At 60.6% G+C, this 57671-nt stretch carries 46 protein-coding genes, 2 tRNA genes and 1 pseudogene (1 of these 49 only partly in view); 25 read left to right on the top strand and 24 right to left on the bottom strand.

Annotated features, from left to right (window positions below; translation table 11 throughout):
- A protein-coding gene (gene nagA / locus ACB035_RS01560; RefSeq protein WP_021231107.1) for an N-acetylglucosamine-6-phosphate deacetylase crosses the window boundary here: on the bottom strand, nt 1-1136 show its 5' portion. Its footprint begins 10 nt before the window's first position; the window shows 1136 of its 1146 coding nt (coding positions 1-1136); it begins with the start codon at nt 1134-1136; its stop codon lies off the left edge, out of view.
- Nucleotides 1137-1145: 9 nt separating this feature from the next.
- Nucleotides 1146-1946, bottom strand: coding sequence for a glucosamine-6-phosphate deaminase (gene nagB / locus ACB035_RS01565; protein WP_005334308.1), 801 nt, complete (start codon nt 1944-1946; stop codon nt 1146-1148).
- A gap of 273 nt (nt 1947-2219) precedes the next feature.
- Between nagB and nagE the strand changes: the two genes are divergently transcribed.
- From nagE to glnS, 3 genes are all read left to right on the top strand, one after another.
- Complete coding sequence (gene nagE / locus ACB035_RS01570) at nt 2220-3698, top strand: N-acetylglucosamine-specific PTS transporter subunit IIBC (protein WP_021231106.1); 1479 nt, start codon at nt 2220-2222, stop codon at nt 3696-3698.
- 121 nt (nt 3699-3819) lie between these two features.
- Nucleotides 3820-6483 carry a beta-N-acetylhexosaminidase gene (locus tag ACB035_RS01575; protein ID WP_005334304.1) on the top strand — a complete coding sequence of 888 codons (2664 nt, stop codon included), beginning with the start codon at nt 3820-3822 and terminating at the stop codon, nt 6481-6483.
- A gap of 355 nt (nt 6484-6838) precedes the next feature.
- Complete coding sequence (gene glnS, locus ACB035_RS01580) at nt 6839-8500, top strand: glutamine--tRNA ligase (protein ID WP_371166513.1); 1662 nt, start codon at nt 6839-6841, stop codon at nt 8498-8500.
- A gap of 116 nt (nt 8501-8616) precedes the next feature.
- On the opposite strand, the gene fur is transcribed toward glnS, so the two are convergent.
- A complete protein-coding gene (fur, locus tag ACB035_RS01585; protein WP_005334301.1) occupies nt 8617-9045 on the bottom strand; it encodes a ferric iron uptake transcriptional regulator in 429 nt (142 codons plus the stop codon).
- Nucleotides 9046-9286: 241 nt separating this feature from the next.
- Here fur and ACB035_RS01590 point away from each other — a divergent pair, with 241 nt between their 5' ends.
- The gene (locus tag ACB035_RS01590) at nt 9287-9760 is read left to right on the top strand and encodes a DUF4442 domain-containing protein (RefSeq protein WP_005334300.1); all 474 of its coding nucleotides are present in this window, start codon (nt 9287-9289) and stop codon (nt 9758-9760) included.
- 91 nt (nt 9761-9851) lie between these two features.
- On the opposite strand, the gene fldA is transcribed toward ACB035_RS01590, so the two are convergent.
- The 4 genes from fldA to ACB035_RS01610 are packed head-to-tail and all read right to left on the bottom strand — an operon-like array spanning nt 9852 to nt 11774.
- Entirely contained in the window at nt 9852-10376 is a 525-nt protein-coding gene (fldA, locus tag ACB035_RS01595; protein ID WP_005334298.1) for a flavodoxin FldA, read from the bottom strand.
- Between the two features lie 39 nt (nt 10377-10415).
- Nucleotides 10416-10712 (bottom strand): LexA regulated protein, encoded by a 297-nt coding sequence (gene ybfE / locus ACB035_RS01600; RefSeq protein WP_005334297.1) that lies wholly within the window; start codon nt 10710-10712, stop codon nt 10416-10418.
- Nucleotides 10713-10732: 20 nt separating this feature from the next.
- A complete protein-coding gene (locus tag ACB035_RS01605; RefSeq protein WP_005334296.1) occupies nt 10733-10954 on the bottom strand; it encodes a DUF2788 domain-containing protein in 222 nt (73 codons plus the stop codon).
- A 55-nt stretch (nt 10955-11009) separates the two neighbouring features.
- Entirely contained in the window at nt 11010-11774 is a 765-nt protein-coding gene (locus ACB035_RS01610) for an alpha/beta fold hydrolase (protein WP_371166546.1), read from the bottom strand.
- Between the two features lie 292 nt (nt 11775-12066).
- On the opposite strand from ACB035_RS01610, the gene seqA reads away from it, so the two are divergent.
- Complete coding sequence (gene seqA / locus ACB035_RS01615) at nt 12067-12576, top strand: replication initiation negative regulator SeqA (RefSeq protein ID WP_198303957.1); 510 nt, start codon at nt 12067-12069, stop codon at nt 12574-12576.
- A gap of 58 nt (nt 12577-12634) precedes the next feature.
- A complete protein-coding gene (gene pgm, locus ACB035_RS01620) occupies nt 12635-14284 on the top strand; it encodes a phosphoglucomutase (alpha-D-glucose-1,6-bisphosphate-dependent) (protein WP_371166514.1) in 1650 nt (549 codons plus the stop codon).
- A gap of 86 nt (nt 14285-14370) precedes the next feature.
- Here pgm and ACB035_RS01625 read toward each other — a convergent pair.
- Nucleotides 14371-15252 (bottom strand): annotated as a pseudogene (locus ACB035_RS01625) (DMT family transporter).
- Between the two features lie 95 nt (nt 15253-15347).
- Between ACB035_RS01625 and ACB035_RS01630 the strand changes: the two are divergent.
- Nucleotides 15348-15830, top strand: a complete 483-nt coding sequence (locus tag ACB035_RS01630; RefSeq protein WP_058058051.1) for a MarR family winged helix-turn-helix transcriptional regulator — start codon at nt 15348-15350, stop codon at nt 15828-15830.
- Nucleotides 15831-15878: 48 nt separating this feature from the next.
- Here ACB035_RS01630 and mltB read toward each other — a convergent pair whose 3' ends face one another.
- The 10 genes from mltB to ACB035_RS01680 all read right to left on the bottom strand — a co-directional run bounded on the left by mltB (nt 15879) and on the right by ACB035_RS01680 (nt 25736).
- Nucleotides 15879-16970 carry a lytic murein transglycosylase B gene (gene mltB / locus ACB035_RS01635; RefSeq protein WP_371166515.1) on the bottom strand — a complete coding sequence of 364 codons (1092 nt, stop codon included), beginning with the start codon at nt 16968-16970 and terminating at the stop codon, nt 15879-15881.
- A 104-nt stretch (nt 16971-17074) separates the two neighbouring features.
- On the bottom strand, nt 17075-17716 hold the full coding sequence (locus tag ACB035_RS01640) for a CDP-alcohol phosphatidyltransferase family protein (protein ID WP_005334287.1): 642 nt from the start codon (nt 17714-17716) through the stop codon (nt 17075-17077).
- A gap of 16 nt (nt 17717-17732) precedes the next feature.
- Nucleotides 17733-18383, bottom strand: coding sequence for an ATP-binding cassette domain-containing protein (locus ACB035_RS01645; RefSeq protein ID WP_371166516.1), 651 nt, complete (start codon nt 18381-18383; stop codon nt 17733-17735).
- 23 nt (nt 18384-18406) lie between these two features.
- Nucleotides 18407-20041, bottom strand: a complete 1635-nt coding sequence (locus ACB035_RS01650; protein ID WP_371166517.1) for an ABC transporter permease — start codon at nt 20039-20041, stop codon at nt 18407-18409.
- 77 nt (nt 20042-20118) lie between these two features.
- Nucleotides 20119-21318 carry an ABC transporter substrate-binding protein gene (locus ACB035_RS01655; RefSeq protein WP_371166518.1) on the bottom strand — a complete coding sequence of 400 codons (1200 nt, stop codon included), beginning with the start codon at nt 21316-21318 and terminating at the stop codon, nt 20119-20121.
- A gap of 17 nt (nt 21319-21335) precedes the next feature.
- On the bottom strand, nt 21336-23489 hold the full coding sequence (locus ACB035_RS01660) for an FAD-dependent oxidoreductase (RefSeq protein ID WP_371166519.1): 2154 nt from the start codon (nt 23487-23489) through the stop codon (nt 21336-21338).
- Nucleotides 23489-24070 carry a carboxymuconolactone decarboxylase family protein gene (locus tag ACB035_RS01665; RefSeq protein ID WP_021231092.1) on the bottom strand — a complete coding sequence of 194 codons (582 nt, stop codon included), beginning with the start codon at nt 24068-24070 and terminating at the stop codon, nt 23489-23491. The genes ACB035_RS01660 and ACB035_RS01665 overlap by 1 nt, the downstream gene beginning before the upstream one ends.
- 25 nt (nt 24071-24095) lie before the next feature.
- Nucleotides 24096-24770, bottom strand: coding sequence for a DUF1499 domain-containing protein (locus tag ACB035_RS01670; protein ID WP_216977405.1), 675 nt, complete (start codon nt 24768-24770; stop codon nt 24096-24098).
- A 179-nt stretch (nt 24771-24949) separates the two neighbouring features.
- Nucleotides 24950-25228, bottom strand: a complete 279-nt coding sequence (locus tag ACB035_RS01675) for a peptidylprolyl isomerase (RefSeq protein WP_005334269.1) — start codon at nt 25226-25228, stop codon at nt 24950-24952.
- Nucleotides 25229-25361: 133 nt separating this feature from the next.
- Complete coding sequence (locus ACB035_RS01680) at nt 25362-25736, bottom strand: hypothetical protein (RefSeq protein WP_371166520.1); 375 nt, start codon at nt 25734-25736, stop codon at nt 25362-25364.
- 514 nt (nt 25737-26250) lie between these two features.
- Between ACB035_RS01680 and ACB035_RS01685 the strand changes: the two genes are divergently transcribed.
- Entirely contained in the window at nt 26251-28026 is a 1776-nt protein-coding gene (locus ACB035_RS01685; RefSeq protein WP_005334265.1) for an autotransporter assembly complex family protein, read from the top strand.
- Between the two features lie 61 nt (nt 28027-28087).
- Nucleotides 28088-31888 (top strand): translocation/assembly module TamB domain-containing protein, encoded by a 3801-nt coding sequence (locus tag ACB035_RS01690; protein ID WP_371166521.1) that lies wholly within the window; start codon nt 28088-28090, stop codon nt 31886-31888.
- A 177-nt stretch (nt 31889-32065) separates the two neighbouring features.
- Here ACB035_RS01690 and ACB035_RS01695 read toward each other — a convergent pair.
- Together ACB035_RS01695 and ACB035_RS01700 are read right to left on the bottom strand one after the other, a co-directional pair.
- Nucleotides 32066-32150 (bottom strand) — tRNA-Tyr (locus ACB035_RS01695).
- A 34-nt stretch (nt 32151-32184) separates the two neighbouring features.
- Nucleotides 32185-32269, bottom strand: a tRNA-Tyr gene (locus ACB035_RS01700).
- 124 nt (nt 32270-32393) lie between these two features.
- Between ACB035_RS01700 and ACB035_RS01705 the strand changes: the two genes are divergently transcribed.
- Nucleotides 32394-32903 (top strand): VC2046/SO_2500 family protein, encoded by a 510-nt coding sequence (locus ACB035_RS01705; protein ID WP_201903705.1) that lies wholly within the window; start codon nt 32394-32396, stop codon nt 32901-32903.
- Between the two features lie 111 nt (nt 32904-33014).
- Here ACB035_RS01705 and hpf read toward each other — a convergent pair whose 3' ends face one another.
- Nucleotides 33015-33353, bottom strand: a complete 339-nt coding sequence (hpf, locus tag ACB035_RS01710; protein ID WP_005334257.1) for a ribosome hibernation-promoting factor, HPF/YfiA family — start codon at nt 33351-33353, stop codon at nt 33015-33017.
- Nucleotides 33354-33721: 368 nt separating this feature from the next.
- Here hpf and ACB035_RS01715 point away from each other — a divergent pair, with 368 nt between their 5' ends.
- The 3 genes from ACB035_RS01715 to ACB035_RS01725 all read left to right on the top strand — a co-directional run bounded on the left by ACB035_RS01715 (nt 33722) and on the right by ACB035_RS01725 (nt 39403).
- A complete protein-coding gene (locus ACB035_RS01715; RefSeq protein WP_040066125.1) occupies nt 33722-36226 on the top strand; it encodes a bifunctional diguanylate cyclase/phosphodiesterase in 2505 nt (834 codons plus the stop codon).
- Between the two features lie 99 nt (nt 36227-36325).
- Nucleotides 36326-38227: a transglycosylase SLT domain-containing protein gene (locus ACB035_RS01720; RefSeq protein ID WP_139459824.1), complete on the top strand. Its 1902-nt coding sequence runs from the start codon at nt 36326-36328 to the stop codon at nt 38225-38227.
- A gap of 177 nt (nt 38228-38404) precedes the next feature.
- Entirely contained in the window at nt 38405-39403 is a 999-nt protein-coding gene (locus ACB035_RS01725) for a LacI family DNA-binding transcriptional regulator (RefSeq protein WP_371166522.1), read from the top strand.
- A gap of 77 nt (nt 39404-39480) precedes the next feature.
- Here ACB035_RS01725 and ACB035_RS01730 read toward each other — a convergent pair whose 3' ends face one another.
- Nucleotides 39481-40545 (bottom strand): 3-deoxy-7-phosphoheptulonate synthase, encoded by a 1065-nt coding sequence (locus tag ACB035_RS01730; protein WP_371166523.1) that lies wholly within the window; start codon nt 40543-40545, stop codon nt 39481-39483.
- 125 nt (nt 40546-40670) lie between these two features.
- Nucleotides 40671-42623 carry a TonB-dependent receptor domain-containing protein gene (locus ACB035_RS01735; protein ID WP_371166524.1) on the bottom strand — a complete coding sequence of 651 codons (1953 nt, stop codon included), beginning with the start codon at nt 42621-42623 and terminating at the stop codon, nt 40671-40673.
- A gap of 283 nt (nt 42624-42906) precedes the next feature.
- Between ACB035_RS01735 and ACB035_RS01740 the strand changes: the two genes are divergently transcribed.
- The 11 genes from ACB035_RS01740 (at nt 42907) to ACB035_RS01790 (ending at nt 56619) form a co-directional block, all read left to right on the top strand.
- Entirely contained in the window at nt 42907-44055 is a 1149-nt protein-coding gene (locus ACB035_RS01740) for an isochorismate synthase MenF (RefSeq protein ID WP_371166525.1), read from the top strand.
- The gene (locus ACB035_RS01745) at nt 44052-45698 is read left to right on the top strand and encodes a (2,3-dihydroxybenzoyl)adenylate synthase (protein ID WP_371166526.1); all 1647 of its coding nucleotides are present in this window, start codon (nt 44052-44054) and stop codon (nt 45696-45698) included. Before ACB035_RS01740 ends, ACB035_RS01745 begins: the two co-directional genes overlap by 4 nt.
- On the top strand, nt 45695-46627 hold the full coding sequence (locus ACB035_RS01750) for an isochorismatase family protein (RefSeq protein ID WP_371166527.1): 933 nt from the start codon (nt 45695-45697) through the stop codon (nt 46625-46627). Before ACB035_RS01745 ends, ACB035_RS01750 begins: the two co-directional genes overlap by 4 nt.
- Nucleotides 46624-47391 (top strand): 2,3-dihydro-2,3-dihydroxybenzoate dehydrogenase, encoded by a 768-nt coding sequence (gene dhbA / locus ACB035_RS01755; RefSeq protein ID WP_371166528.1) that lies wholly within the window; start codon nt 46624-46626, stop codon nt 47389-47391. Before ACB035_RS01750 ends, dhbA begins: the two co-directional genes overlap by 4 nt.
- Nucleotides 47392-47516: 125 nt before the next feature.
- On the top strand, nt 47517-51506 hold the full coding sequence (locus tag ACB035_RS01760; protein WP_371166529.1) for an amino acid adenylation domain-containing protein: 3990 nt from the start codon (nt 47517-47519) through the stop codon (nt 51504-51506).
- The gene (locus ACB035_RS01765) at nt 51503-52372 is read left to right on the top strand and encodes a hypothetical protein (protein WP_371166530.1); all 870 of its coding nucleotides are present in this window, start codon (nt 51503-51505) and stop codon (nt 52370-52372) included. The genes ACB035_RS01760 and ACB035_RS01765 overlap by 4 nt, the downstream gene beginning before the upstream one ends.
- A 268-nt stretch (nt 52373-52640) precedes the next feature.
- Complete coding sequence (gene pdhA / locus ACB035_RS01770; protein WP_371166531.1) at nt 52641-53729, top strand: pyruvate dehydrogenase (acetyl-transferring) E1 component subunit alpha; 1089 nt, start codon at nt 52641-52643, stop codon at nt 53727-53729.
- Nucleotides 53722-54708 carry an alpha-ketoacid dehydrogenase subunit beta gene (locus tag ACB035_RS01775; RefSeq protein WP_371166532.1) on the top strand — a complete coding sequence of 329 codons (987 nt, stop codon included), beginning with the start codon at nt 53722-53724 and terminating at the stop codon, nt 54706-54708. The genes pdhA and ACB035_RS01775 overlap by 8 nt, the downstream gene beginning before the upstream one ends.
- Nucleotides 54705-55805 (top strand): dihydrolipoamide acetyltransferase family protein, encoded by a 1101-nt coding sequence (locus tag ACB035_RS01780; protein WP_157161063.1) that lies wholly within the window; start codon nt 54705-54707, stop codon nt 55803-55805. Before ACB035_RS01775 ends, ACB035_RS01780 begins: the two co-directional genes overlap by 4 nt.
- A 208-nt stretch (nt 55806-56013) precedes the next feature.
- A complete protein-coding gene (locus ACB035_RS01785) occupies nt 56014-56223 on the top strand; it encodes a cold-shock protein (protein ID WP_005302803.1) in 210 nt (69 codons plus the stop codon).
- A 90-nt stretch (nt 56224-56313) separates the two neighbouring features.
- Entirely contained in the window at nt 56314-56619 is a 306-nt protein-coding gene (locus ACB035_RS01790; RefSeq protein ID WP_371166533.1) for a hypothetical protein, read from the top strand.
- On the opposite strand, the gene ACB035_RS01795 is transcribed toward ACB035_RS01790, so the two are convergent.
- Nucleotides 56606-56854 carry a TIGR02647 family protein gene (locus ACB035_RS01795; RefSeq protein ID WP_005334209.1) on the bottom strand — a complete coding sequence of 83 codons (249 nt, stop codon included), beginning with the start codon at nt 56852-56854 and terminating at the stop codon, nt 56606-56608. The genes ACB035_RS01790 and ACB035_RS01795 overlap by 14 nt on opposite strands.
- Nucleotides 56855-57099: 245 nt before the next feature.
- On the opposite strand from ACB035_RS01795, the gene ACB035_RS01800 reads away from it, so the two are divergent.
- The gene (locus ACB035_RS01800) at nt 57100-57648 is read left to right on the top strand and encodes a hypothetical protein (RefSeq protein ID WP_274161365.1); all 549 of its coding nucleotides are present in this window, start codon (nt 57100-57102) and stop codon (nt 57646-57648) included.
- Nucleotides 57649-57671 lie beyond the last annotated feature (23 nt).

The raw sequence follows: 57671 nt of genomic DNA on the forward strand, positions 1-57671 counted from the left end.
GTGTAGTGTCCGTTAACCACGGTCCCACGGACCGTGAAGTCCTGATCGAAGACAGTGAGGTTGGCAACTTTACCGACCTGGATACTACCGAGACGTGAGTCCCATCCAATGGCGCGAGCGGGGTAGAGGCTGGCCATTCTCAGTGCTTCATCGAGCGGTAATCCGACCTGCTTGACCAGATTTTCCACCCCCTCAATCATGGTGAGGGAGGAACCGCCGAGTGTACCATTCTCGTCGACACACTGACCATCGCGTAAAAAGACGGTGGTGCCACAAAAATCAAATTTCTCAAAGCCTTCCGGTGCACCGGCTGCCGCGGTGGCATCAGTGACCAGCACCAGTCGCTCCCCCAGTGCCTTGTGAGCCAGACGCACGTTGGCCCAGTGCACATGGTGGCCATCGACGATGATGCCCGCGTAGACATCTTTGCGATCGTAGATGGCGCCCACGACGCCCGGCTCGCGACCGTTGAGGGTCGGGGTCATGGCGTTGTAGAGGTGGGTCGCAAAGCGAATACCGTTATCAAACCCGGCCATGGCCTGATCGTAACTGGCGGCAGTGTGACCGGCCGAGACCAGGATCCCAGCTTCCACCAGACGGCGGATATGGGCCGGCTCGTTGCGCTCCGGTGCCAGGGTGATTTTGGTGATGGCATCCGCGTTGGCGCAGAAGAAGTCGATCATCTCGTCCGCTGGCTGGCGAATTTGAGCGGCAGGGTGGATCCCCTTGCGCTTGAGGTTGGTGTAAGGCCCTTCCAGATGGACGCCCAGCACCTCGTTGGGGTGTGCCGCCATGTAGTCACGGGTGACCGCAACGGCCTGCTTCATATCCGCATCCGGACTGGTGATCAGGGTCGGCAGGAAGCTGGTGGTACCGGATTTGAGGTTGGCCGCCTGCATGGTTGCCAGGGTCTCGACCGTGATGTCGGTGTTGAACATCACACCGCCACAGCCGTTGAGCTGCACATCGATAAAACCGGCGGTCAGGTTGGCGCCTTTGAGGTCAATCTGCTCGATGCCCGCAGGCAGTTCGGCCAGGTGAGAGATGGCGACAATCTTGTCGCCCTCGATAAGCACCCCGTAGCCGGTCAGCACGCAGCTGCCGGTATAGAGGGTGCAGTTGGTCAATGCGTACATGACGACTCCTTACAGACGGCCGATGTTGGCGGCTTCCAGCTGCTGGAAGTAGCGAACGGTCTTGACCTTGAGCTCCATGGTAGAGGGCTCGTCGCACACCATCATTCCCTTCGGATGCAGTTGCAGGGTGGAGATGGTCCACATGTGGTTGACGCTGCCTTCCACGGCGGCCTGCAGGGCCAGTGCCTTGCCGTGACCGGTGACCAGGATCATGATCTCTTCCGCATCCATCAGGGTGCCGACACCCACGGTCAGGGCCAGTTTGGGCACCTGCTCCATGTCGCCACCGAAGAAGCGGGAGTTGGCGATACGGGTGTCTTCGGTCAGGGTCTTGACCCGGGTGCGGGAGGAGAGGGAAGAGGCCGGCTCGTTGAATGCGATGTGGCCGTCATTACCCACGCCACCCATGAACAGGTGGATCTTGCCGTAGGACTTGATCTTGTCTTCGTAGCGCTTGCACTCGGCCACCAGATCCTCGGCATTGCCGTTGAGGATGTTGATGTTTTCGGGACGAATGTCGATGTGACTGAAGAAGTTGTTGTGCATGAAGCTGTGGTAGCTCTCCGGGTGATCTTCCGGCAGGCCGACGTACTCGTCCATGTTGAAGGTGACCACGTTCTGGAAGCTCACTTCACCGGCTTTGTGCAACTCGATCAGGCGCTTGTAGGTGTTGAGCGGGGTGCCACCGGTGGGCAGGCCCAGTACGAAAGGGCGATCGCTGGTCGGCTTGAACGCGTTGATGCGGTCAACGATGTAACGAGCAGACCACAGGCCTACTTGGCTGGCAGATTTCAACGGGATCAGGCGCATATGGGATACCTCTGTGTCGGGTTGCGACCGGTTTGGCGGTGGCAATTGGCTAAGACGGATTCAAGTTGTTTTATAGCGTAAATAAAGATTGCGAACTAAGCCACATCTATCCACCACCTTTATCTTGTTTGGGTGATAACGATCACGATTATCGGTTTATTAATTTGCGCAGCGAAATAAAAGCCCTAGACTGCCAATCAAGCCTTGATGGCTTATGCGTCAAACGTGATAAGCACTTAATTTCTAGAAAAACATTAACTAAGGAGAGGAACCGTGAACATTCTCGGTTATTTGCAAAAGATCGGCCGTGCCCTGATGGTGCCGGTAGCGGTATTGCCTGCCGCCGCGATCCTGATGGGGGTTGGCTACTGGATTGACCCGAATGGTTGGGGTGGTGACAGTGCGCTGGCTGCCTTCCTGATTAAAGCGGGCGCAGCCATTATCGATAACATGTCCGTACTGTTCGCAGTCGGTGTCGCTTACGGTATGTCCAAGGATAAAGACGGTTCTGCTGCTCTGGCAGGTCTGGTCGGCTTCCTGGTCGTTACCACCCTGCTGAGCCCGGGCGCTGTGGCCCAGATCAAGAGCATCCCGGTGGAGCAGGTTCCTGCCGCGTTTGCCAAGATCAGCAACCAGTTCGTGGGTATCCTGTGTGGTGTTATCGCCGCTGAGCTGTACAACCGCTTCAGCAGCGTCGAGCTGCACAAGGCACTCTCCTTCTTCTCCGGTCGTCGTCTGGTACCGATCGTAACCTCCGTAGTGATGATCGTCGTATCCTTCATCCTGATGGCCGTATGGCCGGCAATCTACGGTGGTCTGGTCTCCTTCGGTGAGTCCATCGTGAGCCTGGGCTCTACCGGCGCCGGTATCTACGCCTTCTTCAACCGTCTGCTGATCCCGATCGGTCTGCACCACGCCCTGAACTCCGTGTTCTGGTTCAACGTGGCCGGTATCAACGACATCCCGAACTTCCTGGGTGGTCAGGCTACCATCGATGCCGCTCTGGCCGCTGGCAAGAGCCTGGAGCAGGTGAAAGGCGTGGTTGGTATGTACCAGGCTGGCTTCTTCCCCATCATGATGTTCGGTCTGCCGGGTGCCGCTCTGGCCATCTATCACTCCGCCAAGAAAGAGAACAAAGAGAAAGTTGCTTCCATCATGATCGCAGCTGCCTTTGCTTCCTTCTTCACCGGTGTAACCGAGCCGCTCGAGTTCTCCTTCATGTTCGTGGCGCCGGTACTGTATGTCATCCACGCCGTGCTGACCGGTATCTCCGTGTTCATCGCTGCCTCCATGCAGTGGATGGCCGGTTTCGGTTTCAGTGCCGGTCTGGTGGATATGGTGCTCTCCAGCCGTAACCCGCTGGCGACCAACTGGTACATGCTGATTCCTCAGGGTCTGGTCTTCTTCGGCCTCTACTACACCGTGTTCCGCGTAGTGATTGCCAAGCTGAACCTGAAAACCCCGGGTCGTGAAGATGACGAAGATACTGCTCCGGCTGCCGCTCAATCTACCAACCGTACCGAGCTGGCCAAGCAATACCTGGAAGTGCTGGGTGGTCAAGAGAACCTGGTCTCCATCGATGCCTGCATCACCCGTCTGCGTCTGACTCTGAAAGACCGCAGCATCGTCGATGAGCGCAAGCTGAAAGCCCTGGGTGCGGCCGGTGTGGTCAAACTCGGTGAGCAGAACCTGCAGGTGATTCTGGGCCCATTGGCCGAAATCATCGCCGGTGAGATGAAAGCCCTGCGTTAATCGAGCGACTCGCTCACCTCAAGTCTAAGTCCATTGTTGACATAACTAAGGGCCCCGCTCAGGGGCCCCATATAAAAAAGCCAAGAAAATCCAACCTTTACTTCAAATGAGAGCAGCAGTTATGAACTTGAAACATTCTCTGTTAGCCATTGCCATGTCTACCGTTTTCGTCAGCCAGGTCCAGGCAGCCGATGCCGCCAAGCAGGCCGTGGTCGACTCCCTCGCCAACAACCTGGTGGTCAAGTATGAAGTGGTCACCAACGACGGTGCCGGTGCCGGCCTCGATTGCCAGGCGCTGGGTTCCGAGTGGGCGAGCTGTGGCGTTGCCAAGCTGCACCTGACCAATACCGGTGCGGACGTGACCTCCAAAGACTGGAGCATCTACGTCTCCTCCATCCGTCGTATCCAGCGTGTGGACAACGACCAGTTCACCATCACTCACCTGACCGGCGATCTCTATCGTTTGACGCCAACCGAGAAGTTCCAGGGCTTTGCCAAGGATGCCACGGTCGAAGTGCCGCTGGTGGTGGAATACTGGGTACTGTTCGAATCTGACATCATGCCGAACTGGTATGTCGCCAGCGAAGGTGCCGAGCCGAAAGTACTGGCCAGCATGAGCAACATCAATGATGCCAGCACCTACGAGAAGCCGATGCCGGCCGATGGCTGGAAGCGCACCAAGGATGACAAGAACATCCTGATGAACAGCGAAACCCGTTTCGCGGCCAACCAGACCAGCACCCTGCTGCCGGCTGGCAAGATTGACAACCAGATCCTGCCGACCCCGATGAAGCAGGTAGTCAAAGCTGGCCCGCAGGTTGACTTCTCTACCATCAAACTCAATGCCCTGGATCTGCCGAGCGATCGCGCCGAGGCCCTGAAGGCTCAACTGACCAAGCTGGGTGTTACCCTCTCCGACACCGGCTACCCGGTGACCATCAAGCTCGGCAGCAAGCTCAAGCAGGCTGAAGGTTATGACATGACCATCGGTCAGAAGGGCACCGTGATCCAGGGTCGCGACATCGACGGGGCATTCTGGGGTGCACAATCCCTGATCTCCCTGCTGGGTGTTGATGACAAGCTGGTGAGCCCGATGACCGTCGAGGATGCGCCGCGCTTTGAATACCGTGGCATGCAGACCGACGTGGCCCGTCACTTCCGCAGTCTGGATACCATGAAGAAGCTGGTTGACCAGATGTCTGCCATGAAGCTCAACGTGCTGCACCTTGGCCTGACCAACGATGAAGGCTGGCGTCTGGAGATCCCGGGTCTGCCGGAGCTGACTCAGGTCGGTAGCCAGCGTTGCCACGACGAGTCCGAAACCAAGTGCCTGATGCCGCAACTGGGTTCCGGCCCGACCAGCGACAACCAGGGTTCCGGTTTCTACAGCAAGTCTGACTACGTGGATCTGGTGCGTTATGCCAAGGCCCGCGGTGTGACCGTGATCCCCGAGATCAACATGCCGGCCCACGCTCGTGCTGCCGTGGTCTCCATGGAAGCGCGCTACAAGCGTCTGATGGCGGAAGGCAAAGAAGCGGAAGCCAACCAGTTCCGTCTGACTGATCCGGCTGACACCTCCAACGTCACCTCCGTCCAGTTCTACGACAAGATGTCCTTCATCAACCCTTGCCAGCCAGGTGCTGCCACCTTCGTGGCCAAGGTAATGGATGAAGTTGCCCAGATGCATCAGGCCGCCGGTCAGCCACTGACCGCATGGCACTACGGTGGTGATGAGGCTAAGAACATCATGCAGGGCGGTGGCTATCAGGATCCGGCCGTCACCAAGAAAGAAGAGCTGGTCGCCTGGAAAGGCAACGTCGACTCCAGCAAGCAGGACAAGCCGTTTGGCAAGTCCCCGATGTGCCAGAAGATGATCGACGAAGGCAAGATCAAGGAAGTGGGCGAGCTGCCGGTTTACTTCGCCAAGGAAGTGGGCCAGATGGTCAAAGACCGCGGCTTCTCTACCCTGCAGGCGTGGGAAGATGGTCTGAAGTACGCCAGCGGTGCCAAGGACTTCGCCACCGACAACACCCGTGTCAACTTCTGGGAAACCCTCTACTGGGGTGGCTTCAACGAAGCGATGAAGTGGGCCCACAAGGGTTACCAAGTGGTGCTGTCCAACCCGGATTACCTCTACTTCGACTTCCCGAACGAAGTACACCCGGCCGAGCGTGGCTACTACTGGGCAACCCGTTTCAACGACACCCGCAAGGTGTTCGCCTTCGCCCCGGAAAACCTGCCGCAGAACGCCGAGACCTCGGTTGACCGCGACGGCAACGCCTTCGTGGCCAAGGGTGACCAGGATCCGGTCAAGTTCAAGGGGATCTCCGGTCAGCAGTGGAGTGAAACCGTGCGTACCGATGCTCAGTACGAGTACATGGTCTACCCGCGTATCTTCTCCGTGGCCGAGCGTGCCTGGCACAAAGGTGGCTTTGAGCTGAACTATGTGAAGGGTCGCGAGTTCTCCGGCGAGACCAAGTTCGTCAACAAGGCCACCCTCAACAAAGAGTGGAACCAGTTTGCCAACGTACTGGGTCAGCGCGTGCTGCCGAAACTGGATCAGGCCGGTGTTGAATACCGCCTCTCCGTACCGGGTGCCAAGGTAGTGAACGGTGTGCTGGAAGCGAACGTGGATCTGCCGGGTCTGCCCATCCAGTACAGCCTGGACGGTACCAACTGGAGTGCCTATGACGCCGCGGCCAAGCCGAGCGTGAATGGCAAGGTTTACCTGCGAACCACCAGCTTCGATGGCAAGCGCACCAGCCGTGTCACCGAACTGAACTGATAGCAGTCAACCGTTAACATGAGGTGGGTCGCAAGACCCGCCTTTCCCAAGGGCGATGGCGCATCGGGTTTGGGAAAGGTTGACTGTGCGTGTGAGCCTTTGTTGTGTGTAATTGTCTGTTTTGTGTTTTTCATCACTTTCAGCCCCGCCTCGTGCGGGGCTTTTTTATGCATTTAGTGTGCAATGTGCCAAGCCACGCCGTTTTTAGCGGTGCAATGGCCGGGAAATGGCCCGGAAGTGCCAAATTCAGGTTGAGACAGCGCCCGTAATAAGGGATCATACCCGGCTTGACGGCGGGGGGATGAGGGTGCCAGCCGGCACAACTTCCGCCAGTGACGCTTTTTTGAGGTGAGCCATGAGTCAGGCGAACAGCCCAACTAACTTTATTCGTCAGATCATTGATGAAGATCTGGCCAGCGGTAAGCACAGCAGCGTGCATACCCGTTTTCCGCCCGAGCCGAACGGTTATCTCCATATCGGCCACGCCAAATCCATCTGCCTGAACTTCGGCATCGCCCGCGACTATCAGGGCCAGTGCAACCTGCGTTTCGATGACACCAACCCGGTGAAGGAAGATATCGAGTACGTAGAGTCCATCAAGCAGGACGTACAGTGGCTCGGCTTCCAGTGGAACGGCGAGATCTGCTACTCCTCCGACTATTTCGACAAGCTGCACGGCTACGCCATCGAGCTGATTGAAAAGGGTTTGGCCTATGTGGACGAGCTGACGCCCGAGCAGATGCGCGAGTACCGTGGCACCCTGACTGAAGCCGGCAAGAACAGCCCGTTCCGCGATCGCAGCGTGGAAGAGAACCTGGCGCTGTTTGCCAAGATGAAGAACGGCGAGTTCGCCGAAGGCACCGCCTGCCTGCGCGCCAAGATCGACATGGCATCCCCCTTCATGGTGATGCGCGATCCGGTTATCTACCGCATCAAGTTTGCCCACCACCACCAGACCGGTGACAAGTGGTGCATCTACCCGATGTATGACTTCACCCACTGCATCTCGGACGCGCTGGAAGGGATCACCCACTCCATCTGCACCCTGGAGTTCCAGGATAACCGTCGTCTGTACGACTGGGTGCTGGACAACATCACCATCGACTGCCACCCCCGTCAGTACGAGTTCTCTCGTCTGAACCTCGAATACACCGTCATGTCCAAGCGCAAGCTGAACCTGCTGGTGACCGAAAAGCACGTCGATGGTTGGGATGACCCGCGCATGCTGACCGTCTCCGGTCTGCGTCGTCGTGGTTACACCCCGGCCTCCATCCGTGAGTTCTGCAAGCGCATCGGCGTCACCAAGCAGGACAATATCGTCGAGATGAGCATGCTGGAAGCCTGCATCCGCGAAGACCTCAACGAGCATGCACCGCGCGCCATGGCCGTGCTGCACCCGGTGAAAGTGGTCATCGAGAACCTGGCTGCCGACGAAGTGCTGACTGCCCCGGCCCACCCGAGCAATGCCGAGATGGGTACCCGCGAGCTGAATTTCACCCGTGAAATCTTCATCGACGAAGCGGACTTCAAAGAAGAGGCGAACAAGCAGTTCAAGCGTCTGGTGCTGGGCAAGGAAGTGCGTCTGCGCAATGCCTATGTGATCAAGGCCGAGAGCATCGAGAAAGATGCCGATGGCAAGGTCACCTGCATCTACTGCTCCTACGACCCCGAGACTCTGGGCAAGGATCCGGCCGATGGCCGCAAGGTGAAAGGGGTGATCCACTGGGTCAGCGCCACTCACTCCCTGCCAGCGGAAGTGCGTCTTTACGACCGTCTGTTCAAGGTGCCGAACCCGGGCGCCGAGGATGACTTCGAAGCCGCCCTGAATCCGGAATCCCTGGTGATCATCGAGGGAGCCCGTGTTGAGGCGTCGCTCAAGAACGCCAAGCCGGAGCAGGCTTACCAGTTCGAGCGTGAAGGTTACTTCTGCGCCGACAACAAGCTCTCCAGCCCGGAACATCTGGTGTTCAACCGCACCGTTGCCCTGCGCGACTCCTGGGGAAAGGTAGAAGGCTAAGCCGATGGGGCAGGGGAGACCCTGCCCTGTGTGCTGCCAGCGGCCTTCGCCGGACAATAAAAAAGCCAGCATCAGCTGGCTTTTTTATTGTTCGTTATCTGCAAGTCGCGGCCGACTTATTCGTCGTGCTTGCACTCACCGGTAGCACAGTGACCGTAGAGGTAGAGGCTGTGGTTGGTGAGACGGATATTGAATTTTTTGGCGATCTCGCGCTGACGCTGTTCGATCACTTCGTCGGAGAACTCGATCACCTTGCCGCAGTCGAGGCAAACCAGGTGGTCGTGGTGCTCCTGAGTGGCCAGCTCGAATACCGACTTGCCACCTTCGAAGTGGTGACGGGTAACGATACCGGCATCATCAAACTGGTTGAGAACGCGATAGACGGTAGCGAGACCAATCTCTTCACCCAGGTCGATCAGTCGTTTATAGAGATCTTCGGCGCTGGTGTGCTGGCAGTCCGGCTGTTGCAGGATTTCCAGGATTTTGACCCGGGGCAAGGTGATCTTGAGCCCGGCCTTTTTTAACGCTTGGTTGTTGTCTGCCATATTCTACTTATTCGCATTCTCGAAGGTGGGGTTATTCTGATGGACTGCCGCAGGAATGGCAACCTTGAACTCGCTTGGCCTGTCATTATAGGTCGTAGCCTCCCTAAAAATAAACCCAGCAATTCAATGGGTTTAGCCATAAAGGGCCGGTTGGATTGAAATAATCAATCGTGTCGTCCGACTTGCTGGCATGGCAGATGTTGATAAGATGTAACTTTCATATTCTGGTCGGATGAGATCCATGGATTGGCTTTTTGACAATGCGGCCTGGGTGCGCCGCGCACTCAACGCCTGGCCCCCCTTCTGGGGCGCTGGTATCAAGATAGAGACCCTGAGCGATGACTTTCGCTACTGTCGGGTGACCCTGAAATCCCGCTGGTGGAACAAGAACGCCAACCGCACCCAGTTTGGCGGCAGCATGTTTGCCATGACGGACCCCATCTATCCGCTGATGCTGATGGGCTACTTCAAGAATCGCTACTACGTCTGGGACAAGGCGGGCAGCATCAACTACATCAAGCCGGGCAAGGGCAAGCTGGTGGCCGAGTTTAACCTGACCGAGGGCAAGCTGGCCGAAATCGTGGCGGCGACCGAAGGTGGCAACAAGCACTTCCCCGAATTCGAGGTGACGGTGCAAGACAAGAGCGGCGAGCTGGTGGCGCAGGTCAAGCGCACCCTCTATGTGCGGGCCAAACCGGAGCACAGAGGTGAATAACAGGGAAGAATAAAGGCAGGCATCGCAACAAGCAGATACAACAAGGGCCCCTTCGGGGCCCTTGTTGTCAGAGGTATGAGGGGGAGGTGGATTACTCCAGCTCGCCCAGGCACATCTCTTCGTGCAGCTGCTTGCACCAGCCCTTGACGCGCTCGGCAGTCAGCTCCGGCTGGCGATCTTCATCGATACCCAGACCGACAAAGTGCTTGTCATCGACCAGTGCCTTTGAGGCTTCAAACTCGTAGCCTGCAGTCGGCCAGTGACCGATGATGATGGCGCCTTTGGCTTCGACGATGTCACGCAGGGTGCCCATGGCGTCGAGGAAGTACTCGGAATAGTCTTCCTGATCACCGCAACCGAAGATGGCGACCAGCTTGTTGGTGAAGTCGATTTCGCCCAGATCGGGGAAGAAGTCGTCCCAGTCGGCCTGGGCTTCGCCGTAGTACCAAGTCGGGATGCCGAACATCAGCAGATCAAAGCTCTCGATGTCGGCCTTGCTGCTCTTGGCGATGTCACGGACTTCAATCAGGTTTTTGCCCAGCTCTTTCTGGATCATCTTGGCGACAGCTTCGGTGTTACCGGTATCGCTGCCAAAAAACAGACCTACACTTGCCATAGTGTTTAGTTACCCGTATTTGGTGTTAATGCTCAACGCTCAGACTGCAATGTCCACCGCAAAGGCGGACTCAATCTGTTGTTTCAGGATAGATTGGATCAGCTCGGCTCGGCTGATGTTCTGTTGTAACGCAAGTTGGTTCAGGCGCTCCAGCAACTCGGCCTCCACCTTTAACTCTACCCGCTTCAGCCCATTTTCCCGATCGCGCTTAAGCTGGTTACGCTTGTTGATCTTGAGCTGGGTCTCGCGGGGGAGTGGATTGGTCTTTGGCCTGCCGGGGCGCTTCTCATTTGCGAACAGATCCAGTGTTGTTCGATCAGTTTGCTGTTTGGCCATACATCACAGATGAAAATAAGTTAGCCGAGTCCTGAGCCTTCCCAGCCCAGTTCGATCAGCCCCTTGGCGACAAAACCCGCACAACCCAGAAACAGTACCAACCAGACGATAAAACGACCGAAACGGGGCACGTTGCCGCGCTTGAGCACGTCCTGAATGGCCAGGCCAATCAATATGAAAATGGCCACAAAGAATAACTTGAGGCCCAAACTTTCGATCAGGTCGATATGTTCACTTAGCATGGATTGCGCACACTCCTTATGACGGGCGCACTATATCACAAAGGATTTGAAACTGTTAACCGCCTGTCGACAGGAAATCCACAACCAATTTGTTGAACAGAGCCGGTTTTTCCGCATGCAGCCAGTGGCCGGTACCCGCGATGATACGCACCTTTGCCGCCGGGAATTGGGCCAGTGCCGTCTCGCTGTATTGGGGCTGCATATAGTCAGAATCCCCCCCTTTGATAAAGAGCACCTGCCCCTCGAAGCGGCGTTCATCCGCTGGCCAGCCCATGATGTTGGCGTAGTTTTGCTCAAGGGCGGGCACATTGAAGCGCCAACCCCAGCCATGCTCGCCTCTGGCGAAGGATTTGAGCAGGAACTGGCGTACCCCGGCGATCTCGATGTGCTGTGCCAGCATGGCTTCCGCTTCACTGCGGCTTTGCGGCGGCGTGCGCAGTGTGGCGTTGAGTCCGGCAAAGACATTCTGGTGGCGGGAGTGGGGATAGGCGACCGGCGCCATGTCGGCCACCACCAGCCGGCTCACCCGCGCGGGCGCCAGCTTGGCAAGCTGCATCCCGACCTTGCCCCCCATGGAGTGACCGACTATCGCCGCCTGATCCAGCCCAAGGTGATCCATCAGCGCGAGTATGTCAGCGGCCTGCGCCGGATAGCTCATGTCGTCGCTGCGAAACGAGACGCCGTGGTTGCGCAGATCGACGCTGATGACCCGATAGTGCTCGCCGAGGGCGCGGGCCAGCAGGCCCAGGTTATCGAGGCTGCCAAACAGCCCGTGGATCAGAATGGCGGCCGGTCCCTGACCCTGCTCCTTGAAGTTCAATATGCTATTTTGTTGCAAAATGACACCTTGTCGGTCGTGGGTGCGTATCGCTGTTTTATTTAACGCACTGGAAAGAAAAGGATTTCGTCCAACGGATGGGGAATAAATGTGGTTTTTTTTCTAAAAAATCCCGTCCGGATCGGCTATCAGTGCGGCTGATCACACACTTGGGCCGCTATTATGCCGTATTCTCGATGAGATTCATGTACATCTGCCAGCCCCTTGCTTGGGCTGTCGGGTTTGCCTATGTATAATCGCCGCATCCGAATTTCGACGAGTCCAGCGCATCCCTATGAAAACCATCGAGCTTGATGACGATCTCTACTTCTATATCGCCAGCCAGACCCGGCACATTGGTGAGAGTGCCTCCGATATCCTGCGCCGTCTGCTGGAACAGCCTGCTAACCAACGTGTGCCGGTTGCCGAGCCCGTTGCCGTCGCGCAGCCCAGTGCGGTAGCCACCCAACAAGGGCTGCAAGCCCTGCTCGATTCCGGTGAGCTGCAAAAGGAAGAGAAGTCCATCAACCGCTTTATGCTGGTGCTGAGTACCCTCTACCGGGATAACCCGGAAGGCTTTACCCAGGCCACCGAAATCAAGGGGCGCAAGCGCGTCTATTTCTCGCAGGATCCCGAGGCTCTGCGCGCCAGTGGCAGCACCACCAAGCCCAAGCCTGTACCGGAGACCCCGTTCTGGGTGATCACCAATACCAACACCAGCCGCAAGCAGAATATGGTGGCCCAGCTGATGGCCAGCATGGGCTATGGCGAAGAGGTGATCGCGCAAGTGTGTGGCGCAATTTAACGATTCTTCAAGACTCAGGCCTTGCCCGGCAAGGCCGCCATTACGCAAGGAAAATGCCATGGCTCAGCATTCCCACGCCGGTCAACCGGCCCGTTTAAGCGATCTGACCAACATCCCCCGTCTGGTCAGCGCCTACTACCTTAACAAGCCGGACATGAGCCGCCCCGAGCAGCGGGTGGCCTTCGGTACCTCCGGCCACCGTGGCAGCGCCCTGCATAGCGCCTTTACCGAATCTCATATTCTGGCGGTGACCCAGGCGCTGGTGGAGTATCGCCAGCAGGCCGGTATCACTGGCCCGCTGTTTGTCGGCATGGATACTCACGCCCTGTCCGAATCCGCCTTTGCCAGCGCCGTCGAAGTGCTGGCGGCCAACGGTGTTGAAACCCGCATTCAGGCTGGCCTCGGTTTTACCCCGACCCCGGTCATCTCTCACGCCATTTTGCACCATAACGCGGGCAAGCCTGCCGCGCGCGCCGACGGCGTGGTGATCACTCCGTCCCACAACCCGCCGGAAGATGGTGGCTTCAAGTACAACCCACCCCATGGTGGCCCCGCTGAAGGGGAGATCACCAAGTGGGTCGAGGACCGCGCCAACGCCATTCTGGAAGCGGGTCTGGCCGGCGTGAAGCGGATGCCGTTCGCCGAGGCGCTCAAGAGCCCGTTCGTGGTCGAGCACGACTATGTCACCCCCTATGTGGATGATCTGAAGAATGTGCTGGACATGGACGCCATCAAGAATGCAGGCATCAAGATCGGTGTCGATCCGCTGGGCGGCTCCGGCGTCGCCTACTGGGACGTCATCGCCAAGACCTACGGCCTGAACATCGAGGTGGTGAACTACAAGGTCGACCCGACCTTCTCCTTCATGACCCTGGATAAAGATGGCAAGATCCGGATGGACTGCTCCAGCCCGTTCGCCATGGCGAGCCTGATTGCCCTCAAAGACAAGTTCGACATCGCCCTTGGCAACGACCCTGACTACGACCGTCACGGTATCGTCACCAAGTCCGGCCTGATGAACCCGAACCACTATCTGGCGGTGGCAATCCAGTATCTGTTTACCCATCGCACCGGCTGGTCTGCCGATGCAGCCGTTGGCAAGACGCTGGTCTCCTCTTCCATGATTGACCGGGTTGCCGGTGAGATTGGCCGCACCCTGAAAGAGGTGCCGGTCGGCTTCAAGTGGTTCGTGGATGGCCTCTACAGCGGCGAGTTCGGCTTTGGCGGCGAGGAGAGCGCGGGCGCCTCCTTCCTGCGCAAAGATGGCACCGTCTGGACCACCGACAAGGATGGTTTCATTCTGGCGCTGCTGGCTGCGGAAATTCTGGCGGTGACCGGCAAGGATCCGCAGGCCCACTACGACGCACTGGAAGCCAAGTTTGGCCGCTCCAGCTATCGCCGTATCGACGCTCCGGCCAACAGCGCCCAGAAAGCGGTGCTCTCCAAGCTGGATCCGGCACTGGTAGAAGCCTCCACCCTGGCGGGTGAGCCCATCATCGCCAAGCTGACCAAGGCGCCGGGCAACGATGCCGCCATCGGCGGCCTCAAGGTGGTGACCGAGAACGGCTGGTTCGCGGCGCGCCCCTCCGGCACCGAGTCCATCTACAAGATCTACATGGAGAGCTTCAAGGGCGACGCGCACCTCGACCTCATCCAGCAGGAAGCCCAGCAGATCGTCTCCGCGGCACTGGCCAAGGCCGGCGTATAAGCCACCTTCCAGTCACTGACCGCTGACTAAAAAGAGGAGCCGCAATGGCTCCTCTTGTTTATGCATGGGGTGAGGTGGTCTGGTGTTTACACCTCGTTACAGATCCCTGTACTCGCTCGGCGGGCTTGCCAACGTTTGAAGAAGGGGCGTGCTGGCAGCTTCATCAGGAACAGTGAGAGCAGGATCACCCCGATGCCGATCTACTGGCTGACATCCAGGGTTTCACCCACCATCAATACCCCAAGCGACACAGCCATCATGGGATTGGTGAGGGCCAGCATGCCCATCACCTCTGGGCCGTGGTGCTTTAATCCCCACAACCAGGCCCAGTAGCCCAGCGCGGTGTTGAGCAGGATCAACCAGAGCAATCCCGGCACACTGGCCGGATCCGGTAACGGCATTGGGCCAGCTAGCCACCAGGCGAGCGGGATCAGCATCAAGCCCCCAAGCAGCAATTGCCAGGCGGTCAGCGCCAGCAGATCGTTTACTGGCCAGTGGCGCATCCAGCGGCTGGATTGGCCGATCAGCACTGTGGCCAGCATGGCGCATGCAACTCCGACAGGATCCAGATTGGCAGAGGGGTTGAGCAACAGTAATACCCCAGCCAGCCCCATCAATCCCAGCAGTAGCCATTTCAGGCTTGGTCGTGTGCCATCTTGCAACCAGGCCAGTAGCATCAGCACCAGCGGCAGGGTGGCACCAAGTGTACCTGCTACTGCCCCCGGCAGCCGGAAGGCCACCACAAACAGCAAAGCGAAGAAGGCGGCAATGTTGCAAAACGCCAACAGGAACTGCTTGCCCCAGGGCAGAGGCGGCATGCGCGGATGTAACAGTAACAAGAGCAGCCCGGCAGGCAGTGCCCGCCATACGGCAACCCAGTAGGGTGAGTAGTCAGTCAGGTAGAGGCTGACGACAGCATAGGTGCTGCCCCACAGCAGTGGAGCCAGCAAGGCGATCAGCATTGGCATTATTTATCTCTTTGAAAAGTATCTTTAAGTGAAGATAAGTTAGCGCCAAATTGATTTATCATCAAGTATCTCGATATGAAGATAAGTGGTTGGCGATGGAATCAGATCATGTAGACCTGCTGCTGGCTCAGTGGGCCCGGCAGCGACCGGATCTCGACTGTTCTCCTATGGGGGTGCTGGGTCGGGTAGCCCGGATGGCGGCAATTGCCGGTCGCGAGGTGAGTGAAGAGCTTAAGGAGTGCGGCCTGCTAGGCACGGACTTCGACATTTTGGCGACCCTGCGTCGGTCGGGTGAGCCACTGACGCCGACAGTGCTCTACCAATCGGCCATGTTGAGTTCGGGGGCCATGACGGCCCGGCTCGACAAGCTGGCCGAGCGGGGACTGATAGAGCGGCAAGCGGCGCCCAGCGATCGGCGCAGCCTGCTGGTCAGCCTCACCGAATCGGGCAAAGCGCTTATCGACCGAGCGGTTGAGCTGCACGTGGCCAACGAGCGTCGCCTGCTGGCGCCACTGACCGAGGCGGAGCAGGCTCAGTTAGCGGCACTGCTCAAACGCTGGTTGCTGGAAAACGAATAACAAAAACGGGCCAGCAGGCCCGTTTTTGTTGGCAAATCAGTGCTTGACTCAGTAACCGCCTTTGGCCTCTTTCACCGCCAGCCCCAGCTGCCACACCGCCATGGCGTAGTGGGTGCTGTGGTTGTAGCGGGTGATGGTGTAGAAGTTGGGCAGACCGTACCAGTATTGGTAGCCGGTGCCGACATCGAGGCGCAGCAGGCTCGACTCGCTGTGGTTGCCAAGGCTGCTGGTGGGGGTGAGCCCGGCGCGGCGCAGGGTAGCGACCGGGTAGCGGGTTTGGAAGCCGTGCTCATAGCCGGGCAGCTGGCCCTGACCGCGCACCGCCACCGGTTGGCCTTTCTCCCAGCCGTGGGCCTTGAAGTAGTTGGCGACGCTGCCGATGGCATCTACCGGATCCCACAGGTTGGTGTGGCCGTTGCCATCAAAGTCCACCGCATAGCGCTGGAAGCTGGAGGGCATAAACTGGCCGTAGCCCATGGCGCCCGCATAGGAGCCCTTGGGTTCGGTGGGGTCCATCCCCTCATCGCGGGTCATCACCAGGAAGGCTTCCAATTCGCTCGTGAAGAACTCGGCCCGGCGCGGGTAATCAAACGCCAGCGTGGCCAGTGCATCCAGAATGCGGGTCTTGCCCATCACCCGGCCCCAGCGGGTCTCCACCCCGATAATGCCGACGATGATCTCAGGCGGCACCCCGTAGATCTGCTCCGCCCGGTTCAGCTCGCTTGCGTATTCACGCCAGAAGTTGACGCCATTCTGTACGTTGTCCGGGGTGATGAACTTGGCGCGATAGCGGTTCCAGGCACCGGTCGGGCCGGTGGGCTTGGCGGTAGTCGGCGCCTGGGCATCCATCAGGCGGATGATCCAGTCGTAACGCTCTGCTTGTGCCAGCACCTGATGCAGCTGGGCATTGTCAAAACCGTGCTTCTCGACCATCTTCTGGACGAACCGGTCCACGTTGGGGCGATTGGCGAAGTCCCCCTTGCTAACCCCTTGTGTATAAACGGGTTTGCTCGATGGCGCCTGATTGATAAAGGCGCTCTTGGGCTGGGGGACGACCAAGGGCTTTGGCGCGGGGGCGCTGCTGCAGCCACCGAGCAGGGGGAATAATGACAGAGTGAGAAGAGAGGCAAGGCGACGCATAGGGTTCTCAAAGAGACTGATAAAGTGTCGCAATGGTAAAACATTGTCATCCCCGTGCAAGTGTTCCGTGCGCCTTGTTTGCCGCCAATTCATCGTGCGATGGATTAGCCCTTCTGTGAGGGCTGTGCTGTTTCGCGCTGGGGGGGACGCAGGGTGTGGTAACCGCTCCAGAGTCGGGTCAGGGTGGTAATGGCGCAGAGCATTGCAAAGCCGTAGGCGAGCGGGGCGAAGGCGGCGGGCCACAGGCACATCAGCACAAAGAGGGCGATGGTCTCGCTCCCCTCGGTGAGGCCGCCCAGATAGTAGAGGGACTTGTGGTGATAGACCGGATTGTCGATCCCCCGCTTGCCCGCCATGATGGCAAACGCCAGAAAGCTCGAGCCGGTGCCCATAAAGGCAAACAGCAGGGTGGCGGCGGGCAGCGCATTGGCAGGGGCGGCGAGGGCAAAGCCCAGCACCACGGCGGCGTAGAAGATAAAATCCAGCGTGATGTCGAGAAAGCCGCCGCAATCGGTGATGCCGGTTTCCCGCGCCACGGCGCCGTCGAGCCCGTCCAGCAGCCGGTTGAGCAGGATGGCCACAAGCGCCCATGAATAACAGCCAAAGGCCAGCAGCGGCAACGCCAGCATGCCGATGGCAAAGCCGGTGAGGCTCACCTGATTGGCACTGACCCCGGCGCGGCAGAGCGGTTTGGCAAGCTGAGTGAGGGGGCTGCGGATCACGGGGATCAGATGGCGATCAAACAAGGTGAACACTCCTCGGTTAACAGTGGCATTCGGTGAGGTTGAGTATGGTGCCCGGCGCGTCTTCCGCATCGTGGGTCACCAGAATAGCGGGGATGGCCAGCGCCTTGATCTGAGCGAATACCAGCTCGCGAAAGGCGGCCCGCAGCGGCTTGTCGAGGCGGGAGAAGGGCTCGTCCAGCAGCAGGGCATCGGGTTCGGCCAACAGTGCCCGCAGCAGGCTGACCCGCGCCCGCTGACCCCCTGACAGCTGTTGCGGCAGCTTGTCAGCCTGATCCGCCAGCGCGACCTGTGCCAATGCGGCCAGTGCCTTTTCCCGCCGCGCACGTTTTCCCTTGATGATCGCAGGCATGCCGAACATCAGGTTCTCCGCCACCGTCAGATGGTCGAACAGCAGGTCATCCTGAAACAGCATGCCGATGCGCCGCGCTTGCGCGGGCAAAGTGTTGAGTGGCCGCTCGCCGAGCCTTACCTCCCCCTCCAGCCGGATCGGGCCGCCATCTGTCTGCGCGCCGGGCAGTACTCCTGCCAGCCCTGCCAGCAGGGAACTTTTACCGCAACCGCTCGGCCCCATCAGGGTCAATACCTCGCCGGGGGCTACCTGCAGGGTAGGGAGCGAGAGCAGCAGATTTTCATCAAGGTAAAGTCGAAGAGGCGTGGTGCTCAGCATATGGCTGTTTCCATCATCAGAGTTCATCGTGAGCCGCCCCCCTTGAGCGCCGGATTGATCCGCGCCGGCAGCCAGAGTGCCAGCAGATAGATAACGAGCGGCAGCAGCAGTTGCAGCAGGCCGTAGAGCCCCGCCAGCCGCCGGTTGAGGCCGCTGCCGATGGCCACCGCTTCGGTGGTGATGGTGACCACTCTGCCAGCGCCAAACAACAGGGTTGGCAGATACTGGGCCAAACTCACCGCCGCCCCGACGCTGAAGGCAAACAGCAGCGGGCGCGCCAGTAGCGGCGCTTTGACCTGCCACCAGGCTCGCCATGGCGTTGCTCCCAGCAGCAGGGCGCTTTGGGTGATCCGCGGATCGAACTGGCGATAGGGGCCGTGCAGGCACAAATAGACATAGGGAAAGACAAACAGCAGCTGGCTCCAGAGCACCCAGCCCCAGCCAATGCCGCTGCTTATCGAGTCATGTGCAAGCCAGTCCAACCCGAGCCGGATACCAAACAGCAGGCTTGCCTGCGGCAGCAACAGCGGCAGGCAGATAAGCCAGAGTGGCCAGGGGCGGCGGCCGGCTTGTGCCTCCAGACTGCACACCGCCATCATCAGTGCCAACAAGCCGCTCACCAGCGCCAGCAGTGCGCTGGTTACCAGCAGTGGCAGCAGGGTTGGCAGCAGATCCAGCCAGTAGTGACTGCTCCACTGGCTGGGCCAGAGGGCGGGAAAGGGCCAACGGCGCGCCAGTGACCAGAGCAGCAGGGCCGCCAGCACCGCCAGATTAAGGGTGATCAGAGTGAGTGCAGAGCCTGCTGCGAGCCGGTTGGCAAAGGAGTGGGGCGCCGCCCGTTTGCCATCGAGCCAGCAGCCTTTGCCCACCTCTTGATGAAGCCACTCCAGTAATCTGAGCATGGCGATCAGCAGCGCCGTGATGGCGAGCAGCAGCAGGGCGCCGCTGGCGGTGGCGCCGCGCCAGAGCAGATCCGGATCCTGATACCAGAGCCACAACCGCACCGCCAGCGGGGCGGGGGCATCGGGCCCGAGCAGCTGGGCGAGATCCACCACCGCCACTCCGTAGGCTGCCACCGCATAGATGGGCAGGCGCAGGGCGGGCCAGAGCGCCGGCAGCAGCAGGCGCCACCAGATCTGGGGGGGGCTGAAGCCGAGGCTCGCCCCCAGCCACTGCTGGCGTGCCAGCTGGATGGGTTGCTGTGCGGCCATCGCCATCAGCAGCAGAAAGGGGGTCTCCTTGAAAACGAGCAGTGCAATCAGCCCGAGCCCCCAAGGGTCGCGAATGGTCTGCCAATCGGGAGGCAGTTCAAACCCGGTCAGCGCTGGCGAGATGAGCCGCAGCAGCCAGCCGGAGGGGGCGAGCAGAAAGGCAAAACCGATGGCAAAGGCGACGTGAGGCATGGCCAGCATGGGCGAGAGCAGACGACGGAGCAGCCCGAAAGCCCGGCTGTCGCTGTGGGCCAGCAGCAGGGCGGTCATCAGCAGACTACCGAGGGTTGAGGCGGCGCCAATCCACAGACTCAGCGCAGCGGAGTGCCAAAGACCGGGTTGGGCCAGCAGCAAGGCAAGATGAGAGGCGGCCATCCCCTCCGCCAGCAGTTGCCACAGCCCCGCCAGCAGGGGGATGACGAAGATCGCCAGATAAATGACCGCCATCCCCGCACTCATACTGGGGTGGCGTGTCAACCGGCGCCACGGTCGGGAGCGGGAAAGCGGGTGACCAGCGGCACTCATCAGTGACCGTAACGCTCGGCCCAGGCCGCTTCCAGTTTGAGCTGCCAGCTGGGGTGAGGCTCGGCCACCGCTTTGAAGCGCAGAGCCGGTTGCTCTTTGGCGGAGTCAGGCAGCGCATCGGCCCGCAGCACGCTGGGATCACCCCAGAAGGCCGGATTGGCTTTTCGTGCCTGCGCCGCCGGGCTCAGCAGGAAGTTGGCCACCACCTTGGCACCCGCACGGGCACTGGCGTTGAAGGGGATGGCGAGAAAATGGCTGTTGGTGAGCGCGCCTTTCTCCATGGCAACTGCCTCCACGCTGGGGGGCAGGGCGCCAATCTGGGCGGCACTCTGCGCCTCCTGCGGGTTGAAGCTGATAGCCATGGCCAGTTCGCCATCATCGAGTAGCTGGCGGGTTTCGGCGGCGCTGGTGGGGAACAGTTTGCCCTTGCGCCAGAGTGCCGGATGCAGCTCATCGAGCCAGGCCCAGAGCGGGGCGGTGAGTTGGGTAAACTCGCTCTCGGTCGCTTCTCGATAGAGGGGGGCCGGGTCTGGCGTCAATTCCAGCAGGATCTGCTTGAGAAAGCTGGAGCCATGGAACTGGGGCGGCTTGGGGTAGGTGAAGCGACCTGGATGGGCCTTGGCCCACGCCAGCAGTGCTGATGCCGAGGTGGGCGGGCTGGTGACCTCTTCGGTGTCGACCATCAGATTGAGCTGGCCGATGCCCCAGGGGGCTTCAAGCCCTGCCACCGGCAGGGTGAAGTCCTCACTCACCGGCAGGCTGCTGTCGACCAGCGCCATGTTGGGCAGCTCGGCAGTAAAGGGAGCGCCGAGCAGCCCCTGCTCCTTGAGCGCCTTGAAGTTCTCGCCGTTGACCCAGAGCAGATCGATGGGGCCGCCCGCTTGCTTACCCGCCTGCTTGTTGGCCAGCAGCTGGCTGACGCTCTGGGCGATGTCATCCACCTTCACCTGTACCAGCTTGACCTGATAGTCGCGCGCCAGCTCCTGCCCGGCCCACACCAGATAGGCGTTGATCTCCGGGCTGCCGCCCCAGGCGTTGAAGTAGACGGTCTGCCCCTTCGCCTCCTCAAGGGTCTGTTGCCAGTTGTCGTCTGGGTTGGCCGCCAACAGCGGGCCGCTGGCCAGCAGGGGCAGGGCGCACAGCAGGGCGTTTAGCCGCCGTTTGAGCTGTGAGTTGAGTTGTGAGAATGGCTTGAGCATAAACGTTTCTCTGGTTGTCAGGCGCCACGGCGCCAGCGGTGATAACGGGCCAGCAACGCCAGCACCCGGGTGGGCTGGTGGGCCCTTTTCCATTCACCCGCCACATATTTGTTCCCCTCCATCAGGGTGGGATAGGCGTGAATGGTGCCGAGGATCTTGCCAAGGCCGAGGCGGTGACGCATGGCAAGCACGAACTCGGCGATCCGTTCACCGGCGTGAGTGCCCACTATGGTGGCGCCAAGGATAGTATCCTTGCCCGGCACGGTCAGCACCTCGACAAAACCCTGGCGCTCCCCATCGGCGATGGCTCTGTCCAGCTCAGCCAGCTCGAAGCGGGTCGCCTCGCAGGGAATCCCCTGCGCTTCGGCCTCCTTGCGATTGAGGCCGACCCGGGCAATCTCCGGCGTGGTGTAAGTGGCCGCCGGAATAACCCGATAGTCGGCCCGAAAGCGCTTGAACTGGCCAAACAGGGCATTGACCGCCGCATACCAGGCCTGATGGGCGGCAAAGTGGGTGAACTGGTAAGGGCCCGCTACGTCTCCCACCGCCAGTATGCTGGGGAAGTTGGTGGCAAGAAAACCATCGACCGCTATGGTGCCGCGGGGGGCAAGCTCGACCCCCAACGCTTCGAGTCCGAAGCCGCTGACGTTGGCGATCCGACCCAGTGCCAGCAGCAGTTGATCCCCTTCCACCACTTGTGTCTCATCGCCCCGGCGCAGTTGCAGCCGGATGGGGAGATCCCCCTTGGCTGCGGGCAGATAGTCGGCTCGTTCGGCGCGCCAGCCGGTGAGTAGCTGCACGCCATCGCGGCTCATCTGCTCGGCCAGGGCGTCGGCTACCTCTCTATCTTCGCGGGGCAGTAGTTGCTCCGAGAGTTCCACCAAGGTCACGGGAATGCCGAGCAGGGCGAAGCTCTGGGCCAGCTCGCAGCCGATGGGGCCGCCGCCCAGCACCAGCAGGCGGCGCGGCGGGGTGCGCAGCTGCCAGAGGCTATCCGAGGTGAGGTAAGGCACCTGTTCCAGCCCCGGCAGCTTGGGCACCAGCGGCCGGGCGCCTGTGGCGATAACGATATTGCGGCTGGCGAGGCGCTGGCCGTTAACCTCCACCTCCCAGGGGGAGACCAGCCGCGCCTCTCCTTCGATGCACTCCACTCCAAGCCCCTGATAGCGTTCGATGGAGTCGTGTGGCTCGACCTCCTTGATCACCTCAGCCACCCGTGCCATCACCGCCGCAAAATCGGCGCGGGAGTGGCTTTGGCTAAAGCCCAGCTCGTCGGCTTTACGCTGCTCTGCGGCAAAGCGGGCGCTGCGGATCAGCGCCTTGGAGGGGACACAGCCGCTGTTGAGGCAATCGCCTCCCATCTTGTGCTTCTCGATGAGCGCCACCTTGGCCTTCACCGCTGCCGCGATATAGCTGGTAACCAACCCACCTGCACCGGCACCGATCACCAGCAGGTTGTAGTCATAGCGAGCGGGTTTACGGTAAGGGGCGAGCAGGCGCCGTTGGGCGAGGTGTGTGGTCAATTTTTTGACCAGCCAGGGCATCAGCCCCAGCAGGGTCAACGCGACCATCAGGCCGGGGGAGAGGATATTGCCGGTGCTGGTTAACTGGCCAAGCTCGCTGCCCGCCAGCACATAGACGAAGGTGCCGGGCAGCATGCCAAGCTGGCTGACCCAGTAGTAGGTGCTGACTCTGATGGGGGTGAGCCCCATCAGCAGATTGACCAAAAAGAAGGGGAAGATGGGGATGAGGCGCAGGCTGAGCAGATAGAAGGCCCCCTCCTTCGCCATGCCGGACTGAAAGGTGGCCAGCTTGTCGCCAAAGCGCCGCTCGACCCAGTCGCGCAGCAGAAAGCGGGCGCTGAGAAAAGCCAGGGTTGCGCCTAGGGTGCTGGCGAAAGAGACCAGCAGTAGCCCCCAGCCGACGCCGAACACAGCGCTGCCACCCAGGGTGAGCAAGCTGGCGCCGGGTAGGGAGAGGGCGGTGCTCAGCACATAGATAAGCACGAACAGCAGGCTGGCCGAGACAAAGTGGCCGTCGACCCATTGCGCCACTGCCGCCTGCTGGGCCTGCAAGGCGTCCAGAGTGAGGTAACGGCCAAGATCGAGGGCAAAAAAGGTGCCGATAAGGCTCCCCATCACCAGTGCAAGCAGCAGGCGGGTCCGGTTCATCAGGCGTCCTTGCTGTCTGGCTGGGCAGGGCGTTCCGGTTGCACCGGCAGCTGGCAGAAGCCCTGCGGCGCGATATCGAGGGCGGCGTTGAACTTGGCCGACATGTTCTGAAAGGCGATAAGACCGGTCAGCTCCACCATGGCATCGTCGTCGAACCAGGGCTTGAGGCGGGCAGCCTGTTCATCGCTCACCCCATCGAGGCCAGTCATCGCTTCGGTATAGTCGAGCACCGCTTTTTCCCGCTCGTCAAACAAGGGGCTTTCGCGCCAGTTGGCCAGCGCCTCCACTTTCTCGCTGGAACCGGCTCTCTTTACCAAGGTCATGGCGTTGATGTCGACGCAAAAACGGCACCAGTTGAGCTGGGAGACCCGCACCGTCACCAGCGAGCGCAGCACGGGATCTATGGGGGAGCGCTTGCGGTTGATGACGCCATAGAGGGTGGCGACGGCGGCAAAGAGGCGCGGCGAGCGGCCCCAGCACTTGCCCGGAATAAGCACCTGACCATAGTTGCGCTTTTGCAGCCAGAAAAAGGGGCGGATAAACCAGGCATATTCCCGGTCGGGTTTGACCTCAACGCGCATCAGTTACCTTCTTGTTGTTTCACACTTACGGTTTCAAATTGGGTTTGTAGGCCTGGCCGAGGCGCTCGTTCAGGCGGGTCAGGAAATCCTCGATCCGCGCCCGGTTGGTGCCCAGATCGCTTTGCCCCTGACGGGAGGCTGATCGCATATCGATGCGGGTCTCTTTGGGGCCAGCAAAGACCCGCAGCGCCACATCATCCTGAAAGCCGAACCAGCCGGTGGTGACCACTGCATCCAGACCGTCGGGGCTGGGTCGTACCTGCCAGCCCAGCTCCTGCATCAGCTCCTCAGCCTCAATAACCACCTCTTCGGGGGCGGTATGGGTAAAGAGAGGACCGGGTTTTGCCTCAACTGCTTTCAGCGGGGCGCTATTTATTGGCAGATCCTGCGCGGTTCTCAGCTCTGCCGCCCAGCGTAGCTGGGGGGGATTGTAGGGATCTGTGCTCACATCGTTGATCAGCGGCATGCGCAGCGCCTGTGCCACAAAGGTCAGCGGTAGCAGCAGTGGCAAGGCGCCAAGGCCGCTGGCGTAGCGGTTGCGGCTCCAGGGTAGGCGTACCAGCAAGATCAGGGAGACAAGGGCTCCGATGAGACAGATCGCAAAACCGATCCACCAGGGCCAGAGATGAAAGCGGCTGCCGAGGGCGCCAGCGAGCGGGAGTAACCAGGCCAGCAGGGGCCACAAGCAAGAGCGGGGCATAGCACGGGATCCATCGTCGAATGTGGACAATGCCGAGAAGGATAAACTTAATTGCCTGATAACGTTAGTAAATTGATGCGAGTTTGGCGTGGTTTTGGTCAGTTTTGCGAGGGAGATGCAGAGGGAGGTGAAGCCCGCCTGACGGGAGCTTCACCGAGAAAATGGTCAGTTGCGATGACTTAGTTGCGATAGAGCACTTTGATCAGATGGAAGCCGAACTTGGTGCGCACCGGCCCAAGCACCTTGAGCAGTTCACCCTTGAAGACGGCATCGTCGAAGGGCTTGACCATATCCCCTTTATTGAACTCCCCCAGATCGCCGCTGCGTTTTGCAGAAGCGCAGGTGGAGAAGCGCTTGGCCATCTGGCCGAAGTCGGCTCCCTTCTCGATCTTCTCCTTGATCTCCAGACACTGTTTTTCGGTCTTGACCAGAATGTGCTGGGCACAGGCTTTTTTCATCGGGGCGCTCCTGGGAGTGATGGCGAAGGTTGTTAATGCCAAGTGTGGTGACAAATGGGGGCGCAAGAGTACCCCAATTTGCCACCGGCGTCAGCCATCACAGCCCACCATTTACCGGCGCTCGTCAGACTTGTTATTGGCGAGCGCGGGCGGCCAGCATGGCGCGGGGACGCGCTTGCCAGATGATCTCCAGCCCGAGCAGGGCGTAGAGGCTCCAGATGGCCAGCGGATTGAGCCATTCGCCCCCCAGTTGCATGGTCATCAGGGCGCAGCCTGCCAGCAGCAAGGTGATGCCCGGCAGCCGCCAGTGGACGGGCAGGGGGGCCAGCAGTGCCATCGCCAGCAAAATGCCGAGGCCAAACGGCAGGTTGAGGGCGGTAAAGGCCAGCGCCTGCTGGCCACTCATGCCGGTCAGCAGGGCCAGCAGGGCGCTGCAACAGGCGAGGAAGGTGATGAACTCGAGACGATCGGCAATATAGTCAGCCATCTGTTCGCTACGTGCATGCATGATGTGTCTCCTTCAGTTGATGGTTCAAGTGTGAGGGAGGGACGTCTGCAAAGGCAGCGGGATAATTCGATTGCGCTGAACGAGCAATTCTTAATCACCCGCTACGGCGGGCTTTGGTGTGTGCCGGGCCTGTTAAACGGTGAGGGTGGGGTGATGCCGACAAACTCTGTCGTGGTGGGCTTCTGGTGGTAATGAGAGGGGGAGAGGTGACAAATGGTGCCTGACGACGAAGTGAACCTTGTTCAGGGCGGGTCAGCTCGCCCTCATCGGGAAAGCGGGCGGCGTCATTGTCACCAAAATGTGTGATTTGTGGTCAACCTCTTAAAAGATATGGCGAATTTGCCAATGGTGCTGCGCTGTCGCTGGCGGATGCCTATGTTAGGATAAGGTTCGCCATTTTTCTGGCGCGCATTTTTGTGTCACGGCCATGCACGGCATGGCGTGCTGCGCCGCATTCGGGGTTGGCCCGAAAGGGCGCTGGTTTCCTTCACCACAGATTCAGGAATATTGACCTTTGACAGGATGCATTTCATCCCTGCTGGCAGGGCGTTCACTGTCCGGCCCTGCGTTTCGCCGCGGCCTGCGGGTACTGGGGGTGGGCCTGTTGCTGTCGCTGCTGGCTTCGCCCGCGTTTGCCGCCAAGCTCACCTATCAGGTCAAGGGGTTGAAAGGGGAGAACAAGGATAACGTTGAAGCCTACCTCAATGCCCTGCCGGTCTATCAGGAGCGGCAATACCGCCCGGCCCGCGCAAAAATTACCGAGAGCGTGCAAAAGGCGCTGCAGGTGTATGGCTACTACCAGCCGAAAATCACCCTGAGCCGCGACAAGAAAACCCCGTCCAAAGTGGTGATTGAGGTGGACAAGGGGGAGCCGGTCATCGTCTCCCGCCTCGATATTCTGCTGGAGGGGGATGCGGGCAGCGACGAGCTCTACAGCGCCTTGCTGGACAAGTTGCCCCTCAAAGAGGGCGAGCCTCTCAACCACGCCAAATATGAATCCATCAAGGCGGATCTGGGCAGTCTCGGGCTGGCCCGCGGTTACTTTGATGCCAAGCTGAGCAAGAGTCAGGTCAAGGTGTTCCCGGACAAGGGGACGGCAGAGATCTTTATTCTGTTCGAATCGGGCCATCGTTACCGTTTCGGCGAGATCCGCTACGATGCTACCCCCGAAGCGCTTCACCTGATCCGCCCGCTTATCAACATCAAGAGCGGCGACCCCTATCTCGCCATCCGTCTGGCCGAGATGTCGCAGGATGTCTCCTCCACCAAGCTGTTCCGTCAGGTCGATATCAAGCCGGTATTGAGCGAGGCGAGCAACTATCGGGTGCCCATTGCGGTGACGCTGGATAACCGGGTCGATCACGAAATCGAGACCGGTATCGGTTACGCCACCGACGTGGGGCCGCGGATGAGTGCCACCTGGGAGAAGCCCTGGGTCAACCGCTACGGCCACCGCCTGTTTGCCACCGCCAAGGTGTCGGCGCCGGAGGCAGAGCTCAGCTTCGACTATCAGATCCCGGTGGGCAACCCGCTGCGGGACTACTACTCCATCCAGACCGGCTACCAGTACAAGGACAACAACGATACCCGCTCCGATCTCACTACCATCGGTGTGCACCGCTGGACGCGGCGGCCGGAGAGCTGGGATCGGGACGTCTTTATCCGGCTGGAGAACGAGATCTATACCCAGGGTGCCGACGAGGGGAACAGCTTGCTGCTGATCCCCGGGGTCTCCTGGTCCCGACTGCGGGTGCGCGGTACCCTGGTGCCCGATTGGGGGGATCGCCAGCAGCTGACGCTGGAGTTCTCCGATCCCAGATGGGGCTCCGACATCAGCTTTATGCGGGTGTGGGGACGCAGCAAGTGGCTGCGAACTCTTGGCGATAACCACAGATTCCTGATGCGGGCCGAGCAGGGAGCCATCATAGGTGACAGCTTCTCGCTGGTGCCGCCTTCTCTGCGTTTCTTTACCGGTGGCGATCAGACGGTGCGCGGCTTTGGTTACGAGAGCATCTCCCCCACCGGGCCGGATGGCAAGCTGACCGGTGGCCGCTACACCAGCGTGGCCAGTCTGGAATACAACTACCGCTTCAGCGAGAAGTGGCTGGGGGCCATGTTTGTGGATGGCGGCACCTCCACCACCGATTACAGCGAACCCTGGAAAATAGGTACTGGCGTCGGTGTGCGCTGGGTCACCCCCATCGGTCAGGTCAGGCTGGATCTGGCGGTCGGGGTATCGGAGGAGGACAAGCCCTTGCGGCTGCATTTCGCATTGGGGCCTGAATTATGATGTTGTCTAAACGCTTTTTTCTTTGGCCGCTGCGTCTGTATCTTGCGCGGGGGTCTGCATTGTGATCTGGCTAAAACGCATTTTTCTCTGGCTGATGGGGCTGGTGTTCTTGCTGCTCATTGGCGTCAGCCTGCTGGGCTTTACCCATCAGGGCAACAAGTGGTTGTGGCAACAGGCCAAGGGAGCGCTGCCTTCTCTCAAGGGGGAGCTGGTGGCCGGTCAGCTTGGCTACGGCTGGACCCTGGAAGGGGCCGGCTGGCAGGATGAGCTGGTGGATGTCACGGTGGATCGCGCCGTGCTCGACTGGGATCTCGGCAAGTTGCTGCAGGGCAAACTCTGGATCAAATCGCTTGAAGTGACTCATCCGGTGGTGAAGGTGGCCGACTCGGAGCCTGCCCCGGAAGAGTCTTCCGAACCCTTTGTCTGGCGCCCGCTGCCACTCAAGATCCAGGTCGACAGTCTCAAGGTGGCCGATCTCGATCTGGCAGTGCCCGGCGTGGCCGTGACCCTGGGGTCCCTCGATATCGGCGCCACCCTCAACCGCAAGGGGCTGATTGTACGCGGCCCGGTGCTCGATAACCTGACGGTGACGCTGGATGACGCGGCACCCGCCAGCACAGCCAAATCTGCCAAACAGCCGGCCGCTAACGAGAAGCAAGCCGGAACTGCGGTGGCGCGCAACGACAAGGCCAGCGCCGAGACAGCCAAACAGGGTAAAGGGACCCCTGCTGCGAACACGGCAAAGGCTGCCCCCATTCTCCTGCCCGCCATTCATCTTCCTTTCCCCATCCAGCTGGAAGGGGTCAGCGCGACTCGCGTGAAATATAAGCAGGGCGAGCTGATTGAAGGGCTCGACAAGCTGCAGCTGTCGGCCACTGCTGCCGACGATCGCATCGAGGTGCGCGAGCTCTCGCTGCGCCACGCCATGGCCGATCTGGCGCTCAAGGGCCACATCCAGCTCAGTGACGACTACCCGCTGGCGGTGACGCTGGATGCCAAGGCCCGCAAGGGGCTGCTGGATGGCGAGCTGCAGGGTGAGCAGGCCACGCTGGCGCTGAACGGTTCGGTTGGCAAGCTGGGGTTGGCGTTGTCGGCCAAGGGGCCGGTTGCCGCCAATCTCAAGGGCTCGCTGGCCGCCCTCGACCCGGATCTCCCTTTTGATCTGGCCCTCGACTGGAAGAGCCTCGGTTGGCCTCTTCACAAGCCAGCCAAAGATGAGCCGAGCTATCGGCTGGACAAAGGGAGCCTGACTGCCAAGGGCAAGCTCTCCGGCTACCAGTTTGCCCTCAATACCTCCGGCAAGGGGACCGATGTCCCCCCCTTCAAGCTTGCGCTGGACGGCAAGGGGGATCTGGAGCGGCTCAGCAAGATCGCCTTGCAGCTCAACGCCCTCAAGGGGGAGCTCAAACTCGATGGCAAACTCGCCTGGAACAAGGGGGTTGAGTGGCAGGGGACCACACTGTTCAAGGGGATCAATCCGGCCGAGCTGCTGCCCGAGCTGAAAGGGACGCTGGCCGGTGAGCTGGAGAGCCGTTTCGTGATGAACGAAGCGGGTCACTGGGAGCTGAAACTGCCCAAGCTCAAGGTGGATGGTAAGCTCAACCAGTACCCGCTGGCCCTCAAGGGGGAGCTTAGCGGCAACGACAAGATGGAGTGGCTGATCCCGGCGCTCTCGCTGCAAAGTGGCCCCAACCAGTTGCAGGCCAAGGGCAGTATCAGCAGCGCCCAGTGGAAGCTCGATGCCAACCTGCAGGCTCCCCAGCTGGGGGGCATCTATCCCGGCCTGAAAGGGGATATCAAGGGACAGGTGAAGGTCAGTGGCAATCAGCAGACGCCAAAAATCGATGCGGATCTCGCATCCGACCGGCTCTACTATGCCGGCACCGACCTGAAGGGCATTAGCCTCAAGGGTAATGCGGTGATCGGTGCCAAACCGGCCGGTGAGCTCGCGTTGTTGGTGGCGCAGCTGAAACAGGGCGAAACCAAGCTCAGCCAGCTGGCCCTGAACCTCAGCGGCGATATCAGTCAGCATCTGTTGACCCTGACCATGAAGGGTGACCCTGTTGCGGCCAACCTCAAACTGGGTGGCGGCGTGCGCGGGGATCACTGGCGCGGGGCGCTCTCCGAGTTGCGGCTGAAAACCCCGCTGCGCCGTTGGGACTTGAGCTCCCCCTGGGCGCTGGATCTCGATCTGCCGCGTCAGCGGCTGGCGATGGGGGATCTCTGCCTCGGCTCCCAAGGGGCCAGCCTCTGCGTCAAGGGGAGTCAGGTCTCCGCTGCCCAGGGTACCCTGGAGTTTGCCCTGAGCGAGTTTGATCTCAAGCGGCTGCGCCCCTGGTTGCCGGACAACTTCCGCTGGCAGACGATGCTCTCGGCCGATGGGCGTGCCAGCTGGCGTGGCAATCAGCCGACCCTGCATGCGGTGGTGCGCACCACGCCGGGCACTTTTGTGGCAGATGGCCTCAAGACCGACTATCAGCAGCTGGCTCTGGCCCTGGATTTCGAGCGGCAGCAGGCGGCCATTCGCCTCGATTTTGCCTCCAAGCAGATCGGCAATATCGATACCGATCTGCTGATCAAGGAGCCTGCCGGTCGCGGTCTGCTCGGCGGTCAGCTCAAGTTTGACGATCTCAAGCTCAATACCTTCGCGCCGCTCATCCCTGAGGTGCGCTCCCTGCAAGGGATCATCTCCGCCGATGCCCGTTTCGACGGCACGCTTGCGGCGCCCCTGCTGTTTGGTCAGCTCAACCTGCGTGACGGTGAAGTGCAGACTCACTCCGATATGGTGACCCTGACCAAGCTGGTGACCCGCCTCAAGATAGAGGGCAACCGCGCCGAACTCGATGGCTCCATGCTGGTGGGCAAGGGGCCGCTGGCGTTGGGCGGCTGGCTCAGCTGGGCCAAGATGCCGGTCAGCGGCAGCCTCACCATTCAGGGTAAGGATCTGGAGGCACAATATCCGGGCATGGGCCGGGTCAGAGTCTCGCCCGATATCGCGGTGTCGCTGGGGGAGGAGACCCGGATTACCGGTCAGGTGGATATTCCCTGGGCGCGCATTCTGGTCAAGAGCCTGCCGGATTCGGCGGTGGCGGTCTCCGATGATGTGACCGTGGTCTATGACGATCTGCCCCCTGCTCCCAAGCAGGCAAGTCTGCCGCTGGCGATGAAGGTGGCGATCCGCCTTGGCAACGATGTGAAGCTTGATGCCATGGGGTTGAAGACCGATGTCTCCGGTGGCCTCAATATCCGTCAGGATCCCGAGAAGCCGCTGGCTGGCAATGGCCAGCTGGTGCTGACCAACGGCCGCTTCAAGGCTTACGGTCAGAACCTCATCATCAAGGAGGGGCGGATCCTCTTCTCCGGTCCGCTGGATCGGCCGTTCCTCAACATCGAAGCCAACCGGGATCCCGATACCATCGAGGGTCAGGTGACGGTCGGGGTGCGGGTGACCGGCCCTGCCAGCAAGCCTGAAATCACTGTCTACTCCGAGCCGCAGATGGCGCAGTCGGAACAGCTCTCCTATCTGCTGCGTGGCAAAGGGTTACAGACTGGCGGTGAGGATGGCGGTTTCAACGGTCTGCTGGTGGCCGGAGCGGTGAGTCAGGCCAATGGCGTGGTGTCGAGTATCGGCGAGTCGCTGGGGATGAGCGATGTCTCTCTCGATACCGCGGGCAGTGGCGACAACACCCAGGTGACTCTGTCTGCATATCTGCTGCCGGGCTTGCAGTTCCAGTACGGGGTCGGGGTCTTCAGCCCCATCGCCGAGTTCAAGCTGCGCTACGAGGTATTGCCACGGCTCTATCTGCAGGCGATGAGCGGGGTGGCTCAGGCGGTCGATATCTTCTATCGCTTTACTCTGTAACGCTTCATCCCGTAACAGGGCTGATATGAACGTAAACGGGAGGCGCAGGCCTCCCGTTTTATTATTGCGCGATCGGCCGCGGGCAAGCCGTGATAAAGGTTGGCAGTGCAGAGGGAGAATGAATTGCGATGGGCCAAAAATGCGAAAACCCGGCGCTAGGCCGGGTTTTCTGAATGATGGTGGAGGGAGAAGGATTCGAACCTTCGAAGGCAGAGCCGTCAGATTTACAGTCTGATCCCTTTGGCCGCTCGGGAACCCCTCCACGGGGTATTGCTTTCAAATTGTCGCACTTGAAATGGTGGAGGGAGAAGGATTCGAACCTTCGAAGGCAGAGCCGTCAGATTTACAGTCTGATCCCTTTGGCCGCTCGGGAACCCCTCCACAAGTGCGAGGCGCATACTAACAGATCTTCCGGTTTTGTGAACCCCCAAGCAGGATTTTTCCATTAAAAGAATTGGATTTGTGGCCGATAACCAGTGAAATCGCCATTTTCGAGAGTTATCTCATGCTGCCCAGTTCAATCCGTAATCACCTGCTCGTTGATGAGGGCCAGTTGGGGCAGCGCCTCAACCGTGACCTGCAGCATGGGGATCGGGCTGATTTCCGGTTGCATCTGGCCCTGCTGACCGACGCGGTGGAGGAGCAGCCCTGGTTTGATGCCAAACCGGCGGCCACTCCCCAGAGCCGTGACTGGCGTCTGCACTTTGCGCTGAGACCGGCAGAGGTGCTGGTGGCTGAAGGGGCGGGGAGTGACTGCAGTGCCATCAATGAGCGGTTGCAGCAAGGGGGAAGCATGGTGGATGTGCGGCTCTGGCTGGCGCTGCAAACACCGCCGCTGGCGGTCAAACAGCCGCTGCTGGATGAGGCTGTCTACGACAACCTGTCACCGCTGGCGCGGGAGCGGTTGCAAGGAAAGCTGGCCGATATGCCACGCCAGGAGGATCCGCTGGTATTGCTGCCGATCCTCGACCGTTTGCAACAGGGAGTGGATACCCGGTTGCACTGGCTCAGTTGATGGCGCCTGTTCACTGACGTAACGCGATGCTTGTCGGCAAATCACAGGCAACAAAAAGGCGGGTGACCCCGCCTTTATGCTCTTTGGAATTTTTAGCCTTGCGGCATGCTATCAAGCGTCAGCTTCATCCGGTTGCGGCTGCTCTTTGAGCGCTGCATTGGCACGACGGGCAATCGGCTTTTCGGTGTGACGGTTGAGTTGGCGCTCCAGTTTTTGCCCCAGTTCGTTGATGGCGGCGTAGAGATCCTCATGCTCTGCCTGGGCAAACAGTTTGCCGTTGGGGATGCCAGCACTGGCTTCGACAGTGAACATCAGACGCTCTTTGGAAACAATCACATGGGGTGTGATGAGAGGCACCTGAAGACGTTCGAGCTTTTCAAAACGGGATTCGATGCGCTCGCGGATAGCCGGGGTGATGTCGATGATTTTGCTGGTAATTTCGATTTTCATATTGGCCCCCTTCGGGTCGTCTTGCTTGTGTCTTCACCTTCAGATTACTCATTGGTAAAGATCGAAATGTGATCTGAGTCACATAACCTTCCCTTGGCTATTCAGCAACTTATAAATTGTGATCTTTTCCGGTTTCGTGCCAAAAACAGCTTGAGCTCCATGAAACTGGCAGGCAGTATGACGGGAATAGGATCGTTTCTGTCCCTTCTTGGCAGCACTTCGTGTCGACCTCATGTCCGGTTTCCACTGCTTGATATCGCATGTTTGTACTCTTCCCTCGCAACCTCTGATCTGATGAGCGGATGCAGGGGGCGTTGCTATGCCTGATTGGACATCAAACGTGGTTGGTTGTTGTGTTGGAGTGGTAAATGAAGCAGCAGGCCACGCAAGTCATGTGGTTTTTCGATCGGCAACATGATCAGTGGAGTCTCTCTGATCAGGGGGCCTACCAGCAGTGGCAAGGGGAGGGCAATCATCCCTGGGCCGCTCGCCTGTTACCGGAAGATGAGGCAGGCTTTGCCGACTTTCTCGTCCGGCTTCATGAATCACATCTGCCTGAACAGTTCATCGGTCATCTGAAAGATGATCAGGGGCAGCTCAACCATGTGCTCTGGAGCGGCCAGTTTGTGCCCACCCAGCAGATCTGCTGTGGCTGGCTGGCCCCTCTTGATACCGCCAACAGTGCGGTCTCCTCCCTCAATCTCTCTTTGCCGCTGCTGCAAACCACCCTGCTCACCCAGTTGGCGCAGGCGCTCTCTGCCCGCACCGGGCTCGATTTCTTCAATACCCTGGTCAGCCAGCTGGCTCATATTCTCAAGGTGGATGCGGTCTGGGTGGGGGAGTTGTGCGGTGCCGACCGGGTCAAAGTGCTGGCCGCCGACGGGCTGGCGCAGAAGGACTATCCGCTGGCGGGCTCCCCCTGTCAGGAGCTCTACAAGCAGGGGGCCATCTGTTTCGAGGTGATCGACGAGTCGCAGGAGTATCAACCCTGGCTGGCGGCCGGGCAGACTTATTATGGTCAGCCGCTGTTTGATGCCAGAGGCCAACTTCTGGGCCATCTGGCGCTGCTCTATTCGGCCCCGGCAGATACCAGCAACCTCACCTCGGTGCTCAATACCTTTTCGGTACGGATGGTGGCCGAGCTGGAGCGATTGCAATCAGATGCCCAGATGCGGCTCTCTGCCGTTGCATTCGAGACCCACGAAGGGATCATCATTACGGATCCGGGGTTCAAGATCCTGCGGGTCAACAATGCTTTCAGCCAGATCACCGGCTTTGACAGCCAGTCGGTGCTGGGCCTGCATCTGGAAGAGGATCTCTGGCCCAATCTGGGTGGGCTCGGCTACGAGCTCAATACCCTCAGCCGCTGGCAGGGGGAGACCCAGCGTCGCCATGTCGATGGTCACACCTATCCCCAGTGGGAGATAGTTACACCGGTGCAGGACGAGAAGGGGGTGATCAGCCACTTTGTCATCTGCTTCGAGGATATCTCCGAGCGCAAGGCGGCCGAGCGACGCATTCAGGATCTCGCCTATTACGACGAGCTGACCGGATTGCCCAATCGCCGTCAACTTCACGAGACTCTGGTGCAGACCTTCAACGAGGCGACCCGCGATGGCTTGATTGGCGCGCTGCTCTTTATCGATCTCGACCACTTCAAGACCATCAACGACTCCCTCGGCCACGCCACCGGTGACTGGCTGCTCAAGGAGGTCGCCGCCCGTCTCAAACGGTTGGTGCGGCAAGGAGATTGCCTGGCCCGCCTCGGCGGTGACGAGTTTGTACTGCTGCTGCCATCGCTCTCGGCCAGCCCGCCCCAGGCGGAGATGCAGGCCGATATCATTGCCGAGCGGCTCATCACCGAGATTGCCGCTCCTTATACCTATGTGGGGCAAGTGCTGCACATCGGCGCCAGCGTTGGCATTACCCTGTTTCCGGATCGGGAGCAGGGGGTCGATGATCTGCTCAAGCAGGCAGATACCGCCATGTATCAGGCCAAGTCCGCTGGCCGCAAGACCCGTCGTTTCTTCGATGCCTCGATGCAGCAGCAGGCGGATCGCCGTCTGCTCATTCACAACGAATTGCGCAACGCCCTCAGCCAGCAAGAGCTGACCCTCTACTATCAGCCCCAGCATATGGTCGATGGCGGCGATATCATCGGTGTCGAGGCGCTCATTCGCTGGCAGCCGGCCGGTCGCTCGCTGGTCTCGCCGGCCGAGTTTATCCCCATCGCCGAGGAGACCGATCTGATTGTCGATATCGGCAACTGGGTGCTGCACGAGGCGTGCGCCCAGTATGTGCTGTGGGAGGAGAACGGCATCCACATTCCGCAGATCTCGGTCAACGTCAGTGCCAAGCAGTTCCATGCCACCGATTTTGTCGAGCGGATCCACGATGTGTTGGCGCAAACCGGCATGGATCCGGCATGCCTCAATCTGGAGATCACCGAATCCGTGGTGCTGGGCCATGCCGAGGACACCATCAGCAAGATGACCGAGCTCAAGGAGCTCGGCATCAGCTTTGCCATCGACGATTTTGGCGCCGGTTACTCCTCTCTGAGCTACCTCAAGCGGCTGCCTGCCGATGAGCTCAAGATCGACCGCTCATTCATTCAGGACATCCCGAAAGATGGCGACAACATGGCCATCGTCGAGGCGGTGATCGCCATGGCGCGACATATGGGGTTCAACGTCACGGCAGAAGGGGTGGAGTCCCGTCAGCAACTGGAGTTTCTCAAGGCGCAGGGGTGCAGTTTCTATCAGGGCTATCTCGCCTCCAAGCCGCTGCCGGTGCCCTATCTGGAGAAATATGTACAGCGGCTGACCAGACCGGAGCAACTGCGTGAAATGCAGCTGAGCGAGGCAGAAAAATAGTCCCTGCTCCCCGCTGTAGCGCTGCCCGGCAACGGGTAGAATGAGAGGCAGTAGACCCACCGCCACCGGGCGGTGTATTGCCCTCAATGGAGATGTTCAGTGAAAGCTGTATGGGGAATTGTTTTGTCGGCGCTGTTTGTGCCGACTCTGATGGCGCAGACTGCCGACCAGACGCTCTACCGTCAGGCGTATGACGCCGTACGGGCCAATGATCAGGCCCGTTTCCAGCAAATTCGTGCCCGTTTGACCCATTACCCCCTGCTCCCTTACCTCGATTACTATCAGCTCGCCTTTCGTCCGGGGGCGGCGGATTACAACGATGTGACCCGCTTTATCCGCCAGCATGGAGATACCCCCCAGTCCAACCGGCTGGAGCGCAGCTATCTGACCTATCTGGCCCAGAGCCAGCAGTGGTCGCAGTTCCTGCGCTTCTATCCGGCCAAGCCGAGCTCCACCGATCTGCTCTGCATGCACTATCAGGCGCTCTATTACACCGGCAAGCCGAAAGAGGCGTTACAGGGGGCGAGCAAGATCTGGATGAGCGGTCAATCGCGCCCCGATGCCTGCTCCCCGCTGTTCCAGCTGTGGCAGGCATCCGGTCAGCGAACCCAGGAGAAGATCTGGCAGCGGATGACGCTGGCGTTCGAGGCGGAAAATCCCAATCTTATCCGCCATCTTGGCGCGACCCTGGGTAGCGGCTTGCAGAGCTATGGCGATCAGATGGTGACCCTGTTCGAGCAGCCAGCCAAGGCGATGAACCCGGCCTATTTCAGCAGCAATCCCTATTCCCGCAAGCTGCTTTCCCTCGGCTTGACCCGCTATGCCAATCAGGAGCCGGAGTCGGTGCTGCGCCAGCTTGCGCTGTTTCGCAGCCGTTTCGGCCTGACCCAGGCCGAGGTGAAACCGGTAGAGCGTGCCATTGCCCGCCGCCTGCTGCTGGATCGCTCCATAGCCCAGCGCAGCTGGGTCGACAGCACGGTGAAAAAACTGGCGGATCCCGATATCACCGAGCTGCGGGCACGACTGGCCATCTGGGAGCAGGATTGGCGTGGCCTCTCCGGCTGGGTGAAGATGATGCCGATGGCCCGTCAGAAAGAGGATCGCTGGCGCTACTGGATGGCGCGCTCCCTTGAAGTACAGGGGCAGCAAAAACCGGCGCGGGATCTCTATCTGGAGACTGCCAACCTGCGCGGTTTCTACGGCTTTATGGCCGCCCAGCGCACCGGGGTGCCTTATCGCATCAAGAACCAGAGCGTCAAGCATGTACCGGACTGGCGCACGGCCAGTCAGCGCTGGCCCTTCCTGTTGCGGGTGCGTGAGCTGCTGTCGATGAACGAGATTGCGGCGGCCCGCTCGGAGTGGATCCACAACATGGATCGCAATCCGGTGGCCCAGCGCATCGAGTTTGGTCATATCGCCCTCAATCAGGGCTGGCACGAGCTGGCCATTCTCGCCAGCATTCGCGCCGAAGCGTGGGATGCCCTCGACCTGCGCTTCCCGCTGCCGCTCAAACGCACCTTCTCCCAGATGGCGCAAGAGCGCACCATGAACACCAGTTTGCTCTATGCCATCTCCCGTCAGGAGAGTGCCCTCTATCCGCTGGCCCAGTCGCCGGTGGGGGCGCGCGGTCTGATGCAGCTGATGCCTGCTACTGCCAAAGAGACTGCCGGCAAGCTGGGGGTGCCCTATCGCAACGAGCAGCAACTGTTTGATCCGACGATGAATATTCGTCTGGGGAGCGCCTATCTCAAGCGCTTGCTGGATGTCTATGACGGCAACCGGATCCTGGCGGCGGCCGCCTACAACGCCGGGCCGGGACGGGTAAAACGCTGGCGAGAGCAGAGTGACAACAAGCCGATGGACGTGTGGGTCGAGAGCATTCCCTACAAGGAGACCCGCAACTACGTGCAAAACGTGTTGTCGTTCGATCTCATCTATCAGCACAAGCTGCAGCAGCCGCTGCGCTTCATGTCAGAGCGGGAGCTCAATCACGCCTATTGAGTCGGGGGCCGCCAGCCGGCCCCTGTTTTCAAATTTCCCTGCTGCCGGGTATCATCGGGTAAGGTTTTGTTACCAAAGGAAACATGCCTGGTGACCTGGCTCCGGGAATTGCATCAGGCCGCAGGGTATACTCGGGCGTCGGCACCGACAGGTTCCCCCACAATAAAGGAATGGATAGTGGCAACGATTAAAGACGTTTCTCAGCTGGCAAATGTGTCTATCTCCACCGTGTCGCGGGTTATCAACAACACGGCACAGGTAGCACCGGAAAAGCGTGAGGCCGTACTGGCGGCCATGAAGGAACTGAATTTTCGACCCAACAGTTTTGCCCAGGCACTGGTCAGCAAGCGTTCCAACTGCATTGGCGTGCTGGTTGGCGACCTCTGCGGCGGCCCCTTCTTTGCCCAGATGATGCGTGGCATCGAAACCATGGTCGATCAGGCCAACAAGTTCACCATCGTCATGTCTGGCAACCACGATATCGCGCGCGAGCGTCACGCCATTCAGGCGCTGCTGCAGCGCCAGTGCGATGCGCTGATCCTCCACAGCAAGGCGCTTCCGGACGAGGAGCTGAGCGAGCTGGCGGCTGGCTCTACCCCCATCGTGTTTATCAACCGTCAGGTGCCGGGCGCGGAAGATCGCTGCGTCTGGCTCGATAACCAGGCGGGGATCACCACCGCGTGCCAGCACTTGCTGGATGTCGGTCATCGCAACATCGCCTTTATCACCTCCGATGATGAAGAGTTTGTCGATGGTCAGCAGCGGATGGCCGGTTACACCCAGACCCTGGCGAGAGCCGGGATCGCCTTTGATCCTGCTCTCGTCAGCCGCGCCTATGCCGACGAAAATGGCGGATATGTGGCGATGAGTGAACTGCTGGCCCGTGGTGTCGAGTTCACGGCCGTGCTCGGTTTCAACGACGGTATGGTGGCGGGGGCGATCTCTTGCCTGCTGGAGCGGGGTTACAAGATCCCGCAGCAGGTATCGGTGGTGGGGTTCGACGATATCCCCTACGCCCGCTACATCTATCCCAAGCTCACCACGGTGCGCTACCCCATCGAGGAGATGGGCAGCCGCGCAGCCGAGTTGGCACTGCGTCTGCTCGATCACAAGCCGGTGGACGGCCTGGCGCTCAAGTTTGAAGCCCAGCTGGTGGAGCGTGAGTCAGTCGCCTGATGTGCGTCAGACAGTGAACAACAAGGTGGCCCCATTGGGGCCACACTCTTTTCTGCGTTATCTGAATAATCCGCCATTTATCCCGCCAGGGCGATCCGCTGCTGGCGGCGTGCCTCCACCCCTTCTGCTACCATATCGAGCAGCCGCCTTGTCTGTGCCCAGCCGATACAACTATCGGTGATCGACTGGCCGTAGCGCAGCGGTTTGCTGCCAATCTCCTGACGCCCTTCGCAGATAAAACTTTCCACCATGATGGCGGCGATGGCATGGCTACCAGCGCCCAGCTGGTCGGCAATGTCACGGGCAACCAGCAGCTGGCGGGCATGCTGTTTCTGGCTGTTGCCGTGGCTGCAATCGATCATCAGCCGGGGTGACAGATGATGTTGGCGCAGCAAGTCGCCAGCCTCTGTAACATGATTGCTCTGATAGTTGGGTTGGCGGCCACCGCGCAGGATCAGATGACAGTCGGGGTTGCCATGGCTGCGCACCAGTGCCAGCTGGCCATCACCGGAAGGCTGGGTATAGAGGTGGGCCGCCCGGCTGGCGAGGATCGCCTCGACTGCGATCCGGATATTGCCATCGGTGCCGTTTTTAAAACCGATGGGGCAGGGGAGAGCGGAGGCTAGCTGGCGGTGGAGCTGGGATTCGGTGGTGCGGGCACCGATAGCGCCCCAGCTGATGAGATCCCCCAGATAGAGCATGCTGGTGAGATCGAGAAATTCGGTGGCACAGGCGAGCCCTTCCTGTCCAAGTGCCAACAGTAACTCCCGAGCCTGGGTTAGTCCCTTTTCCAGTTGATCGCTGCCATCGAGGTCGGGATCGAAGATAAATCCTTTCCAGCCGAGCGTCGTGCGCGGCTTTTCGAAATAGGTGCGCATCACCAGTTGCAGTTGCTCCCCGTATTGGCCCTGCAGTTCAGCCAGCCGGCCACCATAGTCGCGGGCGGCTACCGGATCGTGAATGGAGCAGGGGCCGATCACCAGCAGCAGGCGATCATCCTCTCCCTGCAGAATATGGCGGGCTTGCTGGCGGCTGCGAGCGAGCTGGCGAGCGAGCCGTGCCGGACAGGGTCTGGCCTTTAACATCTCGTCAGGGGTGGGCAGGGTGGCAAGGGGTGAAGCATTCAGAAGTGAGGTGAACATGAGCGATCCTGATGAAAATGGAAATCTGCATGCTCTTTGCTGCCCAGTGGGGATCTTCCCCTTATTCTCTTGGTTAACAGAGCGCGGGCATGGGCCCGCGCTCTGTTATATCGGCCTTGGCTACCTTAGAAGCGGGCTGAGCCGCTGACGTAGTAGCTGCGACCCGGTTCGACGTTCTGGAAGACGGTGTCTTTCTCTTGCAGGCGCACGTCGGTCAGGTTGTTGATCCCCAGTCGCAGGTCAAAGTTCTCGGTGACCTTGAAGCCGGTGCCGAGATCGAAGGTCTGATAGCTGGGCAGCTTGTGCAGTACGACAACCTTGTTGACGGTCTGCTCGGCAAACTGGGCGCCGGTGTAGGTGGTGCCGACAAAGGCATTGACCCGCTCGGTGGCCTGCCAGGTGATCTTGGCGTTGGCCTTGTGCTCAGGCCGCTCAGGCAGAGCCTGGCCCTGATCGCCCTCCGCCTTGAGGTAGGTGTAGTTGGCTCCGAGGTTGATATCGTCGGTCAGATCGAGCTTGCCGGTCAGTTCCAGCCCCTTGGTAGTGGCTTTCTCCAGGTTGTACCAGGTGCGGTCAGTGGAGTTCGGCAACTGCTTGAAGGTGAGCATGTCGTCGATGTCGGAGTAAAACAGGGTGGCGCTGGTTTCCCAGATCCCTTCTCCTGCGATGACACCCAGCTCGTAGTTGGTGCTGGTTTCCGGCTTGACCTTGTCACTGCCATAGATGCGGCAGCTGCCGCCGCAGCTCTCGATGCTGTAACCGTTGGAGTACTGGTGTGGTGCCGGTGCCTTGAAGGCCTGGCTGACACCGCCTTTCACTGTCACCACATCGTTCATCTCATAGACCAGATAGCCGCGCGGGGTGAAGTGGCTGCCGTAGATCTCGTGGTGATCGTAACGGCCGCCCAGCGTGAAGGTCAGGCTGTCGGTCAGGCCAATTTCGTCCTGAGCGAACAGCGCCTCCTGGGAGTGACTCTCTTTACCGCCGATATCCTTGTAGCTCACCGCATCCACCAGCTCCCGATCCAGATATTCACCACCCAGGGTCAGGTAGTGGTTGGCCAGCGCCAGGTTGGTATAGGCCTTGAGGGTCAGGGTGTTCTCTTCCAGCTCCCGCTGCTGTGGGGCAGAGTAGCTGGTGTTGAAGTCGTCGATCTGGGAGGTCTCGTAGTTGGCCATGACGGTGGTGTCACCCCAGCTCCAGTTCCCCTTGTGGGTCAGACCAAACAGGTTGCGATCGTTTTGCTGCTGGCGACTGTGCACCTTGTTGCCGGTTTTGCGGAAGATATCGAGAGGCCGCTCATCTTGGTTGTAGAGGTAATCCAGCTCGAAGCGTTGCTGCTCATCCACCAGCCAGCTCAGGGTGGAGGCGAAGTTGCGGGTCTGCTTTGCTTCGATAAGGGGGATACCGTCAGCAGCTTCGGTGGGGGTCCAGGCTTGACGGTCATACACCTCGCCGTTCATCCGGATCAGCAGGTTGTCGGTCAGCGGGCCGGTAAAGCCCAGGTTGGTTCTGTGCTGATCGCCGCCATCCTTGCCTTCGATGGCCTTGAAGTCGGCATCGGCCGCCCCTTGCCAGGTTTTGCCCGGCTGTTTGGTGATGATATTGATGACACCACCGATGGCATCGGAGCCGTAAAGTGCCGACATGGGGCCACGGATCACCTCGACCCGCTGGATCATGCCAAGGGGTACGGGAGTGTTGTCGAAGTTGCCGCCGCGCCACAGGGCATTGGAGGAGGAGAGGCGTTTGCCATCTACCAGTACCAAGGTGTATTTGCCGGACATGCCGCGAATGCCGATATCGCTGCGGCCATTGGTGTCAGCCTCAGCCTGAATGCCTACTTCGTGGCGCAGCAGGTCTGCAAGGTCATTGACCGGTGCGGCGGCGATCTGTTCGGCCGTGATGACAGAGATAGAGGCCGGTGCCGAGCGGGTATTGTGCGCCGTTGTGGTGACGGTGATCACTTCATCGGCTTGAGGGGCGTTGCTGGCGGCGATCGCTTGCTGGGTCAGCAGAGTGACGATGGTGGTGGCCAGCAGGCTGGGAGCAATAAAACGGGAGGTTGAGGATTTCATTATTTACATCTTCCATAATATTCAAATGATAAGCGTTATCATTATCAAGTTGAATTTGCTCCGATCGCAACTCTTTTTTATCGGCGAAGCTCAGTTTCGTTCGTCACCCGCTTTTGACTAAAAAGAAGTTAATGAAATTGATTCTCATTTGTATTGATCGTTTTTTCGCTCCTTGTTAGGATGCCGTTCACCCTGATATCTGGTGAGTCAAATGACTCACTTTGTTAAATGACTCACTTTAAGTCGTGTCAGGCAGTGATTCATTCCAAGGAGTAGCACCGTCATGTGTGACCATGCACTGGAAGGAGAGTGGCCCGCCACAGCGGTCGGGCTGGATAAAGTGTGCTGTTTTGCAAGCGGTGACAGGGTACTGGTCGCCTCCGGTATCCACGACAGTTTTACCGGCATCCCGCCGGAGAAGCTGCTCGCCCATCTGCGTCAGCTGCGCCAGCAGGGGATGGTCAATCCCATCGCCATCGGCGCCATTCCGTTTGATACCCAATCCCCCTGGCATCTGGTGATCCCGGCACAATCGCAGTGGGTCGCAAGGGATGCGATGTTGCCTGCCCGCTGTTGCCAGCTCCATGGCGAGGTGAGCGAAGTGACCGGCTCTGCCCACTATCAGGGGGCGGTGCGGGCAGCGTTGCAGCAGTTCAGCGAGGGGCAACTCGAGAAAGTGGTGTTGTCGCGCGCCATCGATGTGCAGAGCGCAGAGCAGACCTCCCCCGCACACGCCTATGGCTCTCTGTTGGCCCAGAATCCGGGGGCCTATGTGTTCCAGATCCCGCTGCCGGAGGGGGAGACCCTGCTTGGCGCCAGCCCCGAGCTGCTGGTATCACGCAGCGAGATGGCGGTGGTGAGCAATCCGCTGGCGGGCTCCCGTCCGCGCCACGCGTTTTCCGATCAACAGGCGGCCAGTGCCGAGCTGCTGGGGGCGCAGAAGGATCGCTATGAACATGCGCTGGTGGCCGATGCGGTCGCCGCCGCCCTCGCTCCCTTCTGCCGAGAGCTGGACGTCCCTCTGGAGCCGCAGGTGATCGCGACCCCTACCATGTGGCACCTCTCGACCCGCATCGCCGGGCGGCTCCATGAGCCCTCTCCCGTTCTGGCACTGGCGCTGGCACTGCACCCGACACCGGCGGTATGCGGCACGCCTCTTTCGGCAGCACTTCAGGCCATCGCCCGGCTCGAGGGGTACGATCGCCGCTTCTACTGTGGCGCTGTCGGCTGGATGGATGCCGATGGCAATGGCGAGTGGGTTGTCACCATTCGCTGTGGCGTGCTGGCCGGTAGGCAACTGCGACTCTATGCTGGCGCCGGGGTGGTGGTGGGCTCTTCGCCGGAAGCGGAGTGGCAGGAGACCGCCGCCAAGCTCGGCACCATGCTGCGCGCCTTCGGCCTCGAAAGCCGGGAGCCGGAGGTAACCGCATGAAGCCGCTGGTGCCCTTTACCCCCTGGCCCGCCGAGCTGGCAGCCCACTACCGGGCACAAGGGTGGTGGCGCGGACAACCGCTCACCGCCCTGCTCGATGACTCTGCCGAACGTTATCCCGAGCGCACGGCCCTGATCTGCGGCGAGCGAACCCTCAGTTATGGCCAGTTAAAGCGTGAGGTCGATGCGCTGGCGGCGCGGCTGGCCGCGCGCGGGCTGGGCCATGGCGATACCGCGCTGGTGCAGTTGCCCAACTGCGCCGAGTTCTATATCTGCTGGTTTGCCCTGATCCGCTGCGGCGTGGTGGCGGTGCATGCCCTCTACAGCCATCAGCGGCGCGAGCTGGTGGCCTTTGCCCGCCAGATTGAGCCCGCCTTGCTGGTACTCAGCCCCTCCCATCCCGGCTTTGCCGGTGAAGCGGGGAGCCTCGTGGCCCTTGATGAGCTGGTATCTCCTTCCTGCCAGACACTGCTGTTCGAGCAGGCTGAAGGCTCCGATCTTCAGTCAGGATTTGCATGGTGTCAGCCTGACCCCATAGCCCGTGCTGATGGTTCGCCGCTGACGGCTATCGCGCCAACTCCTACCCCGGCCGATCAAGTCGCTTTTTTCCAGCTCTCCGGCGGCAGCACCGGCACCCCCAAACTGATCCCCCGTACCCACGATGACTATGGCTACAGCGTGCGCCAGAGCGTAGCGGTGTGCGGTTGGGATGAGCGGGTGATCTATCTCTGCGCCCTGCCAGCGCCCCACAACTTTCCCCTGAGTTCCCCCGGGGCACTCGGGGTGTTTTATGCCGGTGGCTGCGTGGTGCTGGCAAAGGATCCTTCCGCCGCAACCTGTCTGCCGCTGGTGCAACGCCATCAGGTCAACTGGGCGGCGCTGGTGCCACCGGCTCTGGCGCTCTGGCTGGAGGCGGCCAGCCACTATCCGCAGACCTCCCTGGAGTGTGTGCAGGTGGGCGGTGCGCGCCTCAGCCCGGCTCATGCCGATGCGGTAGCGAGCCGCCTTGGTTGCCGCTTGCAGCAGGTCTTCGGCATGGCCGAGGGGCTGGTCAACTACACCCGCATCGAGGATGACCAGTGGCACATCGTCAATACCCAGGGCCGTCCGATGAGCCCGGGCGACGAGGTGGAAGTGAGGGATAGCGACGGGCGCCCCTTGCCCGATGGCGAGTGCGGTGAGCTCTGGACGCGCGGCCCCTACACCTTTCGCGGCTACTTCAAGGCCGATGCTCACAATCAGCGGGCTTTTGATCGGGACGGTTTCTACTGCACCGGCGATCTGGTCTGCCGCTTGCCCAGTGGTCATCTGATGGTGGTGGGGCGCAACAAGGATCAGGTCAACCGGGGTGGGGAGAAGATCGATGCCCTCGAGATTGAAGAGCTGTTGCTGACCCACCCGGAGGTGCGGCAGGCGGCACTGGTCGCCATGCCGGATCCCATGCTCGGGGAGCGCAGCTGCGCCTTTCTGATGTGCCGCGAGCCCCTCAATCTGCCCCGCTTGCGCCGTTTCCTGCGCGAGCAGGGGGTGGCCGATTACAAACTACCCGATCGCCTGGTGCTGGTGGAGCAACTGCCCCACACCCCGGTCGGCAAGATAGACAAACAGAGGCTGCGCGAGCAGCTTGCCAAGGAGTGTGCATGACCATTCAATCCCTCGACGCCTATCCGCTGCCTACCGCAGAGGAGCTGCCCACCGGGCGGGTGAACTGGCCTTTCGAACCAGGCCGCGCCGCCTTGCTGGTCCACGATATGCAGCACTATTTCGTCGATTTCTACGGGGCGGGCAATCCGCTGATCAATCAGGTCATCGACCATATCGCTGCCCTGACCCGTCAGGCGCGTGCTCTCGGTATGCCGGTGGTCTATACCGCTCAGCCCGCCGAGCAGAGTCAGGCCGATCGGGCGCTGCTCAACGACATGTGGGGGCCGGGGTTGACCCGGGCGCCGGAGCGTCAGCCGATTGTTTCGGCGCTGGCGCCCGAGCCGCAGGATACGGTGCTGACCAAGTGGCGCTACAGCGCTTTTTGCCGCTCACCGCTGGCCGAGCTGATGGCCGGATGGGGGCGGGATCAGCTGGTGATCTGCGGCATCTACGGTCATATCGGGGTGATGCAGACGGCGGTCGATGCTTTTATGCGCGATATCCGCCCCTTCCTGGTGGCTGATGCCATCGCCGACTTCTCCCGCGAGGATCATCTGCTGGCGCTATCCTACGTCAGCCGCAATGCCGGTCGGGTGATTACCGTGGCCGAGGTGATGGCGGCCAGCAAACGCCCTCTGACTCGCGAGTCACTGCGTGCTCAGGTGTTGGCACGGCTGCCCGCCGAGATGCAGCAGGAGCAGCCCACCGAGGATGAGAACCTGCTCGACTATGGTCTCGATTCGCTGGCGGTGATGGGGCTGGTGGAGGAGTGGCATCAGCAGGGGCTGGTGGTGGAGCTGGCCGAGCTGGCCCGCACGCCGACCCTGGCTCACTGGTGGGCGCTCCTCTCCCGTCAGCTGAATGTCAGTCAGGACACGGCTTATCAGGTCAACGAAGATCACGTCAGCGAACCGGAGTGCACCCCATGAGCGAGTGGCAAGGCAGAACCGTCTGGGTAACCGGTGCGGCGCAGGGAATTGGCCATGCGGTGGCGCGCACCTTTGCCGAGGCGGGGGCCAGCGTGGTGGCGTTCGATCTGCAACTGGTCGAGGCACTGCCCGGCAACGTGAAGGGAGTGCTGATCGATGTGAGCGACAGCGAGGCCGTGACCCGCTGCTGCGAACAACTGCTGGACGAGGGGCTGGGGCCCGATGTGCTGGTCAATGTCGCGGGCGTGCTGGCGACCGGCAGGCTCGATGAGGTGGATGACGACCTCTTGCTGCGCACCTTTGCCATCAACACCTTCGCCCCCTTCTACCTGATGCGGGCCCTGACCCCCTGGTTTCAGGGGCGACGCAGGGGCGCCATCGTCAATGTCTCCTCCAATGCCGGTCGGGTACCGCGAGTGGGGATGGGCATCTATGGCGCCTCCAAGGCGGCGCTGACCAGTCTCACCCAAACGGCAGGGCTGGAACTCGCCCCCTATGGGGTGCGCTGCAATCTGGTGTCACCGGGCTCGACCCGTACCCCGATGCTGTACGGCATGTGGCAGGAGGGGGAGGCTGAGCAGCGGGAAGGAGAGCTGCGCACTATCGCGGGTCTGCCCGGGCAGTTCAAGCTGGGGATCCCCCTTGGCAAACTTGGGACCCCCGACGAGGTGGCTGCCTGCGTGCTGTTTCTCGCCTCCGATGCGGCCAGCCATATCACCCTGCAGGATCTGGTGGTCGATGGCGGTGCCACCCTGGGGGTCTAGCCCGCGGGCTGCCGATCTGGCAGGCGTGACACTCTCTTTATGGAGGAGGCCAGGCCTCCTCGCTTTTCAGCTATGCGGGCAGGGGCAAGCCGCTGCCCGCTTGATGTTTGCGCAAGGACATTCCCATGGAACAGACAATGGCGATGCGCGCCACCCACCAGCGTGGGGAGCAGCCGCGCTGGTCGCTTACCACCGCTCAGGCGGGCATCTGGTTTGCCCAGCAAAAATATCCGCAGAGCCCCGCCTGCAATACCGGCGAGTACTGGCTGCTGGAGGGGGCGCTGGCTCCCCATCACTTCACCCGCGCTGTGCGCCAGACCATCGACGAGATCCCCGGTCTGCACTGCGCTTTTGTGGCCACTGCCGATGGCCCGCAGATGGTGGCCAACCCCGCCTGCTGGCAGCTGGCAGAGCGGGATCTGCGCAGCGAAGCCGACCCACTCGCGGCCGCGCAGGTCGAGATGCGTGCGCAGTTGGCCGTCCCCTTCAATCTGGCCGGGGGGCCGCTGTTTGCCACCACCCTTTATCGCCTTGACGAGGGGCGGTGGGCCTGGTTTATCGCTGTGCACCATATCGCCATCGACGGCTTTGGCCTGAGTTTGCTCTCCCAGCGGGTGGTGAGCTGGTATGAGGCGCTCTGCGCCGGTGAGCAGCCTGCCCCCTGTCGCTATGCATCCCAGCAAGAGCTGCTGGCCGAGGAGGCGGCTTATCAGGATTCGCCGCGTGCCGCGCGGGATCGCGATTTCTTCGTGCAGCAGCTGGCCGGGGTGGAGAATCCGGCGTCGCTCTCCCGCCGTCCGGCGCAAGGGCCGGGACCCACATATCGTCTTGAGCAGCGGCTGGCTGGCCGCCAGTGGCAGGCATTGGTGGCACGGGCGAGTCGTTCGGCCTGTCACCCATACAGTCTGCTGCTGGCGGCGGTGGCCAACTATGTGCAGCGGATGAGCGGCGCTGGCGAGGTGGTGCTGGGTATTCCGCTGATGGGGCGGCTGGGCTCAGCGGCGGCCGATACCCCCTGCATGAAGGTCAATGTCGTGCCCCTGCGCATCGAGCTGAGCGGCACCAGCCGGATAGGGGAGTTGCTGGCACAGGTCGAGCGGCAATTTGCCGCCCTGCGCCGTCATCAGGGCTGCCGTCAGGAGTGGTTGCAACAGCGTCAGCCGGGCCAGCCGCTGTTTGGCCCTCAGGTCAACCTGATGCCCTTTGCCCGTACCCTCAGCTTTGGTGAAGGGCACAACCAGGTTCGTGGCGAGGTGCAGGTGCTGGCGGCGGGGCCGGTGGAGGAGTGCGCCTTCTACTTTGCCGAGGAGGCAGGCGCGATGACCCTGACCCTCGAAGCACATCAGGGGCGCTTCAGCCAACAGGAGAGTGAACGTCATCTGGCCCGGCTGGTAGCTTATCTGGCCGCCTGGAGTGAGGCGGATGACGAGGCCCTGGCAGTGCGCTTGCCGCTGCTGCTGTCCTGTGAGCAGGCTGAGCTGGTGCGCTGGAACCAGACCGACTATCCGTTGCCGACTACCACTCTGAGCGCACTGCTGGCCGAGGGGCTGGCGGCGGCAGATCAGAGCGCCATCGCGCTGGAGTGTGGCGCCGAGCGCTGGAGTGTTGCCGAGCTGCGCCAGCGTACCCGCCAGCTGGCCAGCTATCTGGCAGGGAGGGGCGTGGGCCCCGGTTGCCGGGTGGCTGTGGTGATCCCGCGCTCTCCCGAGCTGATTCTCGCCCAGCAGGCCATCATGGCGGTGGGGGCCGTCTATGTACCCGTTGATCCGGACTACCCGGCGGAGCGGATCGGCTACATTCTCGCCAGCAGCGATCCCGCGCTGGTGTTGACCAGCCATACGCTTCAGATGCTGCCCGACGTGGCTGCGCCACTTGTCTGCCTCGATGCCCCCGGTGTGGCAGAGCAGCTGGCGGCGGTAGAGTTGGCAACGACAGCACCTTGTGAGCTGCCAGCCCCCAAACCGGAAGATGCGGCCTACATCATCTACACCTCAGGTTCGACCGGTCGGCCCAAAGGGGTGGTAGTGAGCCATGGTGCCATCGTCAACCGGCTGCTCTGGATGCAGCACATGTATCCCATCGGCCCGGCGGATCGGGTGCTGCAAAAGACCCCGGCCGGTTTCGATGTCTCCATCTGGGAGTTCTTCTGGCCCTTTATGACCGGGGCGCGACTGGTGCTCGCCAAACCGGGCGGCCACAAGGATCCCGCCTACCTTGCCGAGCTGATTGAGCAGGCCGGGATCACCACCTTGCACTTTGTCCCCTCCATGCTGCAGATCTTCGTCGCACAAGCCGAACCTGCGCGTTGCAGGGCACTGCGGCAGGTATTCTGCTCCGGCGAGGCGCTGCCCGCGGATCTGGTGCAGCGCTGGTATGGGATATTTTCAGCTCCCCTGCACAACCTCTATGGTCCGACCGAGGCGGCGGTGGATGTCACCTGGTATCCCTGCCGGGCAGATGAGGCGGTGACCAGCGTGCCCATCGGCTATCCGGTCTGGAATACCAGCATCCACATTCTCGACCCTTGGTTGCAGCCGGTGCCGCCCGGTGTGGCGGGGGAGCTCTGGATCGGCGGCGTGCAGGTGGCGGAGGGCTACTTTGGCCAGCCCGAGCTCACCGCCGAGCGCTTTATTGCCAACCCCTTCGGCGCGGGACGGCTCTATCGCAGCGGCGATCTGGCCGCCTGGCGCGAGGATGGCGCCATCGAGTATCTGGGGCGCCTCGATTTTCAGGTGAAGATCCGTGGTCAACGCATCGAGCTGGAGGAGATCGAGCAGGTGCTGCTGCGCGATCCCCGGGTGGCGCAGGCGGTGGTGCTGGCCCCCGAATTTGCCCCCGGCGATCGCCGTCTGGTGGCCTACGTGGTGGCCGCAGATAGCAGAGATCTGACGCTGGCCGAGCTTACACCTGCCCTTGGCGCAGCCTTGCCTGACTACATGGTGCCGGGGCTCCTGGTAAACCTGGCCGAGCTGCCACTCACCCCCAATGGCAAGCTGGATCGCAAGGGGCTGCCGCTGCCCGACATGGCGTCGGCGGTGGGTCAGTTACTGCCGAAAACCTTGCTGGAGGAGCGGCTCTGTCGCCTCTTCGCCGAGGTTCTGGGGCTGGCGCGGGTCGGCGCCGACGATAACTTCTTTGCCCTCGGCGGCCACTCCCTGCTGGCGGCGCAGTTGGTGGTGCGTATTGAAGAGTCGCTTGGACAGACTCTCACTCTGGCTAGCCTGTTCGAAGCACCGAGCCCTGCCCAGCTGGCGCGCCGTCTTGGCGGCGAGCGGGAGGCCATGCCCATGCTGTTGCCCCTGCGGGCGCATGGTTCTCAATCGGGCTCATCGCGCCCCACCCTCTTTTGCGTCCATCCCGCAGGGGGGCTCGGCTGGTGTTATGCGCCGCTGGTGCCCCATCTGCCGGCCGACATGGCCGTCTATGCCCTGCAGGCGAGGGCGCTCTGTCAGCCGGATGCCCCGCTGCCCGCCAGCTTCGACGAGCTGGCGCTCGACTATGTGACCGAGCTGCGTCGTCAACAGAGCGAGGGGCCCTACTGGCTGCTCGGCTGGTCGCTCGGGGGCATGCTGGTGCACCGGATGGCCGCCATGCTGCAAGAGCAGGGACAGGAGGTGGCCATGGTGCTGCTGCTCGATGCCTACCCCTGTCAGCAGTGGCAAACCCAGCCGTTGCCCGACGAGCAGCGGATGCTCGATGCGTTGCTGCGGATGGGAGGCATTGCGGTTGCGGACGATGCGCTCGACTCCCTCACTCGAGACGAGGTGGTGGCCCGACTGGGGGCGGAGGGGAGTGCGCTGGCCATGCTCGACGAGCAGGTGGTGAGCGCCATGATTGAGCTGGTGGGCCACAACAACCGGCTGATCCGTCAGCCGGTCGACTATTGCTACCACGGGGAGGTGATCTTTATCGAGGCCTCAGCCTCCCGCCAGCCCTGGCTGGATGGACGTGGCTGGGAGCTGCTGACAAAAGGGGAGATCCGCTATGAGCGCTTCCCCTGTCTGCATCAGGAGATGGTGCATCCCGACTGGTTGGCGAAGATCGGCGCCCTTATTGGTGAGCGGGTCGATGGGGTCGGGCAACAACCGCACATCCGGCAGGAGGGGGACGCATGACCCCGGTTGCCGCCATCCGGGAAGCCTTGCAGGCGGGCAAGCTGGTGGGGCTGGGGGAGCCGCACTGGCACCCGGATTTTATCCGGCGCCAGCACGCCTGGTTGTGTGATCCGGCGCTCTGGGGAGTCATGACCGATCTGGTGCTGGAGTGCGGCAACCGCCGCCATCAGGGCCTGCTCGATGCCTGGCTGACGGGGCAGGAGAGCTGGCAGGGGGAGCCGCTGACGCTGGCACGGCTCTATCCGGTCTGGCTTGACTCCTGTGCCTTTCCCGCCTGGATGGCCCCCGAGTTTCCGGCTCTCTTTTCCGCTCTGCGCCAGAGCAATCTGGCGCGCCCCGAACATGTGCGGCTGCGGGTGCATCTCTGCGAGCCTTTATTCGAGTGGCAGGAGATGAGCCCGGAGCGGTGGCAGCTACACAACAGGGGGCGGGATCAGGCGCTGGCCGACGATCTTCTTGCACTTCCCGCCCGCGGCGTGGTGGTGCTGGTGGGGGCGCGCCATCTGTTCAAAGTCGCAGGGGATCCCCACTTTGCGCAGCCGACGCTGGGCCAGTTGCTGGAGGCTGCACGGCCGGGTTGGCTGCAGGTGCTTCACCCCTGGCCAATGGCTGATGGAAAGGGAGATGAGGAAGAGGAGCGGGTGTGCGAGCTGGCCGGGATCGCGACTGCTGACCTCTATCCCCACTGGCCAGAGCATCCGCCGCTGGAGACACTTATCGATCGGTTGGTGCGCGTGGCTGACCGGGGGCGGGAGATGCGAATTTGCCCCACCTTGCTCGCCGAGCCCTGGCGCAGCCGCTTGTTGAGTCGCGCTCACTTGCTGCCAGTTGGCATGGCCCGCCAGCTGCAACAGTGGCTGGCGTAACTGCTGGTTGGTGTAACCGCTGACTTGAGTAACAGAAGGGGGAGCAAGGCTCCCCTTTTCAATATTTGGCATCCTGTCTTCAGCGCTGCAAAGTTGCACCATTTACGGCATACCTTGCCACTCATCGCCGAAAATTCAGCTCCTTCGCTACTTTAAAGAAGTTTCTACTGGTCTTACCTGAGTAAATCCCTTTGCTTTTTATTTAACAAGGTATTTACATCTAGGTGTCACCAGCATCGGTGACGCTCACAACGGCAAGGAGCCAGTTATGACCCATGTCGACATCCCTTTCCTTCGTTACCTCGATGCGGAAGGGTGCCCGGTCGCCACCTTACCGACCTGGCTGGACAAGGCGATACTGCACACCTTTTACCGCAATATGGTGAAGGTGCGCAGCTATGACAAAAAAGCGATAGCGCTGCAACGAACCGGCAAACTCGGTACTTTTCCCTCCCATCTCGGCGCAGAAGCCGTGGGGATTGGCATCGGTCTCGCCATGCAACCGCAGGATGTCTACGTTCCCTACTATCGGGACATGCCCACCCTCTATGTGCGGGGCGTACCGATGGAGAAGAACCTGCAATATTGGGGTGGTGATGAGCGGGGCAGTTATTTTCTCAAACCCGATGGGACTCCCTCTGAAGATCTCCCCATCTGCGTCCCCATCGCCACCCAGATCACCCACGCCTGCGGCATTGCGTCTGCCTTCAAACTGCGTAATCAACCGCGCGTCGCTGTAGTCACCATCGGCGATGGCGGCACCTCCAAGGGGGATTTTCTGGAGGGGCTCAACTGCGCCGGTGTCTGGCACCTGCCGATGGTGATCATCGTCAACAACAATCAGTGGGCCATCTCGGTGCCGCGCAAGCTGCAATCGAGCGCTCCTACGCTGGCCCAAAAGGGGATTGGTGCAGGGGTGCGCAGCCTGCAGGTGGATGGCAACGATGTGGTCGCGGTCTATGATGCCGCGCGCAATGCCGTCGAACGGGCCCGCAGCGGCAAGGGGCCGACCCTGATAGAAGCGGTCAGTTATCGCCTCGGCGATCACACCACGGCCGATGATGCCACTCGCTATCGCGACGGGGCCGAGGTCGAGGCCGCCTGGGCGAAAGAGCCGGTCAAGCGGCTGCGCCAGTTTATGCACAGCCAGGGCTGGTGGGATGAAGAACAGGAGCAGAGCCTGCTGGCGGAGGCTACCCGAGAGGTCGAACAGGCGGTCGCCCGTTATGAGGCGATGGCGCCCCAGCCGCCGGAGGCGATGCTCGATTATCACTACGCCAGCCTGCCCGCCGAACTCTTGCCCCAGCGCGAGCGAGTGATTGCCAAGGGGATGAAGCAGGAGGTTGGCCATGAGTGAGATCAGTTTGCTGGAAGCGGTCAACATGGCTCTTCACTACGAGATGGAGCACGACCCGGATGTGGTGGTACTGGGCGAGGATGTGGGGGTCAACGGCGGGGTGTTTCGCGCCACCGTGGGCTTGCGCGACAAGTTCGGTTTCAAGCGGGTGATCGACACGCCGTTGGCCGAGGGATTGATCGCCGGGGTGGCGGTCGGCATGGCGACCCAGGGGCTCAAGCCGGTGGCTGAGTTCCAGTTTCAGGGCTTCATCTTCCCCGGGATGGAGCAGATCATCTGTCAGGCGGCGCGGATGCGAAACCGCACCCGTGGCCGCCTCTCCTGTCCTCTCGTCTATCGCTCCCCGTATGGCGCGGGCATTCATTCGCCTGAACATCACAGTGAGAGCGTCGAGGCGCTGTTTGCCCATATTCCGGGGCTACGGGTTGTGATCCCCTCCAGCCCGAGACGCGCCTATGGCCTGCTGCTCTCGGCCATCCGCGATCCGGATCCCGTGATGTTTTTCGAACCGGATCGCATCTATCGCTCGATGAAATCCGAGGTGGTGGATGACGGTGTCGGTCTGCCGCTGGATGTCTGTTTCACCCTGCGCCCGGGCCGGGATATCACGATAGTGGCCTGGGGAGCCTGCATTCAGGAGGTGATGCGGGCGGCGAACCTGTTGGCCGAGCAGGATATCCAGTGCGAGGTGCTGGATCTGGCCACCATCAAGCCGCTGGATATGGAGACCATCCTCACCTCGGTGCGCAAGACCGGCCGCTTGCTGGTGGTGCACGAGGCGTGTGGCAGCTTCGGGGTCGGGGCTGAAATTGTGGCGCGGGTGACCGAGCAGGCACTTCCCTGCCTCAAGGCGCCGCCCAAGCGGCTGACCGGTGTGGATGCCGCCGTCCCCTACTATCGCAACGAAGCGTATTACCTCATCACCGAGCAGGATATCGCCGATGCCGCTCACCAGCTGATGGAGAACCAGTGGCTATGAAATTTTTCAAATTACCGGATCTGGGTGAAGGGTTGGCCGAAGCCGAGATCGTCGAATGGAAGGTGAGCGCCGGTGATACCGTTGCGGTCGATCAGGTGCTCTTGTCGGTGGAAACGGCCAAGGCGCTGGTGGATGTGCCCTCTCCGGTGGCCGGGGTGATTGCCCGTCTCTGCGGCGCCGAAGGGGATATCCTCCATATCGGTGCGCCGCTGGTGGAGTTCGAGGGAGGGGAGGATGATGGCACCGTGGTGGGCAAGGTGAGCGCCCATCAGCAGCATATCGAGGATCACTTCGTGGTGGGGGCTATTGCCCCGGGTGGAGCGCTGGTGCAAGCCATGCCTGCCGTGCGCCTGCTGGCACAAAAACTGGGTCTGGATATCGACCGGATCAAGGGAAGTGGCAGCGGCGGCATGGTGACCGAACTGGATGTGCAGCAGGCATTCGAGTCACAGCAAAGCAGTGGCAACGAATTCCTCAAAGGGTCGCGCAGGGCCATGGCCAAGGCGATGGAGCTCTCTCATCAGACTGTGGTGCCGGTCAGCATCACCGACGAGGTGGATTTGCGTCACTGGCGCCCTGATGAGGATGTGACGGTGCGCCTTATCAAGGCCATTGGCGTGGCGTGCCGCGCCGAGCCCTCGATGAATGCCTGGTTTGATGGCGACACCCTGTCACGGCGGCTGTTCAAAGAGGTCAATGTGGCCATCGCGGTGGATTCAAAGCATGGCCTCTATGTGCCGGTGATGGAGAACGTGGCCGAGCGGGAGGGGGCGGATATCCGGCAGGGGCTGGATCGGATGATCGCCGATGTGAAGGCGCGCGCCGTGCCGCGCGAGATGTTGCAGGGGGCGACCATCACGCTCACCAACTTCGGTGCTATCGCAGGCCGCTATGCGAGTCCCATCGTGACGCCGCCGCAGGTGGCCATCATAGGGGCAGGCAAACTGTTCGAAAAAGTGGTGTTCATCCATGGTGAAGCGCGTCCCGTCAGGGCATTGCCGCTGTCGATGACATTTGACCACAGAGCCTGTACTGGCGGCGAGGCGGCTCGTTTTCTCAGAGCGCTGGTCGAAGCGTTGGAAGCAGCCACCTTATAACGGTTTTTGCCCTGTCATTGGCAGGGCACAAATTTGTTTGCGTAATCTACAAAGCCACGTATAATCCAAACCAGCTTGAAAGGGCGATAGTTATGTCAATGAATACGATGTTTCACATCTTGTCCTGTTGTTCATAAGTTAATCCCGTTTTTTGAGCTTTACCCGCTGAAAAGCATAAGTAATTATTTTGAATACAGGTTTAAAAGATATGTCTAACATGATCACCGGTACCGTTAAGTTTTTCAACGAAACCAAAGGTTTTGGCTTCATCCAGCAAGAAAACGGCCCGGACGTTTTCGTTCACTTCAGCGCCATTCAAGGTAACGGTTTCCGTACCCTGGCTGAAGGTCAGCGCGTACAGTTCTCTGTGACCCAAGGTCAGAAAGGCCCGCAGGCTGAGAACGTAACCGCTCTGTAATTCTTACAGAATTTAAGAAAGCCGTGGTACCTCTGGTGCCACGGCTTTTTGTTTATATGGCTTCTGCTACTGACTCCCATGTGCTGAATCATGCTGCTATCGCTCCTGCTTGCTGCCACCTTGACTCCGACGTCCGATGCGCCGGTACCGGTTCAATCCGTGATGGAAGCGCAGGTGATCTGCCAGCAATTTGTCCAGGTCCGGATGGGCACTGCACAGCAACCCGATGAGGTGAATGCGCGACTGGTGCCTGAAAGGGAGGGGGAGTGGCTGGTGGATGGCAAAGTAAAAGGACCCGAAGGTCCTTTGCTGTTTGCCTGTCATCTTCACCAAGGGGAGCGCTGGGAGCTACTCAACTTTTCGCTCTGGGCACCACAGCCGGTCAAAGCGGTTTGAGTGCGACCAGCAGATGTTGCAGGTGTTCAACCATGGTCATGCCAAACGGGGTGAGATAGCCGCCATCTTCTGCGCTGATGAGCCCCTGTTGATGCAGACGGGCTGCCGCCTGGCACAACTCTTCAGACATATCGCTGCGTAATTTAATCCCCAGGCTCATGTTGGCCGGATCAAAGCATGCCAGTATTTTCAAATCGTTCACGAATTCGTTAGAAACCTGGTCGATCCCAATCATGGATTTACTCCTTACGCTAAAGATGTATGCAAACTAGCATCCCCGGATCCACTTTAGTGGGCGCTGGCTCAAATTATTGATCTTTGGCTGGATGCTGCGTTTCAAATGCTGTTTTTTTCGGCGTAATCAGATGGTTGGCTGACAGCTTCGCCAAGGGCCGAGCTGGACCAAACGTGGTAGGATAGGGCACTTCTTTATATCGGACGGTCTATTGGTGGCTGTTCGCCCTGTTCAAGGTATCGCTCATGGTCAAGATCACTCTGGTATCCCTGCTGCATTCACTTTGTGCCCGCTTTCCTGTCTACCCCGCTGCTTCGTTGACGTCCCTGCTGGATGCCCATCAGGGCGAGGTATGGTTGCCTGCACGCAAGGGGGCCGACATTGCGCTGTTACGCAAGCATGCCAAGGGGGCTCATGAGCTGGCGTCACTCGATGCGGGCTGGTGTGATTTTGCCGCCAGCGACAGCGGTGATACACCCGAGCTGGATGCACTGGCCAACTACGATACAGAGATGATGGATAACCTGCTGATGTACTGGCACACCGCCGCCAAGATCAATAGCCCGATCACCGATAACCTGTTCGAGTTGCGCCGCGAGGTGGTAGATGAAGCCCATGGCGGAAAGCTTGCCGCTCTCTGGGAGCAACAACAACAGCAGCGATTTGAGCAGTTGATGAAAAGTGCGGCTGACGGTCGGGATCAACTCTGTTTCGTCGAAGTAGAGTCTGCCTACTGGCTGCGACAGAAGTTGAGCGAGCAACCTGATGTAGAGCTGATCACCCCGACCTTTTAATCAGATCTGGAAGGTTCTTGAGA

Source organism: Aeromonas sp. S12(2024) (genome assembly GCF_041402305.1).
In the GTDB taxonomy this organism is placed as follows: domain Bacteria; phylum Pseudomonadota; class Gammaproteobacteria; order Enterobacterales; family Aeromonadaceae; genus Aeromonas; species Aeromonas veronii.

Coding starts and splice junctions, on each gene's coding strand:
- nagB (WP_005334308.1), bottom strand. CDS start 1,946: ATGCGCCTGATCCCGTTGAAATCTGCCAGCCAAGTAGGCCTGTGGTCT.
- ACB035_RS01575 (WP_005334304.1), top strand. CDS start 3,820: ATGAACTTGAAACATTCTCTGTTAGCCATTGCCATGTCTACCGTTTTC.
- glnS (WP_371166513.1), top strand. CDS start 6,839: ATGAGTCAGGCGAACAGCCCAACTAACTTTATTCGTCAGATCATTGAT.
- fur (WP_005334301.1), bottom strand. CDS start 9,045: ATGGCAGACAACAACCAAGCGTTAAAAAAGGCCGGGCTCAAGATCACC.
- ACB035_RS01590 (WP_005334300.1), top strand. CDS start 9,287: ATGGATTGGCTTTTTGACAATGCGGCCTGGGTGCGCCGCGCACTCAAC.
- fldA (WP_005334298.1), bottom strand. CDS start 10,376: ATGGCAAGTGTAGGTCTGTTTTTTGGCAGCGATACCGGTAACACCGAA.
- ybfE (WP_005334297.1), bottom strand. CDS start 10,712: ATGGCCAAACAGCAAACTGATCGAACAACACTGGATCTGTTCGCAAAT.
- ACB035_RS01605 (WP_005334296.1), bottom strand. CDS start 10,954: ATGCTAAGTGAACATATCGACCTGATCGAAAGTTTGGGCCTCAAGTTA.
- seqA (WP_198303957.1), top strand. CDS start 12,067: ATGAAAACCATCGAGCTTGATGACGATCTCTACTTCTATATCGCCAGC.
- pgm (WP_371166514.1), top strand. CDS start 12,635: ATGGCTCAGCATTCCCACGCCGGTCAACCGGCCCGTTTAAGCGATCTG.
- ACB035_RS01630 (WP_058058051.1), top strand. CDS start 15,348: ATGGAATCAGATCATGTAGACCTGCTGCTGGCTCAGTGGGCCCGGCAG.
- mltB (WP_371166515.1), bottom strand. CDS start 16,970: ATGCGTCGCCTTGCCTCTCTTCTCACTCTGTCATTATTCCCCCTGCTC.
- ACB035_RS01645 (WP_371166516.1), bottom strand. CDS start 18,383: ATGCTGAGCACCACGCCTCTTCGACTTTACCTTGATGAAAATCTGCTG.
- ACB035_RS01650 (WP_371166517.1), bottom strand. CDS start 20,041: ATGGCGGTCATTTATCTGGCGATCTTCGTCATCCCCCTGCTGGCGGGG.
- ACB035_RS01655 (WP_371166518.1), bottom strand. CDS start 21,318: ATGCTCAAGCCATTCTCACAACTCAACTCACAGCTCAAACGGCGGCTA.
- ACB035_RS01660 (WP_371166519.1), bottom strand. CDS start 23,489: ATGAACCGGACCCGCCTGCTGCTTGCACTGGTGATGGGGAGCCTTATC.
- ACB035_RS01665 (WP_021231092.1), bottom strand. CDS start 24,070: ATGCGCGTTGAGGTCAAACCCGACCGGGAATATGCCTGGTTTATCCGC.
- ACB035_RS01670 (WP_216977405.1), bottom strand. CDS start 24,770: ATGCCCCGCTCTTGCTTGTGGCCCCTGCTGGCCTGGTTACTCCCGCTC.
- ACB035_RS01675 (WP_005334269.1), bottom strand. CDS start 25,228: ATGAAAAAAGCCTGTGCCCAGCACATTCTGGTCAAGACCGAAAAACAG.
- ACB035_RS01680 (WP_371166520.1), bottom strand. CDS start 25,736: ATGCATGCACGTAGCGAACAGATGGCTGACTATATTGCCGATCGTCTC.
- ACB035_RS01705 (WP_201903705.1), top strand. CDS start 32,394: ATGCTGCCCAGTTCAATCCGTAATCACCTGCTCGTTGATGAGGGCCAG.
- hpf (WP_005334257.1), bottom strand. CDS start 33,353: ATGAAAATCGAAATTACCAGCAAAATCATCGACATCACCCCGGCTATC.
- ACB035_RS01715 (WP_040066125.1), top strand. CDS start 33,722: ATGAAGCAGCAGGCCACGCAAGTCATGTGGTTTTTCGATCGGCAACAT.
- ACB035_RS01730 (WP_371166523.1), bottom strand. CDS start 40,545: ATGTTCACCTCACTTCTGAATGCTTCACCCCTTGCCACCCTGCCCACC.
- ACB035_RS01735 (WP_371166524.1), bottom strand. CDS start 42,623: ATGAAATCCTCAACCTCCCGTTTTATTGCTCCCAGCCTGCTGGCCACC.
- ACB035_RS01740 (WP_371166525.1), top strand. CDS start 42,907: ATGTGTGACCATGCACTGGAAGGAGAGTGGCCCGCCACAGCGGTCGGG.
- ACB035_RS01745 (WP_371166526.1), top strand. CDS start 44,052: ATGAAGCCGCTGGTGCCCTTTACCCCCTGGCCCGCCGAGCTGGCAGCC.
- ACB035_RS01750 (WP_371166527.1), top strand. CDS start 45,695: ATGACCATTCAATCCCTCGACGCCTATCCGCTGCCTACCGCAGAGGAG.
- dhbA (WP_371166528.1), top strand. CDS start 46,624: ATGAGCGAGTGGCAAGGCAGAACCGTCTGGGTAACCGGTGCGGCGCAG.
- ACB035_RS01760 (WP_371166529.1), top strand. CDS start 47,517: ATGGAACAGACAATGGCGATGCGCGCCACCCACCAGCGTGGGGAGCAG.
- ACB035_RS01765 (WP_371166530.1), top strand. CDS start 51,503: ATGACCCCGGTTGCCGCCATCCGGGAAGCCTTGCAGGCGGGCAAGCTG.
- pdhA (WP_371166531.1), top strand. CDS start 52,641: ATGACCCATGTCGACATCCCTTTCCTTCGTTACCTCGATGCGGAAGGG.
- ACB035_RS01775 (WP_371166532.1), top strand. CDS start 53,722: ATGAGTGAGATCAGTTTGCTGGAAGCGGTCAACATGGCTCTTCACTAC.
- ACB035_RS01780 (WP_157161063.1), top strand. CDS start 54,705: ATGAAATTTTTCAAATTACCGGATCTGGGTGAAGGGTTGGCCGAAGCC.
- ACB035_RS01785 (WP_005302803.1), top strand. CDS start 56,014: ATGTCTAACATGATCACCGGTACCGTTAAGTTTTTCAACGAAACCAAA.
- ACB035_RS01790 (WP_371166533.1), top strand. CDS start 56,314: ATGCTGCTATCGCTCCTGCTTGCTGCCACCTTGACTCCGACGTCCGAT.
- ACB035_RS01795 (WP_005334209.1), bottom strand. CDS start 56,854: ATGATTGGGATCGACCAGGTTTCTAACGAATTCGTGAACGATTTGAAA.
- ACB035_RS01800 (WP_274161365.1), top strand. CDS start 57,100: ATGGTCAAGATCACTCTGGTATCCCTGCTGCATTCACTTTGTGCCCGC.